Annotated in this window: 48 protein-coding genes (2 of these 48 running past the window's edge); 38 read left to right on the top strand and 10 right to left on the bottom strand. The window is 70.0% G+C overall.

Features of this window, described 5'->3' with window-relative positions; genetic code table 11:
* A protein-coding gene (gene mnmH / locus ACEU5R_RS05125) for a tRNA 2-selenouridine(34) synthase MnmH (RefSeq protein ID WP_392409334.1) crosses the window boundary here: on the top strand, positions 1 to 1,033 show its 3' portion. The gene continues 80 nt to the left of window position 1, outside the view; only the last 1,033 of its 1,113 coding nucleotides appear in the window; its start codon lies beyond the left edge, outside the window; the stop codon is at positions 1,031 to 1,033.
* Positions 1,034 to 1,080: 47 nt separating this feature from the next.
* Here the strand turns inward: mnmH and ACEU5R_RS05120 are convergent, their stop codons facing one another.
* A complete protein-coding gene (locus ACEU5R_RS05120; protein WP_392409333.1) occupies positions 1,081 to 1,539 on the bottom strand; it encodes a universal stress protein in 459 nt (152 codons plus the stop codon).
* Positions 1,540 to 1,589: 50 nt separating this feature from the next.
* The gene (locus ACEU5R_RS05115) at positions 1,590 to 2,129 is read right to left on the bottom strand and encodes a flavodoxin family protein (RefSeq protein ID WP_392409331.1); all 540 of its coding nucleotides are present in this window, start codon (positions 2,127 to 2,129) and stop codon (positions 1,590 to 1,592) included.
* Between the two features lie 165 nt (positions 2,130 to 2,294).
* On the opposite strand from ACEU5R_RS05115, the gene ACEU5R_RS05110 reads away from it, so the two are divergent.
* Positions 2,295 to 3,668 carry an MBL fold metallo-hydrolase RNA specificity domain-containing protein gene (locus ACEU5R_RS05110; RefSeq protein ID WP_392409330.1) on the top strand — a complete coding sequence of 458 codons (1,374 nt, stop codon included), beginning with the start codon at positions 2,295 to 2,297 and terminating at the stop codon, positions 3,666 to 3,668.
* Positions 3,669 to 3,682: 14 nt separating this feature from the next.
* Here the strand turns inward: ACEU5R_RS05110 and ACEU5R_RS05105 are convergent, their stop codons facing one another.
* Entirely contained in the window at positions 3,683 to 4,549 is an 867-nt protein-coding gene (locus ACEU5R_RS05105; protein ID WP_392409329.1) for a LysR family transcriptional regulator, read from the bottom strand.
* Positions 4,550 to 4,641: 92 nt separating this feature from the next.
* Here ACEU5R_RS05105 and ACEU5R_RS05100 point away from each other — a divergent pair, with 92 nt between their 5' ends.
* Entirely contained in the window at positions 4,642 to 5,418 is a 777-nt protein-coding gene (locus ACEU5R_RS05100) for an SDR family NAD(P)-dependent oxidoreductase (RefSeq protein WP_392409328.1), read from the top strand.
* 197 nt (positions 5,419 to 5,615) lie between these two features.
* On the top strand, positions 5,616 to 5,978 hold the full coding sequence (locus ACEU5R_RS05095; protein ID WP_392409327.1) for a hypothetical protein: 363 nt from the start codon (positions 5,616 to 5,618) through the stop codon (positions 5,976 to 5,978).
* A gap of 48 nt (positions 5,979 to 6,026) precedes the next feature.
* On the opposite strand, the gene ACEU5R_RS05090 is transcribed toward ACEU5R_RS05095, so the two are convergent.
* Positions 6,027 to 6,944 carry a LysR family transcriptional regulator gene (locus tag ACEU5R_RS05090; RefSeq protein WP_392409326.1) on the bottom strand — a complete coding sequence of 306 codons (918 nt, stop codon included), beginning with the start codon at positions 6,942 to 6,944 and terminating at the stop codon, positions 6,027 to 6,029.
* A gap of 116 nt (positions 6,945 to 7,060) precedes the next feature.
* Here ACEU5R_RS05090 and ACEU5R_RS05085 point away from each other — a divergent pair, with 116 nt between their 5' ends.
* The 3 genes from ACEU5R_RS05085 (at position 7,061) to ACEU5R_RS05075 (ending at position 10,464) form a co-directional block, all read left to right on the top strand.
* Positions 7,061 to 8,311, top strand: coding sequence for an FAD-dependent oxidoreductase (locus tag ACEU5R_RS05085; RefSeq protein WP_392409325.1), 1,251 nt, complete (start codon positions 7,061 to 7,063; stop codon positions 8,309 to 8,311).
* Positions 8,312 to 8,622: 311 nt separating this feature from the next.
* Positions 8,623 to 9,816 carry a hypothetical protein gene (locus ACEU5R_RS05080; RefSeq protein ID WP_392409324.1) on the top strand — a complete coding sequence of 398 codons (1,194 nt, stop codon included), beginning with the start codon at positions 8,623 to 8,625 and terminating at the stop codon, positions 9,814 to 9,816.
* Positions 9,817 to 9,885: 69 nt separating this feature from the next.
* The gene (locus ACEU5R_RS05075) at positions 9,886 to 10,464 is read left to right on the top strand and encodes a hypothetical protein (RefSeq protein ID WP_392409323.1); all 579 of its coding nucleotides are present in this window, start codon (positions 9,886 to 9,888) and stop codon (positions 10,462 to 10,464) included.
* 54 nt (positions 10,465 to 10,518) lie between these two features.
* Here the strand turns inward: ACEU5R_RS05075 and ACEU5R_RS05070 are convergent, their stop codons facing one another.
* Entirely contained in the window at positions 10,519 to 11,766 is a 1,248-nt protein-coding gene (locus tag ACEU5R_RS05070; protein ID WP_392409322.1) for an NnrS family protein, read from the bottom strand.
* Between the two features lie 264 nt (positions 11,767 to 12,030).
* Here ACEU5R_RS05070 and ACEU5R_RS05065 point away from each other — a divergent pair, with 264 nt between their 5' ends.
* From ACEU5R_RS05065 to ACEU5R_RS04990, 16 genes are all read left to right on the top strand, one after another.
* Entirely contained in the window at positions 12,031 to 13,296 is a 1,266-nt protein-coding gene (locus ACEU5R_RS05065; protein WP_369869677.1) for a nitrate/nitrite transporter, read from the top strand.
* Positions 13,297 to 13,320: 24 nt separating this feature from the next.
* Positions 13,321 to 14,706 carry a NarK family nitrate/nitrite MFS transporter gene (locus ACEU5R_RS05060; RefSeq protein WP_103274264.1) on the top strand — a complete coding sequence of 462 codons (1,386 nt, stop codon included), beginning with the start codon at positions 13,321 to 13,323 and terminating at the stop codon, positions 14,704 to 14,706.
* Positions 14,707 to 14,850: 144 nt separating this feature from the next.
* Positions 14,851 to 18,591: a nitrate reductase subunit alpha gene (locus ACEU5R_RS05055; RefSeq protein ID WP_103274265.1), complete on the top strand. Its 3,741-nt coding sequence runs from the start codon at positions 14,851 to 14,853 to the stop codon at positions 18,589 to 18,591.
* The gene (narH, locus tag ACEU5R_RS05050; RefSeq protein ID WP_103274266.1) at positions 18,588 to 20,153 is read left to right on the top strand and encodes a nitrate reductase subunit beta; all 1,566 of its coding nucleotides are present in this window, start codon (positions 18,588 to 18,590) and stop codon (positions 20,151 to 20,153) included. Before ACEU5R_RS05055 ends, narH begins: the two co-directional genes overlap by 4 nt.
* A 15-nt stretch (positions 20,154 to 20,168) precedes the next feature.
* On the top strand, positions 20,169 to 20,816 hold the full coding sequence (gene narJ, locus ACEU5R_RS05045) for a nitrate reductase molybdenum cofactor assembly chaperone (protein ID WP_212314617.1): 648 nt from the start codon (positions 20,169 to 20,171) through the stop codon (positions 20,814 to 20,816).
* A 21-nt stretch (positions 20,817 to 20,837) separates the two neighbouring features.
* Positions 20,838 to 21,521: a respiratory nitrate reductase subunit gamma gene (gene narI, locus ACEU5R_RS05040; protein ID WP_103274268.1), complete on the top strand. Its 684-nt coding sequence runs from the start codon at positions 20,838 to 20,840 to the stop codon at positions 21,519 to 21,521.
* Positions 21,522 to 21,551: 30 nt separating this feature from the next.
* Positions 21,552 to 22,316 carry a peptidylprolyl isomerase gene (locus ACEU5R_RS05035; RefSeq protein WP_212314620.1) on the top strand — a complete coding sequence of 255 codons (765 nt, stop codon included), beginning with the start codon at positions 21,552 to 21,554 and terminating at the stop codon, positions 22,314 to 22,316.
* Positions 22,313 to 23,401, top strand: a complete 1,089-nt coding sequence (gene moaA, locus ACEU5R_RS05030) for a GTP 3',8-cyclase MoaA (protein ID WP_392409321.1) — start codon at positions 22,313 to 22,315, stop codon at positions 23,399 to 23,401. The genes ACEU5R_RS05035 and moaA overlap by 4 nt, the downstream gene beginning before the upstream one ends.
* Position 23,402: 1 nt before the next feature.
* Positions 23,403 to 24,062: a carbonic anhydrase gene (locus ACEU5R_RS05025; RefSeq protein ID WP_392409320.1), complete on the top strand. Its 660-nt coding sequence runs from the start codon at positions 23,403 to 23,405 to the stop codon at positions 24,060 to 24,062.
* Positions 24,059 to 24,568, top strand: a complete 510-nt coding sequence (gene mobB, locus ACEU5R_RS05020) for a molybdopterin-guanine dinucleotide biosynthesis protein B (protein WP_392409319.1) — start codon at positions 24,059 to 24,061, stop codon at positions 24,566 to 24,568. The genes ACEU5R_RS05025 and mobB overlap by 4 nt, the downstream gene beginning before the upstream one ends.
* 90 nt (positions 24,569 to 24,658) lie before the next feature.
* Positions 24,659 to 26,596, top strand: a complete 1,938-nt coding sequence (locus ACEU5R_RS05015; RefSeq protein ID WP_392409318.1) for a type IV pili methyl-accepting chemotaxis transducer N-terminal domain-containing protein — start codon at positions 24,659 to 24,661, stop codon at positions 26,594 to 26,596.
* 67 nt (positions 26,597 to 26,663) lie between these two features.
* Entirely contained in the window at positions 26,664 to 27,326 is a 663-nt protein-coding gene (locus ACEU5R_RS05010) for a response regulator transcription factor (protein WP_212314629.1), read from the top strand.
* 109 nt (positions 27,327 to 27,435) lie between these two features.
* Positions 27,436 to 28,452, top strand: a complete 1,017-nt coding sequence (locus ACEU5R_RS05005; protein ID WP_392409317.1) for a peptidase U32 family protein — start codon at positions 27,436 to 27,438, stop codon at positions 28,450 to 28,452.
* Positions 28,443 to 29,345 (top strand): U32 family peptidase, encoded by a 903-nt coding sequence (locus tag ACEU5R_RS05000; RefSeq protein WP_392409316.1) that lies wholly within the window; start codon positions 28,443 to 28,445, stop codon positions 29,343 to 29,345. The genes ACEU5R_RS05005 and ACEU5R_RS05000 overlap by 10 nt, the downstream gene beginning before the upstream one ends.
* Positions 29,342 to 29,785: an SCP2 domain-containing protein gene (locus ACEU5R_RS04995; protein ID WP_392409315.1), complete on the top strand. Its 444-nt coding sequence runs from the start codon at positions 29,342 to 29,344 to the stop codon at positions 29,783 to 29,785. The genes ACEU5R_RS05000 and ACEU5R_RS04995 overlap by 4 nt, the downstream gene beginning before the upstream one ends.
* 105 nt (positions 29,786 to 29,890) lie before the next feature.
* Positions 29,891 to 30,607 carry an SDR family NAD(P)-dependent oxidoreductase gene (locus ACEU5R_RS04990; RefSeq protein WP_392409314.1) on the top strand — a complete coding sequence of 239 codons (717 nt, stop codon included), beginning with the start codon at positions 29,891 to 29,893 and terminating at the stop codon, positions 30,605 to 30,607.
* Between the two features lie 10 nt (positions 30,608 to 30,617).
* Here ACEU5R_RS04990 and ACEU5R_RS04985 read toward each other — a convergent pair whose 3' ends face one another.
* Together ACEU5R_RS04985 and ACEU5R_RS04980 are read right to left on the bottom strand one after the other, a co-directional pair.
* Complete coding sequence (locus ACEU5R_RS04985) at positions 30,618 to 32,816, bottom strand: ABC transporter permease subunit (RefSeq protein WP_392409313.1); 2,199 nt, start codon at positions 32,814 to 32,816, stop codon at positions 30,618 to 30,620.
* A gap of 55 nt (positions 32,817 to 32,871) precedes the next feature.
* Positions 32,872 to 33,915: an amino acid ABC transporter substrate-binding protein gene (locus ACEU5R_RS04980; RefSeq protein WP_212314639.1), complete on the bottom strand. Its 1,044-nt coding sequence runs from the start codon at positions 33,913 to 33,915 to the stop codon at positions 32,872 to 32,874.
* A gap of 212 nt (positions 33,916 to 34,127) precedes the next feature.
* Here ACEU5R_RS04980 and ACEU5R_RS04975 point away from each other — a divergent pair, with 212 nt between their 5' ends.
* From ACEU5R_RS04975 to ACEU5R_RS04965, 3 genes are read left to right on the top strand one after another with little or no spacing between them, the layout of a single operon-like run.
* Positions 34,128 to 35,264 carry an aminotransferase class V-fold PLP-dependent enzyme gene (locus tag ACEU5R_RS04975; RefSeq protein WP_392409312.1) on the top strand — a complete coding sequence of 379 codons (1,137 nt, stop codon included), beginning with the start codon at positions 34,128 to 34,130 and terminating at the stop codon, positions 35,262 to 35,264.
* Between the two features lie 42 nt (positions 35,265 to 35,306).
* Entirely contained in the window at positions 35,307 to 36,602 is a 1,296-nt protein-coding gene (locus ACEU5R_RS04970; RefSeq protein WP_212314644.1) for an O-acetylhomoserine aminocarboxypropyltransferase/cysteine synthase family protein, read from the top strand.
* 11 nt (positions 36,603 to 36,613) lie between these two features.
* Positions 36,614 to 37,438 (top strand): alpha/beta fold hydrolase, encoded by an 825-nt coding sequence (locus tag ACEU5R_RS04965; protein WP_103276459.1) that lies wholly within the window; start codon positions 36,614 to 36,616, stop codon positions 37,436 to 37,438.
* A gap of 24 nt (positions 37,439 to 37,462) precedes the next feature.
* Here ACEU5R_RS04965 and ACEU5R_RS04960 read toward each other — a convergent pair whose 3' ends face one another.
* Entirely contained in the window at positions 37,463 to 38,371 is a 909-nt protein-coding gene (locus ACEU5R_RS04960; protein WP_392409311.1) for a cupin domain-containing protein, read from the bottom strand.
* 199 nt (positions 38,372 to 38,570) lie between these two features.
* On the opposite strand from ACEU5R_RS04960, the gene ACEU5R_RS04955 reads away from it, so the two are divergent.
* The 6 genes from ACEU5R_RS04955 (at position 38,571) to ACEU5R_RS04930 (ending at position 44,775) form a co-directional block, all read left to right on the top strand.
* Complete coding sequence (locus tag ACEU5R_RS04955; RefSeq protein WP_392409310.1) at positions 38,571 to 39,128, top strand: carboxymuconolactone decarboxylase family protein; 558 nt, start codon at positions 38,571 to 38,573, stop codon at positions 39,126 to 39,128.
* Positions 39,125 to 40,255, top strand: coding sequence for an acyl-CoA dehydrogenase family protein (locus ACEU5R_RS04950; RefSeq protein ID WP_392409309.1), 1,131 nt, complete (start codon positions 39,125 to 39,127; stop codon positions 40,253 to 40,255). Before ACEU5R_RS04955 ends, ACEU5R_RS04950 begins: the two co-directional genes overlap by 4 nt.
* Positions 40,252 to 41,067, top strand: coding sequence for an ABC transporter ATP-binding protein (locus ACEU5R_RS04945; protein ID WP_392409308.1), 816 nt, complete (start codon positions 40,252 to 40,254; stop codon positions 41,065 to 41,067). Before ACEU5R_RS04950 ends, ACEU5R_RS04945 begins: the two co-directional genes overlap by 4 nt.
* A gap of 34 nt (positions 41,068 to 41,101) precedes the next feature.
* Positions 41,102 to 42,292: an ABC transporter substrate-binding protein gene (locus tag ACEU5R_RS04940; protein WP_392409306.1), complete on the top strand. Its 1,191-nt coding sequence runs from the start codon at positions 41,102 to 41,104 to the stop codon at positions 42,290 to 42,292.
* Entirely contained in the window at positions 42,289 to 43,137 is an 849-nt protein-coding gene (locus tag ACEU5R_RS04935) for an ABC transporter permease (protein WP_392409305.1), read from the top strand. Before ACEU5R_RS04940 ends, ACEU5R_RS04935 begins: the two co-directional genes overlap by 4 nt.
* 108 nt (positions 43,138 to 43,245) lie before the next feature.
* Entirely contained in the window at positions 43,246 to 44,775 is a 1,530-nt protein-coding gene (locus tag ACEU5R_RS04930; RefSeq protein ID WP_392409304.1) for a hypothetical protein, read from the top strand.
* Between the two features lie 196 nt (positions 44,776 to 44,971).
* Here the strand turns inward: ACEU5R_RS04930 and ACEU5R_RS04925 are convergent, their stop codons facing one another.
* Together ACEU5R_RS04925 and ACEU5R_RS04920 are read right to left on the bottom strand one after the other, a co-directional pair.
* The gene (locus ACEU5R_RS04925; protein WP_392409303.1) at positions 44,972 to 47,053 is read right to left on the bottom strand and encodes a TonB-dependent copper receptor; all 2,082 of its coding nucleotides are present in this window, start codon (positions 47,051 to 47,053) and stop codon (positions 44,972 to 44,974) included.
* A 129-nt stretch (positions 47,054 to 47,182) separates the two neighbouring features.
* Positions 47,183 to 47,659 (bottom strand): DUF2946 family protein, encoded by a 477-nt coding sequence (locus ACEU5R_RS04920; RefSeq protein WP_158658405.1) that lies wholly within the window; start codon positions 47,657 to 47,659, stop codon positions 47,183 to 47,185.
* Positions 47,660 to 47,840: 181 nt separating this feature from the next.
* Between ACEU5R_RS04920 and ACEU5R_RS04915 the strand changes: the two genes are divergently transcribed.
* The 6 genes from ACEU5R_RS04915 to ACEU5R_RS04890 form a co-directional block, all read left to right on the top strand.
* The gene (locus ACEU5R_RS04915) at positions 47,841 to 49,244 is read left to right on the top strand and encodes a hypothetical protein (RefSeq protein WP_392409302.1); all 1,404 of its coding nucleotides are present in this window, start codon (positions 47,841 to 47,843) and stop codon (positions 49,242 to 49,244) included.
* Between the two features lie 76 nt (positions 49,245 to 49,320).
* Positions 49,321 to 49,650 (top strand): SH3 domain-containing protein, encoded by a 330-nt coding sequence (locus ACEU5R_RS04910; protein WP_158658406.1) that lies wholly within the window; start codon positions 49,321 to 49,323, stop codon positions 49,648 to 49,650.
* 155 nt (positions 49,651 to 49,805) lie between these two features.
* Positions 49,806 to 50,453, top strand: a complete 648-nt coding sequence (locus ACEU5R_RS04905) for an STN domain-containing protein (RefSeq protein ID WP_392409301.1) — start codon at positions 49,806 to 49,808, stop codon at positions 50,451 to 50,453.
* A 40-nt stretch (positions 50,454 to 50,493) separates the two neighbouring features.
* A complete protein-coding gene (locus tag ACEU5R_RS04900) occupies positions 50,494 to 51,012 on the top strand; it encodes an RNA polymerase sigma factor (RefSeq protein ID WP_103274293.1) in 519 nt (172 codons plus the stop codon).
* Between the two features lie 2 nt (positions 51,013 to 51,014).
* Positions 51,015 to 51,965, top strand: a complete 951-nt coding sequence (locus ACEU5R_RS04895) for a FecR family protein (protein WP_392409300.1) — start codon at positions 51,015 to 51,017, stop codon at positions 51,963 to 51,965.
* Positions 51,966 to 52,176: 211 nt separating this feature from the next.
* Positions 52,177 to 56,673, top strand: the beginning of a protein-coding gene (locus tag ACEU5R_RS04890; protein WP_392409299.1) for a filamentous haemagglutinin family protein. The gene runs 8,058 nt beyond the window's last position; only the first 4,497 of its 12,555 coding nucleotides appear in the window; it begins with the start codon at positions 52,177 to 52,179; the stop codon falls past the right edge of the window.

Genomic DNA, 56,673 nt, shown 5'->3' with positions numbered 1-56,673 from the left:
CGCCAAGGGCGCGTTTCCCGGCGTGGTGAATCTGCCGCTGATGACCGACGAAGAGCGCGAGCTGGTCGGCATCTGCTACAAGCAGCGCGGCCAGCAGGCCGCCATCGAGCTGGGGCACCGGCTGGTCGGCGGCGCCGTCAAGGCGGCCCGTCTCGACGCCTGGGCCGCGTTCGCGAAGGCGCATCCGGACGGCTACCTGTATTGCTTCCGGGGCGGCCTGCGTTCGCAGATCGTGCAGCAATGGCTGCGCGACGAGGCCGGCATCGCCTATCCGCGTGTGACCGGCGGCTACAAGGCCATGCGCGGCTTCCTGCTGGACACGCTGGACCGGGCCCTCGCCGAATGCGATTTCCTGGTGCTGGGCGGCATGACCGGCACCGGCAAGACCGAGGTGCTGCGCCGGCTGGACGATGCGCTGGACCTGGAAGGGCACGCCAATCATCGCGGCTCCAGCTTCGGCAAGCGCGTGAGCGGCCAGCCCACGCAGATCAATTTCGACAATGCGCTGGCGATCGACATCCTGAGAAAACGCGCCGCCGGACACGCGCGCTTCGTGGTCGAGGACGAAGGCCAGGCCGTGGGCAGCTGCAGCCTGCCGCCCGCGCTGTACCAGGGCATGCAGCGCCATGGCCTGGTGTGGCTGGAGGACAGCCTGGAGAATCGCAAGCAGCGCATCCTGCGCGACTACGTGATCGACCTGGGCGCCGAGTTCGTGGCGGCCCACGGCGCCGAGCAGGGCCAGGCCCTGTTCGCGCAACGCCTGCGCCAGAGCCTGGACAACATCGCCAGGCGACTGGGCGGCGAGCGCCACAAGCGCCTGGCGGCCATCATGGACGAGGCGCTGCGCGGCCAGGCGCTGGGCCTGGGCGTGGCTGGTCACCTGGGCTGGATCGAGGGCCTGCTGTCGGAATACTACGATCCCATGTATGTCTACCAGCGCCAGCAGAAGGCCTCGCGCATTGTCTTCGCGGGGGACCAGGAGGCGGTGACGCAATACCTGCAGGCGCGCGGCGCCGCGCCGGGCAGTTCCTGAGGCCGGACCTCGGCGGCGGCGCGAGCGACGGCGGGGTCATCGTCGGGTCAGGCGCCATCCTCCGGCGCGCGCACCAGCAGCACCGGCACGGGAGCGCTGCGCAGGATGCGCTCGGCGCTGCTGCCCAACGCCAGCCGCCGCACGCCGCGCCGGCCGTGCGTGCCCAGCACGATGAGATCGGCGCGCCATTCGCCAGCCTCGTCGATCACGCGCTGCTGTACCGTCTTTTCCAGGTTTTCATAGAGCACGCTGCTTACCGGCACGCCTTGCGCGCGGACCTGCTCGGTGGCCTGTCGCAGGATATCCGCGCCGTTCGCGCGCAGCAGGTCCAGCAGTTCGCCGGCATAGTAGCCACAGCTGTCGATGCCGATGGCGAAGGAGAGTTCGTCGATCACATGAATCAGACGCAGGTCGGCATGCGTGAGCCTGGCCAGGCGGATCGCTTCCCGCAGGCCGCGTTCAGACGTGGCGCTGCCGTCCACGGGGACGAGAATGCGTTGGTACATGATGGGTCTCCAAGGGGACGGAGTGGCGGGAGGCGGGCGGGCGCCGGCGTTCAGTCGACCGCCGGCAACAAGGGTTCGATCGGGCTGGCAGGCCCGGCGGCCGCCAGGATCTGGCGCTTGAAGCGGCACACGGCGCCGTCGGTCTCGCCGGCCAGCACGTCGTGCTGCCTGAGCAGCAGGATGGAACGGGGCCGGGCGCCGATCTGCGTGGCGATGTCATCGACGGCGCGGAAACCGCCATGGCCGGACATGACGCAGATGACGGAGTAGGCGCGGATCATGCGCCGCTGCGTGTCCAGGAACGCCCGCATCGGCGAGGCCAGGCCGCGCAGCCAGACCGGCGTGATCAGGATGACATGGTCGTAGATATCCAGGGACGGGCCGGCGTAGCGGACGGACGGGCGGCGTCCGAGCAGGCGGTCGGCGACGCAGCGCAGGTCGCCGGACAGGCCCATCCTGGGGACGGCGTCGCGTATTTCATGTAACGGCCAGCCGCTGGAGGTCGCCAGGCGATCGGCCACGGCGCGCCCCGTGCCGCTGCGTGAATAGAAAACGATGCCGATGCGTGGCTTGCGTTCGTCTGAGAGCATGGTGTGCTCCCGAAAATGTGGAGATGCGCTGTGCGACCGAGCGCGTCGATTTCATCTTGATCCAACGGGAGCAGGACGCCTTGATCTGCGTCAAACGCCGCCATCCCAGGCATCCTTCCGCCGCCTCCGGGGCATGAGAAGCTGGGCCGGATGAAAGGAGCAACCATGTCGAATTCCCCGACCCTGCGTTTCCTGGGCGCCGCCGGCACGGTGACCGGCTCGCGTCACCTGCTGGAAGCCGGCGGACGCCGCATCCTGCTCGATTGCGGCCTGTTCCAGGGCGTGAAGCCGCTGCGGCTGCGCAACTGGGCGCCGTTTCCCGTGCCGCCGGCGGATATCGACGCGGTGGTGTTGTCGCACGCGCACCTGGACCATTCCGGCTACCTGCCCAGGCTGGTGCGGGATGGATTTCGGGGACCGATCCTTTGCTCGCCCGCCACGCTGGACCTGTGCCGCCTGCTGTTGCTGGATAGCGCCCATCTGCAGGAAGCTGACGCCGACTACCTGAACCGGCACGGACTGTCCCGTCACCAGCCGGCGCTGCCGCTCTACACCGTCGCCGACGCGCAGCGCGCGATCGCGGCCTTGCGGCCGGTCGACTTCGACACGGCCACGGACCTGCCGGGCGGTTGCGGCTTCCAGCTGACCCCGGCCGGCCATATCCTGGGCGCCGCCATCGTCCAGATCCGCCATCCCGGCGGACGCCTGGTGTTTTCCGGCGACCTGGGCCGCTACGGCGATCCGTTGATGCCGCCGCCTGGCGGGGTGGCGCAAGCCGATCATCTGATCGTCGAGTCCACCTATGGCAACCGCAAGCACAGCGCGGAGCAGGCGGCCGACGCGTTGGAAGCCGTCATCACGCGCACGGTCAGGCGCGGCGGCACCGTGGTGATACCCGCGTTCGCGGTGGGGCGCGCGCAGGCGCTGCTCTACTACATCTGGCAACTCAAGCAGGCGGGGCGCATCGCCCGCGACCTGCCGGTGTTCCTGGACAGCCCGATGGCCAGCGGCGCCGTCGATGTCTATCTTCGGCACGCCGGCGACCAACGCCTGTCGGCGGCCGACGCGCGGGCGGCGTTCGGCGTGGCGACCTATGTGACCGAGGTGGAACAGTCCAAGGCGCTGGACAGCTCGCCCATGCCCAAGATCATCGTGTCGGCCAGCGGCATGGCCACCGGCGGGCGCGTGATCCATCATCTGAAGCACTACCTGCCCGATCCGCGCAGCACGGTGCTGTTCGCCGGTTTCCAGGCCGAGGGCACGCGCGGCGCGGCGATGCTGGACGGCGCCGCCACGGTCAAGATCCATGGCGGCTATGTGCCCGTGCGCGCCGAGATCGACAGCCTGCCGATGCTGTCGGCGCACGCGGATGCCGACGAGATCCTGCGCTGGCTGCGCGGGTTCGAGCGCGCGCCCCGGGAAACCTTCATCGTGCATGGCGAGCCCGGCGCCGCCGACGCGCTGCGCCTGCGCATCAAGGACGAGCTGGGCTGGCGCTGCCGGGCGGTGGAGCAGAACGACGTGGCGGAGCTGGGCTGACCGGCGGGGCCGCGCTACCAGCGCGCCGCCGCCTCGGTCAATCGTTCCAGGCAGTAGCGCGCGCGCTCGGACAGCGGTCCCTTGGCGCGCGCGGCGTACAGGGCGAAAGACGGCGGACGCCGGGCCTGCGGCGCGGCGACCAGCTGCCCGGCCCGCAAGGCGTCGCGGCACAGGCATTCGGGCGCCACTGCCAGTCCGGCGCCGGCGCGGGCCGCGTCCAGCGCGGTCTGATAGTCGGGCAGGACCAGCGCCGGCGCTTCGGGATCGCGCGCGTAGACCTGCTTCCAGTAGGGCGTCAGCGGCGCGGCGGGGCCTTGCTGGTCGATCAGCGGCAGGCCCCGGGGCGCGGCGCTTTTCGGCAGCCTGCCGCTCCACTGCGGCGCGCACACCAGCCGTTGCGGGCACTCATGCAGCAGCTGGTATTCCACGCCCTTGTGCGGAATCCGCGCCGGCGTCACCGCCACGTCGATCACGCGCTCGGCCAGCGCCGACAGCAGGGCGGGCGGCGGCATGGCGCGCAGGTCCACGCGCAGGCCACGCCGATGCAGGCCGGCCAGCGCCGGCAGCAGCAGTGCGATGAAGCCGCTGGTGGCGCCGACATGCGCAACGCCGGCCAGCGCGCCGCCTGCGCCCCGCGCGTCCAGCATGCCCTCCAGCGCGTCCAGGTGCGGTCCGGCTTGCCGCTCCAGCTCGACCGCCGCCGGCGTGGGCGCCAGCCCGCGAGGCAGCCGGGTGAACAGCGTCGCGCCCAGGCGCCCCTCCAGCAGCTTCACATGGCGCGACACGGCGGGTTGGGTCAGCGACAGCGCGGACGCGGCGCGCGAGATCGAGCTGTGCCGGTAGACGCTGACGAAGCTGCGCAGATAGAGCAGATATGACATAAATAAATTTATGGATCAGCGAAAAAACGATGAATTGAGTATAGCCACGGCGGCTTCTACGCTGCGTCTTTCCCTACACCGGAGCGCAGGCCATGACGACCCATTCATCCACGATCTCCCTCTATCCCGACCTGCGCGGCAAGGTCGCGCTGGTGACCGGCGGCTCGCGCGGCATCGGCGCGGCGACGTGCCGGGCCCTGGCCGCCAGCGGCGCGAAAGTGGCCGTCAACGGTCGCGACGAGGCGGCGATCCAGGCCGTGGTCGCCTCGATCCGGGACGCCGGCGGCCAGGCCATGGCAGCGCCCGCCGATTGCGCCAACCTGGCGGACACGCGACGCATGGCCGGGGAACTGCGCCAGGCCTGGGGCGAGCCGGACCTGCTGGCGGCCTTCGCCGGCGGCGGCACGGGCCGGCCGCAGCCGCTGGGCGAGATCAGCGAGCAGGACTGGCGCTCCAGCCTCGACAACAACCTGACGTCCACGTTCTTCACGCTGCAATGCTTCCTGCCGGGCATGATGGCGCGCGGCGCGGGCAGCGCGGTGACGATGGCCTCGGCCGGCGGCCGCGTGGCCTCGGGCGCGCCGGCCGGCTACGGCGCGGCCAAGGCTGGGGTCATCATGCTGACGCGGCATGCCGCCGTGGAAGCGGGGCCGGCGGGCGTGCGGGTCAATTGCCTGTCGCCGTCGGCGGTGCTGACCGAGCGGACCGCCTTGCGCATGCCGGATGCGCAGCGTCGCGCCATGCTGCCGGCGTTTCCGCTGGGGCGCCTGGGGGAGACGGATGATGTGGCGGCGGCGGCCTTGTTCCTGCTGTCGTCGGCGTCGGGGTGGATCACCGGGGTGACGCTGGATGTGGCGGGGGGAGGGTGATGGTTTGAGAGGGCGCGGCTGTCGCGGGAAAGGAAGGCGGCGGTGGCCAGGGGGAGTGATGATGCCTTTGCCTCAGACGCGGAGATGGGGGATAGTTGTTGCTCGTTCCAGGTCGGGGTGTCGGCGCCGCGACGTACAACAGCGATACGATCCGCCCAGGGAACATGGCGCAGGTTCTTTCCAGGAAAGACAGCACGATGAACATCTCCGACTCCATCTGCCCCGACTGCGGCGGACTCCTGGAAGTCCGACGCCAGGGCGCCAGCCAGGGCATGTTCTGCACACTATGTTCCTGGGCTTTGCTCACCACCTGCCTGCCGGACTTTCTGAACGATGCGACTTCCTACCGAGTGACCGTGATCTCGGGTGACGTCGACAACAACGCGCATGTACAGGCGGTGGCGAGCCTGACGGGCCTTGCGCTGCCGCAGGCGCGAGCACTGCTGCGAGCGCCGGCGGGGCTGGAGTTCACAGGCTTGGCATACGAGGTCGCGCCGATGCAGGAGACGCTTGCCGGGGCCGGACTGGAGTTCAGGATCGAGCCGCCATTTCCGTGGTGATCCACGGCGCCCCATGCGGGCAATACCCGCGCGAGGGCGTTGCCGCGCTCAGGCTTGGGCCGGCGTCATCTCATCCAAGCGCAGCTTGATCAGGTCCAGCAAGGTCCGTACACGCGCGCTGGCCGAATGCCGATGGCCATACACGGCCAGCAGCTGCAAGGGCGCCGGCCGCAATTCCAGCGGCACCTCCACCAGCCGGCCCGCCGCCAGATCCTCCTGGCAGGGACCGGCCGCCAGGATCGCATAGCCGATACCCTGGCGCGCGCCCGCCAGCGCCAGCGCGCCGCTGTTGACGCGGTAGCGGCTGCGCACCGGCACCTTCACCATGCGTCCGGCGGTGTCCACAAAACGCCAGGGTTGCCCCTGCAGCGCGCTCAAGGTCGTGATGCAGGGCAGCGTCTTGAGCTGCGCCGTGCGCGTGGGCATGCCGGCGCGGGCGATCAGCCCGGGCGCGCCCACGACCAGGCTGGGCAGGCTGGCCAGTTCGCGCGTGACCAGCGTGCTGTCGTCCTGGTCGCCGCGATGGAACACGATGGCCAGGTCCATGTCCTCGCGCAGCGCCTGTTCGCCGGCCATGCGGGTGTCGCATTGCAGTTCGACGCCGGGATGGCTGGCGCAGAATTCCGCGATGATCGGGCCCAGCAGCAGCGGGGCTTCCCCGGGCATGCACATGCGCAGCGGCCCGCGCAATGCCTGTTCGCCGGCGCCCAGTTCCTCGGCGGTGGCTGCCAGCGTGTCCAGCAGGGGCTTGGCGCGCTGGTACAGCAGGCGGCCGGCCTCGGTCATGCGCAGGTGGCGGGTGCTGCGTTCCAGCAGGCGCACGCCCAGGCTGCGTTCCAGCGCGGCGACGTGGCGGCTGACGTTGGAGGCCGGCAGCTGGAGCTGACGCGCCGCGCCGGCGAAGCTCTGTTCATCGACCACGGCCGCATAGACGCGCACCGTGTTCAGGTCCAGCTTGCTGAGCATGGATTATCCCGTTTCAGGTCATAGAGAACTGCATTTTCGCACTCTGGTTATCAAGAGTGGCGGAATCTAGCATGACGGCTTTGCGCAAGAGCGCGTCTGTACGGGAGATGGCAAGCATGGATATCGCGATTCTGGGCGGCGGCGTGGCGGGGTTGGCCACGGCCCTGGCGCTGGCGCGCCGGGGACATGAACCCCGCGTCTACGAGCGCCGCCCGGCGCCGGCCACGATGGGGGCGGGCGTGACGCTGTGGCCGAATGCCGGCTTCGTGCTGGCGGATCTGGAATTGCTGGACGAGGTGCTGGCGCTGGGCGGCACGCCCGCCGCCATGCATCGCTACGACGCCCAGGGCTGGTCGCTGGGCGGCCTTGATATCGAGCCGCTGGATCGCCTGATGGGATATCCCACTTGCGCCATCCTGCGCACGGACCTGCAAGCGGTGCTGCTCCGGCGGGCGCGCGAGGCGGGCGTGCCGGTGGCGTTCGGCCGCGAGGCCACGGCCATCGCCAACGATCCGGATGGCCGGGCCGTGGTGCACTTCGCGGATGGCGGGCATGCGCGCCCGGACCTGATCATCGGCGCGGACGGACGCATGTCCTCGGTGGCGCGGGCCCATGTGGCGGGCGGCAACGCGCCGGTCTATCAAGGCTTCGTCAACTGGATCGGCGTGGCCGAAAGCTCGCGCGACCTGGTGGACGGCGCTGCCATCCACGACTATTGGGGGCACGGCGAGCGCGTCGGCATCGTGGCGCTGGGGCGGCGCAAGGTCTATTGGGCGGGCGCGCAGGCGCAGACGCTGGAGCAGGCGCGCGCGTCGGCGGCCGCCGCGCAGGACGGCGAGTGGCGCAAGGTGCGCCGCCTGTTCGAGAGCTGGCCCGATCCCATAGGCGCGGTCATCGATGCCACGCCGCCGCGGGCCCTGCGCCTGATCGCGGTGCACGACCTGGAACCGCTGGCCCGCTGGCATCGCGGCAATGTGCTGCTGGTGGGCGACGCCGCGCACGCGCCGCTGCCCACGTCGGGACAGGGCGCCTGCCAGGCGCTGGAGGATGCCTGGCATCTGGCGCGCTGCCTGGAGGATCCGGCCATGGGTCCGGGCGCGGAACTGGAGCAGGCGCTGGAACGGTTCGGCGGATTGCGGCGGGAGAAAACCGAGGCCATCACGCGGCAGGCGCGGTACTTCGCGCGAGAGTTGTTCATCACCGACCCGCAGGCTTGCCGCGAGCGCGACGCGCGCGTGCGCGCTAGCGATCCGCTGCAAGGCATCCAGGCGCTGGCGCAGGGGTGGGGGCGGGGGTTGCCCCTGTCGACGCTGGAGCAGGCGGATGCCGGGATGGCTGTAGCGGCGGGCATGGGAGCAGGGAGGTAGCGTCACCTAGGTGATGACGTGGGTAGACAGCTTCGCGCATTGAATATTGAAGGGAGGAAGCCCACGTCCGCCCCGGGGGGATTAATGGCGGGAAGAAAGCGAGAAGAGGAGCAATATTCCACGTCTTTTGTTTTATTTTCAAAATCTATACAAAAGTTACTATTAGTTTTTTCTGCGAGGCAAGGATCGTTCCTGTGGGGGTCCAGGAGCGAAGTTTCTCGCTCACTGCGATTCCGGAATGCTGAGCTGTCAGGCAGGGTAGCCGCACATTGGCTCCGGTATTCAATATAAGTAGAGAGAACATTCAGCCCATGCTGTTTTCCAGAAGTCTTGCCCGCCGTCTCGCGCGTTTAGCTATGCCTTGGTGCCTCGCATTGCCGGCTTTGGCGCTCACTGGTTGCGCGGAATTGAATCGAGTCGGCCGCGATTTGATGAGCAAGCCGTACGACGCACCCACTGCACGTGCTGCCGCCGCCGCGGTGGATCCCTCGCCGCTGCGCGCATGGTTCCCCGACATGGCGCCGCCCTTGAGGGCGCAGACAAGGGGAGACCGCATATTCGATATGGCCCGTCTGAGCTGGTCATTTAGCGTATCTGCCAAGCTGGCTATCGCTGCGGCGCCTGTCTGCTTCGGTGGATTGAGCGACCACGATACGGATGGCACGACGGATCTGTTCCGCTTCAGCATGCAGCTGGAAAAGGGTGACGCAAAACTGCTCTTCAGCCAGATAAATTGGGTTGCACCCTACGCCCTCAAGATGGACAGCCTGCAAGTGGCCGATATCCTGCTGACCAAGGAGGTCATTGCCCAACTGCCCGACGATGCGGCCATGCAGGCCTACAAGGCGCGGGCCGCGGACTTGGACAAGAAGCGCTATGTCAGCGTGATTCGCAACGGCGAGTACCTGATCGTCGAACGCCGCCCGAGGAAACTGCGCCGGTGCAGCTACTCCGTTGTCATGGCGGAAAACGACATGATCAACCTGGTGCCGACCTTGGTGCGGCACCGGGGGCATATCAGTTCTGTCTATTCCACGACCACGGTTTTTGAGCGAGCGCTGGATATCTTCCCCCGCGACGAGGAAGTGGAGTGGTTCTTCGCACAGGAATATGCGGCGGGCATTGCGTGGATTACGTTCGGACGTTCGGAGAACCGCGACGTGCGCAAGCGGTTCTTGGCCGCCACGGAACAGGCAATTGCCAGAATGGCCAAGCAGGATGGCATCGAACCCGGAAAAGTCGCGGACCAGGTATTTCGGGATGAGGCCTATGTCCACTACCTGGCTCTCTACATTGGAAACAATGCGGTGTTTGGAATCGACGACTACCTGACGCAACAGCGACTGCATGACGGAATCATGCTGCGCAAGCCGGACGCCAAGGCCGTGGAATATCGGGAGCGTTTGTTGCGGCATTGGTGGGACGAATTGCGGGCGCGCAATCAGGTCGGCCAGCTTGCAAAGCCTGATATTGCCCAGTCCATCAGGGCGCTGGAGGCGCTTTGATTCTCAGATGATCTTGGCGCCGGGATGATGGCGTTCCCTTTCCAAAAACACTCGAAAAGAACAGACCCGATGCATATCAAAGTCGTGCTTACCGTCCTCGCACTCCTGTTGTCCGGCTGCGCGTCGAAACACCCCCTGATGCCCGAGACATATGATCCAACCCAACACGCGCGGCTGCGTGTTGGGCTGGACTGGATCTGGGCCGGCATCTACTTCAATCAGGATTGCTACGACACGGATTGGCAACGTCAACAGCTGACGAGCATCGGTGCTCGTGCGCCGTCGCAAATATTCAGCCGCTCCATCGGCATGCCGGAATCGAACGTGGACATAGGCCAGTATTCCGAGTTCATCATGCCGACGAACATGCCCATCACATTGAACGTGGGCGGTGGCGGAACGATCAAGTCGGGAAATATGCAGTTCTACACGACTCCGTGGCAACACCCCGTGACTGTCGTATTCGAGGCGGGAAAAGACTACGAGATGTGGGGATACCAGCGTCGTACCGTCGTTCGTGAACTCATCGTGGCTGACGGAAAAGTCGTAGGAGGAAAGGTATTGGATGACTTGCCCAGGGCCGAGGCCTGCGATCGACCGCCGATGCCGCCGCAACGCATGCCGCGTGGCGGGCAAGACGCAATCTGATGCTGATTTGACGGCGACGGTTCCGCGCGTTGTCTCGCGCGAGGGTCCCTGCGCTCAACCTCGCGGCGCCACCACCGGCTTGATCCGCATCACCGGCGTCGCCTGGCCGCCCGCATCCGCGCGCGGCCGGATCATCATCGGGAAAAAACGCCACAAATACAGCGCCTGGGCCAGCGCCCAGGCCGTGGCCGAGGCGTGCAGCAAGCCCGTCACGGCGCTCGACGGCAGCAGCGCCGCCAGCCGCAGCAGCGCGGCCAGGATGATGAGCGCGTAGCTCAGCACCATGCTGCGGTCGGTCTGCAGCGGACGGCCCAGGTGGCCCAGCGCGGTGCGCGTGACCATGCCCAGGATCATGACCGAGAAGCCGGCCACGCCGATCACGTGCGCGGGCCAGGCCACGCGCACGACCAGGCCGGCCAGTTGCGCCGCGCCGACCAGCAGCCCGATGCTCAGGCCCAGGTAGCCGGCGTACAGGATCCACAGCAGCGGCACGCGCCGCGCGGCCCAGGGTTTCCAGGCCAGCCACTGGACCAGCGCGATCAGGCTGCTGGCGGCCAGCGCCAGCGCGGCGCTCTTGGGCGCGCCGGTCAGCAGCAGCACGATGGCGGCCACGCCGGCCGCGAGCTGCCAGTGGCCGCTCCGGGTATGCGGCGGAATGTCCAGGCCGGCCACGGCGCGCTTGGCGAAGAAGGGCAGCACGCGGCGCGCGATCAGCAGGGTCAGCACGGCCATGCTGAGCAGGCCGGCGTTGAAGTAGCGCATCAGGCCCAGGTAGTCGCCGGAGACGGCGGCCGTCAGGTACAGCAGATGGGCGGATGCCAGCGCGGCCAGCAGCAAGGGCACGCCGTAGTTGCGCTTGTTGCGCGTCAGCCAGACCGAGCGCCCCAGCGCCGCCGCGCCCCACAGGAAGAAGACCAGGTCGGCGATGCCCGCCAGCAGGAAGGCCGGACGGCCGGGAACCAGGTAGCCCGCGCGCGCGGCCAGCCACACCAGGCACAGCGCGGCCAGCGCGTTGCCGCGCAGCGGATTGCGGCCGGTCCAGTTGGCGCCGGCCGTGAGCAGGAAGCCCACGGCGATGGTGGCGACGAAGCCCCACAGCATCTCGTGCGCGTGCCAGGCCAGCCCGTTCAATTCGCCGCGCAGCAGCGAAGGCGCGTGGACCCAGAGCAGCACCGAGATCAAGGCCCAGGCGCAGCCGGCAAGGTACAGCGGGCGGAAACCCATTTCGGTGAAGGCGCGCCATTGCGGGCGGGGCCGGGCGGGGGCTCGGACGGGTTCGTCGATGGAAAGCAGGCTGCTCATGGTGGACATGCGCCGTGTGGCGCCCTGTGCATGGAACCGGCAGGGCCGGCTTTTAAGGTGTATTTCAAATGCATATTAATGCCAGCCCACAAGCCATGCCAGCGCGCGGATTTGATCTGGCGCAAACCCGGCTTCCGGGCAGGGGGTGACTAGTCACATCGGCGCGGCCGGATGGTCGGCCGGCGAATGGCGCGCGCGGCGGGGTATCCCTAGTCTGAGCGCATGTATTCGTCGGATAGATCCGTCAGCAAAGCGAGAACGACCATGACAGCATCACCCAGTCATACCCGGCCCGGCGCGCCCATGCGCGTGCTGGTCTCCAGCACCTTCGCCTTCACCATCTGCTTCGCGGTATGGATGATCTTCGCGGTGCTGGGCATCCCCATCAAGCAGCAGCTCGGGCTGTCCGAGACGGAATTCGGCCTGCTGGCCGCCATGCCGGTGCTGACCGGCTCGCTGGTGCGCGTGCCGCTGGGCATCTGGACCGACCGCTACGGCGGCCGTCCGGTGTTCTTCGTGCTGATGCTGCTGGCCGTGGTGCCGATCTGGCTGCTGTCCTATGCCACCGAGTATTGGCACTTCCTGGTGCTGGCGCTGTTCGTCGGCCTGACGGGCGGCTCGTTCTCGGTCGGCACGCCCTATGTGGCGCGCTGGTTTCCGCGCAACAAGCAGGGCCTGGCCATGGGCGTGTTCGGCGCCGGCAACTCCGGCTCGGCCATCACCAAGTTCGTGGCGCCGGCGCTGATCGCGGCCGCCGGCGGCGCCTGGGTCATCGTGCCGCAGGTATACGCGGTGGCGCTGCTGGTGACGGCGGTGCTGTTCTGGCTGTTTTCGTCGTCCGATCCGGCGCATCGCGTCACCGGCGGCGCCAGCCTGAAGGCACAGTTCGCCATGCTCAAGGATCCGCGCGTGTGGCGCTACTGCCAGTACTACTCGGTGGTGTTTGGCGGCTATGTGGCGCTGGCGCTGTGGATGACCAAGTACTACATCGGCGAATACGGCTTCGACATGAAGCTGGCGGCGCTGCTGGCGGCCTGCTTCTCGCTGCCCGGCGGCGTGCTGCGCGCGGTGGGCGGCTGGATTTCGGACCGCTACGGCGCCTACAAGACCACCTGGTGGGTGATGTGGGTGTGCTGGGTCGCGTTCTTCCTGCTCAGCTACCCGCAGACGCAGTTCACCATCATGACCGCCGCCGGTCCGCGCAGCTTCGAGATCGCGCTCGGTCCCATCCCCTTCACCGTGCTGCTGTTCGTGGTCGGCATCGCCATGGCCGTCGGCAAGGCCTCGGTCTTCAAGTTCATCTCGGACGAGTTCGGCCAGAACATCGGCGCGGTGTCCGGCATCGTCGGCCTGGCCGGCGGCCTGGGCGGCTTCATCCTGCCCATCCTGTTCGGCGTGCTGCTGGACCTGACCGGCGTGCGCTCCAGCGCCTTCATGCTGCTGTACGGCACGGTCTGCGTGTCGCTCATCTTCATGCACTTCAGTTTCCGGCCCGAAAGCGCGGCCATCGCCCGGCGCCAGCCGGCCTGATTCCTCCCTTCTAGCGAGAACCCTATGTCCACTCATGTCCTGCAGCGCTGGGAGCCGGAGAATCCCGGCTTCTGGCAACAGACCGGCGCGCGCATCGCCAACCGCAACCTGTGGATCTCCATTCCCGCGCTGATGCTGGCCTTCAGCATCTGGATGCTGTGGAGCGTGGTGGTGGTCAACCTGGACCGCGCCGGCTTCATGCTGTCCAAGAACCAGATGTTCTGGCTGACGGCGCTGCCCGCGCTGTCGGGCGCCACGCTGCGCATCTTCTATTCCTTCCTGGTGCCGGTGTTCGGCGGCCGCAAGTGGACCGCCATCTCGACGGCCTCGCTGCTGATCCCGGCGCTGGGCATGGGCTTCGCGCTGCGCGATCCGTCCACCTCCTATCCGACGCTGCTGATCCTGGCGCTGCTGTGCGGCCTGGGCGGCGGCAACTTCAGCTCCAGCATGGCCAACATCAGCTTCTTCTTTCCCAAGGAAAAGAAGGGGCTGGCCACCGGCCTGAACGCCGGCATCGGCAACCTGGGCGTGTCGCTGGTGCAGTTCGCCGTGCCGGTGGCGATCTCGGCCGGCATGTTCGGCGCGCTGGGCGGCGACCCGCAGCAGGCCATGGTCAAGGGCGCGGCGACCAATATCTGGCTGCAGAACGCCGGCTTCATCTGGGTGCTGCCGATCGCGCTGGCCTCGCTGGCGGCCTGGTTCGGCATGAACGACATCGCCGACGCGCGCGCGTCCTTCGCCGACCAGGCGGTGATCTTCAAGCGCAAGCACAACTGGCTGATGTGCTGGCTGTACGTGGGCACCTTCGGCTCCTTCATCGGTTTCTCGGCCGGTTTCGCCATGCTGACCAAGACGCTGTTCCCGCAGGTCGATCCCACCGCCTATGCCTTCCTGGGGCCGCTGGTGGGTTCGCTGACGCGGCCGCTGGGCGGCTGGGTGTCGGACAAGCTGGGCGGCGCGCGCGTCACGCTGTTCACCTTCGTCGGCATGATCGCGGCGGTGCTTGGCGTGATGATGTTCATGCCGGTGAACGGGCAGGGCGGCGACTTCAACGGCTTCCTGGCCATGTTCATCGTGCTGTTCGCGCTGACCGGCGTGGGCAACGGCTCGACCTTCCGCATGATCCCGGTGATCTTCCTGCGCGAGCGTACCCAGGCCGCCGAGGGCCGGGGCGAGGCCGGGCGCAAGCAGGCGCTGGCCGAGGCCGCCAAGGAATCGGCGGCGGTGCTGGGCTTTTCCGGCGCGATCGGCGCCTATGGCGGCTTCTTCATCCCGCGCAGCTTCGGCACCTCGCTGGAGCTGACCGGCGGCGCGCAGGCGGCGCTCTATTGCTTCATCGCCTTCTACGCCACCTGCGTGCTGATCACCTGGTGGCAGTACGCGCGCCGCAACGCGCCGGTGCCGTGCTGAGCAATGACCGGGGTGACTAGTCATTCTGCCGTGCCCGACCTGTGCCTGCGGGCAATGGCGGGCGCGGCGCCCCGGGCCTAAAGTGGATTCGCAAGCAGAGCAAGCAGCATGCGCCGGCCGGGCCGGCGCTCTTGGAGAGCAACAATGAGTCATTTTCTGGATCGCCTGAAGTTCATGTCCAGGGTGAAGTCCACCTTCGCGGACGGGCACGGCGAGACGGTCAACGAGGACCGCCGCTGGGAGAACGCCTACCGCGCGCGCTGGCAGCACGACAAGGTCGTGCGCTCGACCCACGGCGTGAACTGCACCGGTTCCTGCTCGTGGAAGGTCTACGTCAAGAACGGCCTGATCACCTGGGAAACGCAGCAGACCGACTACCCGCGCACGCGCCCGGACCTGCCCAACCACGAACCTCGCGGCTGTCCCAGAGGCGCGTCCTACAGCTGGTATGTCTATTCGGCCCAGCGCGTTAAGTACCCGATGATCCGGGGCCGCCTGATCGAGATGTGGCGCGAGGCCCGCAAGACCATGGACCCGATCGCGGCCTGGGAATGGATCAGCCAGGATCCGGTCCGCGCCAAGCGCTACAAGGCCGTGCGCGGCCTGGGCGGCTTCGTGCGCGCCGACTGGGACACGGCCACCGAGATCATCGCCGCCGCCAATGCCTACACCATCAAGAAGTTCGGCCCCGACCGCCTGATCGGCTTCTCGCCGATCCCGGCCATGTCCATGGTCAGCTACGCCGCCGGTGCGCGCTACCTGAGCCTGCTGGGCGGCGCCTGCCTGAGCTTCTACGACTGGTACTGCGACCTGCCGCCGGCCAGCCCGCAGGTCTGGGGCGAACAGACCGACGTGCCGGAATCGGCCGACTGGTACAACTCCACCTACCTGATGGTCTGGGGCTCGAACGTGCCGCAGACCCGCACGCCCGACGCGCACTTCTACACCGAGGTCCGCTACAAGGGCACCAAGACCGTGGCCGTGTCCAGCGACTTCGGCGAAATGGTCAAGTTCGGCGACATCTGGCTGGCGCCCAAGCAGGGCACCGACGCCGCGCTGGCCATGGCCATGGGCCATGTGATCCTGAAGGAATTCCACCTGTCCGGCGCCTCGGACTACTTCCGCGACTACGTGCGCCGCTACACCGACATGCCCATGCTGGTGCTGCTCAAGGAGCGCGACGGCCGCCATGTGCCCGACCACTTCCTGCGCGCCTCGCACCTGGACGGCGCGCTGGGCGAGCAGAACAATCCCGACTGGAAGACGCTGGTCTATGACGAGGACAGTGGCGATCTGGTCGCGCCCAACGGCAGCATCGGCTTCCGCTGGGGCGAGGGCGCGGTCAACGGCGGCGAGAAGGTCGGCCGCTGGAACCTGGAAGCGCGCGACGGCGGCAGCGGCCGCGACATCACGCCGCGCCTGTCCCTGATCGACCAGGCCGATGCGGTCGTGGGCGTGGGCTTCCCGTACTTCGGCGGCGAGCACGACGAGCTGCTGACGCGCAATGTGCCGGCGCGCCGCATCCGCCTGGCCGACGGCACGGACGCGCTGGTCGCCACCGTGTACGACCTGCAGATGGCCAATTACGGCCTGGATCGCGGCCTGGGCGGCGGCAATGTCGCCACGTCCTATGACGACGACGTGCCCTACACCCCGGCCTGGCAGGAAAAGCACACCTCGGTGCCGCGCGCCCAGGTGATCCAGGTGGCGCGCGAGTTCGCGCAGAACGCGCACGACACCCAGGGCAAGTCCATGGTGATCGTCGGCGCCGGCCTGAACCACTGGTACCACATGGACATGATCTACCGAGGCATCATCAACATGCTGATGATGTGCGGCTGCGTGGGCAAGAGCGGCGGCGGCTGGGCGCACTACGTGGGCCAGGAAAAGCTGCGGCCGCAGTTCGGCTGGGCGCCGCTGGCCTTCGCCTCGGACTGGGCGCGCCCGCCGCGCCAGATGAACGGCACCTCGTTCTTCTACGCCCACACCAGCCAGTGGCGTCACGAGAAGCTGAACGTGCAGGAAGTGCTGGGCCCCACCGCCGACCGCGGCAAGTACGGCGAACTCAGCATGATCGACCTGAACGCCCGCGCCGAGCGCATGGGCTGGCTGCCGTCGGCGCCGCAGCTGCGCACCAATCCGCTGGACCTGGTGGCCGAGGCCGAGGCCGCCGGCAAGGACCCGGTGGCGCACGCCGTCGAGGGCCTGAAGTCGGGCGCGCTGCAGATGGCCTGCGAGAACCCGGACGATCCGGCCAACTTCCCGCGCAATATGTTCGTGTGGCGCTCCAACATCCTGGGCTCCAGCGGCAAGGGCCACGAGTACTTCCTGAAGTACCTGCTGGGCACGCAGAACGCCGTGTTCGGCGACGAGGCCGACGCCATCAAGCCGGTCGAGGTCGCCTATGAGGACGACGCCGCCGAGGGCAAGCTGGACCTTCTGACGGTGCTGGACTTCCGCATGAGCACGACCTGCCTGTACGGCGACATCGTGCTGCCGACCGCCACCTGGTACGAAAAGGACGACCTGAACACGTCCGACATGCACCCGTTCATCCACCCGCTCAGCGAGGCGGTGCAGCCGCTGTGGGAAAGCAAGACGGACTGGGAGATCTACAAGCTGCTGGCCAAGCGCTTCAGCGAGATCGGCGGCCCCTACCTGGGCAAGCGCCGCGACCTGGTGCTGGCTCCCTTGATGCACGACACCCCGGGAGAACTGGGCCAGCCCTTCGAGCCCAAGGACTGGAAGCTGGGCGAGTGCGACCTGGTGCCGGGCAAGACCGCGCCCAACATGGTCGTGGTCGAGCGCGACTACAACGACATCTACCGCAAGTTCACCTCCGTCGGCCCCTTGCTGGACAAGCTGGGCAACGGCGGCAAGGGCATCAACTGGAACACCGAGCACGAAGTGCGCGAGCTGGCCGGCCTGAACGACAGCGTCAGCGAGCCGGGCGTGAGCCAGGGCCGTCCGCGCCTGGACACGGCCATCGACGCCGCCGAGATGATCCTGACCTTCGCGCCCGAGACCAACGGCCATGTGTCGGTCAAGGCCTGGGAGGCATTGAGCAAGATCACCGGCCGCGAGCACGCCCACCTGGCGATCGGTCGCGAGCATGACAAGATCCGCTTCCGCGATATCCAGGCGCAGCCGCGCAAGATCATCTCGGCGCCGACCTGGTCGGGCCTGGAAAGCGAGGAGGTCAGCTACAACGCCGGCTACACCAACGTGCATGAGCTGATCCCATGGCGCACCCTGACCGGCCGTCAGCAGTTCTACCAGGATCACCGCTGGATGCTGGACTTCGGCGAGGGCTTCTGCGTCTACAAGCCGGCCATCGACACCAAGACGGTGGCGCCCATGCTGGGCCGCTATCCGAACGGCGAGAAGGAGCTGGTGCTGAACTGGCTGACGCCGCACCAGAAGTGGGGCATCCACAGCACCTACTCGGACAACCTGCGCATGCTGACCTTGAGCCGGGGCGGCCCCCACGTGTGGATCTCCGAGGCCGAGGCCAGGCAGGCCGGCCTGGTGGACAACGACTGGGTCGAGGTCTTCAACGTCAACGGCACGCTGACCGCGCGCGTGGTGGTGAGCCAGCGCGTGCCGGTGGGCATGTGCCTGATGTACCACGCCCAGGAAAAGATCGTGAACGTGCCGGGCGCCGAGACCAGCGGCAAGCGCGGCGGCATCCACAACTCCGTCACCCGCACCGTGCTCAAGCCCACCCACATGATCGGCGGCTATGCGCAGCAGGCCTACGGCTTCAACTACTACGGCACCGTGGGCGCCAACCGCGATGAATTCGTGGTGCTGCGCAAGATGAAGAAAGTGGACTGGCTTGAAGGCCCGTTGGTTGAAACGCAACAAGAAGAGAAGCAATCATGAGGATACGCGCCCAAATCGGCATGGTGCTGAACCTGGACAAGTGCATCGGCTGCCATACCTGCTCGGTCACCTGCAAGAACGTCTGGACCAGCCGCGACGGCGTCGAGTACGCCTGGTTCAACAACGTGGAAACCAAGCCCGGCATCGGCTATCCCAAGGAATGGGAGAACCAGGGCAAGTGGAAGGGCGGCTGGAACCGCACGGCCAGCGGCAAGCTGGAGCCGCGCCAGGGCGGCAAGCTGCGCATCCTGGCCAATCTGTTCGCCAACCCGAACCTGCCGCAGATCGACGACTACTACGAGCCCTACACCTACGACTACGAGCACCTGAAGAACGCGCCGCTGTCGCAGACGCCGCCGACCGCGCGTCCGGTGTCGGTGCTGACCGGCAAGAAGATGGACAAGATCCATTGGGGCCCGAACTGGGAAGACGACCTGGGCGGCGAGTTCAGTGCGCGCAGCCGCGACCAGCTGTTCGAGGGCGTGCAGAAGGAGATGTACTCGACCTTCGAGAACACCTTCATGATGTACCTGCCGCGCCTGTGCGAGCACTGCCTGAACCCGGCCTGTGTCGCCAGCTGCCCGTCCGGCTCTATCTACAAGCGCGAGGACGACGGCATCGTGCTGGTGGATCAGGACAAGTGCCGGGGCTGGCGCATGTGCATCTCCGGCTGCCCGTACAAGAAGATCTACTACAACTGGCAGAGCGGCAAGGCCGAGAAGTGCACCTTCTGCTATCCGCGCATCGAGGCCGGCCAGCCGACCGTGTGCTCCGAGACCTGCGTGGGCCGGATCCGCTACCTGGGCGTGATGCTGTACGACGCCGACCAGATCGAGCGCGCCGCCGCCGTGGCCAGCGAGCAGGACCTGTACCAGTCGCAGCTGGACCTGTTCCTGGATCCGCACTCGCCCGAGGTGATCGCCGCCGCGCGCGAGCAGGGCATTCCCGAGTCCTGGCTGGAGGCCGCCCGCAAGTCGCCGGTCTACAAGATGGCCGTGCAATGGCGCGTGGCCTTCCCGCTGCACCCGGAATACCGCACGCTGCCCATGGTCTGGTACATCCCGCCGCTGTCGCCGATCCAGACGGCCGCCGAGTCCGGCAAGATGCCGACCCGCACCGTGGGCAAGAGCGCCATGATCCCGGACGTGTCCAGCCTGCGCATCCCCGTGCGCTACCTGGCCAACCTGCTGACGGCGGGCAAGGAAGAGCCGGTGCTGCTGGCGCTGGAGCGCATGCTGGCCATGCGCGCCTACAAGCGCTCGGAGACCGTGCACGGCGAACTGGATAGCGAGCTGCTGGCCCGGGTCGGCCTGGACGACGCCACCGTGCAGGACATGTACCGCATCATGGCCATCGCCGACTACGAGGACCGCTTCGTGGTGCCGAGCAGCCACAAGGAAATGGTCGAGGACAGCTTCAACGAGAAGGGCAGCTGCGGCTTCACCTTCGGCAACGGCTGCTCCGGCGGCGTGTCCGAGGGCTCGCTGTTCGGCAAGAAGCCGCAGGGCAGCGAGATCTTCATCGACATGCCCAAGTCCCGCAAGAAGGCCGCCGCGGCCTGAGCAAAGGAGAACACGATGAGCTTGTACCGACTGCTTTCCGCGCTGCTCAGCTACCCCGAGCAGGAACTGCTGGACGCCTTGCCCGAGATCGACGCCGCGCTGGCCGACCACCCCTGGGCCGGCGAGACGCTGGAACCCCTGACCGCCTGGCTGGGCGGCCAGGCCCTGATCCCGCTGCAGGAAACCTACGTCGCCACCTTCGACCGCAACCGCTCGCACTCGCTGCACCTGTTCGAGCACGTGCACGGCGAAAGCCGCGACCGGGGCCAGGCCATGGTGGACCTGCTGCAGACCTACCGCGACCATGGCTTTGAACCCGTGGTGTCGGAACTGCCGGACCACGTGCCGCTGTTCCTGGAGTTCCTGGGCGTGATCGACGCCGACCAGGCCCAGGCGCTGCTGGACGAGGCCATCCACGTGCTGGCCGCCATCGGTTCGCGGCTGGCGCGCAACGACAGCCCCTACGCCTGCGTCTTCGCCGTGCTGCGCGACCTGTCCGCCGTGACGCCGCGCGAGCAGACCGAGGCGCCGGTGCGCGACATGGACGAGGCCATGGAGACCTTCGGAGCCGGCCCGGACGGCATCGAGCCGCTGCTGCGCCCGGCCGCCCAGGGCGGCGCGCACGCGGTGCATTTCTACCCCCGCGGGACGGCCGCCCGCTGACCGCTGCCAGGAACACGCATCATGAACACCCTGAACCAGTTCTTCTTCGGCATCTATCCCTACATTGCCTTGACCGTTTTTCTTTTGGGCAGCCTGGTCCGCTTCGAGCGCGAGCAGTACACCTGGAAGACCGACAGCTCGCAGCTGCTGCACCACGGCCGCCTGCGGCTGGGCAACATCCTGTTCCACGTCGGCATCCTGGGCCTGTTCTTCGGCCACGCCGTCGGCCTGCTGACGCCGGTGGTGGTCTGGGACACGCTGGGCGTGTCGCATTCGCTCAAGCAGATGGTCGCCATGGTGGCCGGCGGCGTGATGGGCGGGCTGTGCCTGATCGGCCTGTTGATCCTGATCCACCGCCGCATGAGCGATCCGCGCATCGCCGCCACCACCAAGCCGGGCGACAAGCTGCTGCTGCTCTGGATCCTGGTCACGCTGCTGCTGGGCCTGTCGACCATCGCGCTGTCCGCCGGTCACATGGACGGCGAGGTGATGGTCAGCCTGATGACCTGGGCGCAGCACATCGTCACCTTCCAGGGCGACGCCGCCAGCCACATCGCCGGCGTTTCGCCGGTGTTCAAGGCGCACCTGTTCATGGGGCTCACGCTGTTCGTGATCTTTCCCTTCACCCGGCTGGTGCACGTCTGGAGCGGCTTTGCCTCGCTGGGCTACCTGGGCCGCGCCTGGCAGCTGGTGCGTCCGCGCTGAGCCGCGTCCCGGAATACGAAGGAGCCGAACATGCCTGTCATCGTCAATGGCGTCGAACTGAACGACGCCGATCTGGAACGCGAATTGCCGCGCCACGCCGACGCCAGCAACCCGATGCGCAGCGCCATCACCGCGCTGGTGCTGCGCCGGGTGCTGCTGGACGAGGCCGGCCGGCAGGGGCTGGACGCCGAGGACGAGGAAGTCGCCATCGGCGCGCTGCTGGCCAGCGAGGCGAGGGCGCCGGAGGCCGACGAGGCGGCCTGCCGCCGCTTCTACCAGACCCATCCCGAGCGCTTCATGGTGGGCGAGCTGATCGAGGCCGACCATATCCTGTTCCAGGTCACGCCCGGCGTGAACCTGGACATGCTGCGCGCCCACGCCAGGGTGGTGCTGGACGAGCTGATGGCCGACCCGTCGCGCTTCGCCGAGGTGGCGCGCGAGCAGTCCAACTGTCCGTCGGCCGCGGTCGGCGGCAGCCTGGGCCAGCTCGGGCGCGGCGACACGGTGCCGGAGTTCGAGCGCGCCGTGTTCGCCTTGCCCGCCGGCGGCCTGCTGCCGCAGCTGCTGGAAACCCGCCACGGCCTGCACATCGTGCGCGTCACGCGCCGCATCGAAGGGCGCATGCTGGCCTATGAGCAGGTGGCGCAGCAGATCGCCCATGCCCTGTCCTCGGTGAGCCGGGACACGGCGTGGCGCCAGTACCTCAAGCTGCTGGTGGGGCGCGCCAGCGTCGAGGGCATCGACCTGGACGATGGCGAGCCCGAGCGCGTGTTCGGCGGCGGGAGCGCGCCATGAAGCCCCCGTCTGTTCTTGAGTCTGTTTCTGAATCCGCTGCTGCATCCGTCAGTGCCTCTGCCGTCGCGCCCGGCGCCCCGTCCTCGCCCGCGTCGGCGCGCGCGGGCGCCGGTCTGATCGACGGCCATGGCCGCCGCATCGACTATCTGCGCGTCTCCGTCACCGACCGCTGCGATTTGCGCTGCACCTACTGCCTGCCCAAGGACTACAAGGGCGCCGAGATTCCGGCCAACTGGCTCAGCCACGAGGAGATGGCGCGGCTGGTGCGTTTGTTCGTCGACAACGGCGTGCGCAAGGTGCGCCTGACTGGCGGCGAGCCGCTGACGCGCGGCGGCGTCGCCGGGCTGGCGGCGGCCATCGCGGCCATGCCGGGCCTGAGCGACTTGTCGCTGTCCACCAACGGCACGCGGCTGGCGCGCCATGCGCGCTCGCTGCGTGAGGCCGGGGTGCGGCGCCTGAATGTCAGCCTGGACACACTGGACGCCGCCGGCTTCCAGGCCATCACCGGGCGCGACTGCCTGGCCGACGTGCTGGACGGGCTGCGCGCCGCGCGCGAGGCCGGTTTCGCGCCGGTCAAGCTCAACAGCGTGGTGCATGCCGCCACGCCTGAAGATGACGTAGAGCGGCTGCTGGCCTATGCCCGCGAACAGGGCTTCGTGCTGCGCCTGATCGAGCCCATGCCCATGGGCGACTGCGGCCGCGCCCATGAGCATGTCGACCTGAACGCGCTGGGCGGGCGGCTGGCGGCCCGTCATGGCCTGGTGCCGGCGCTGGCGGCCGGCGGCGCCGGCCCGGCGCGCTACTGGACCGCCGACGGGCAAACGCACGTGCTGGGCGTGATCACGCCCATGTCGCGTCACTTCTGCGCCGCCTGCAACCGCGTGCGGCTGGGCGCGGACGGCACGCTCTATCTGTGCCTGGGCCAGGAAGACCAGGTGCCGCTGGGCCGCATGCTGCGCGCCGGCGCCAGCGACGCCGAGCTGCGCGGCGCGCTATTGGCCGGCATCGCCGCCAAGCCGGAGCGGCACGACTTCAACGCCCGGCCCGAGCGCGTGCTGCGCTTCATGGCGCAGACGGGAGGCTGAGATGCGCGATATCGAACGCTTCATCGACGGTTTCCAGCGCTTCCAGTACCAGTACTACGAGGCCGCGCCCTCGCTCTACCGCAACCTGCGCGACGGCCAGCACCCCAGCACGCTGCTGATCGGCTGCTGCGATTCGCGGGTGGACCCGGCGATGCTGCTGGGCTGCGATCCCGGCGACATCTTCACCGTGCGCAACGTCGCCAACCTGGTGCCGCCGGCCGACCGCGACCAGGGCCATCACGGCGTGCTGGCCGCGATCCAGTTCGCGGTGGACCAGCTCAAGGTCGGCCGCATCATCGTGCTGGGCCACGCGCATTGCGGCGGCATCCGCGCGCTGATGGAGCGGCCCGCCGGCGCGGCCGGCGAGCCGGACTACCTGAACCGCTGGATGGATATCGCCGAGCCGGCCCGCCAGCGCGTGCTGAACCAGATGCCGGACGCCCCGGACGCCGAGCGCCGGCGCGCCTGCGAACAGGCCTCCATCCTGATCTCGCTGCGCAACCTGGAGTCGCTGCCCTGCGTGCGGCGGGCGCTGGAGGCCGGCACGCTGACCCTGCATGGCTGGTATTTCGACCTGGTGGCGGGCGCTTTGCTGGCATACTCGCAGCGCGCGGACGGCTTCCTGCCCATCGTCTGCCCCCTGTTCACGGAGCTTGCATGACCCCAGTCTTCGGCATCGCCGGCCGTTCCGGCAGCGGCAAGACCACCCTGATCGAAGCCATGCTGCCGCTGCTGCGCGCGCGCGGGCTGGCGGTCAGCGTGATCAAGCACAGCCACCACGATTTCGAGATGGAGCCGCCCGGCAAGGACAGCGCGCGCTTTCGCCAGGCCGGCGCGCACGAGGTGATGGTGGCCTCGCCGTACCGCTATGCCATCGTGCACGAGCTGCGCGGCGGACCCGAACCCACGCTGGCGCAGCAGCTGGAGCGGCTGGCGCCGGCCGATCTGGTGCTGGTGGAAGGCTTCAAGCAGGCCGCGATCCCGCGCCTCGAGGTCTACCGGCCGGCGCTGGGCAAGCCGGCGCTGCACGCCGAGGACGGCGGCTTCCTGGCTGTGGTCACGGACGCGGCGCTAGATACGACGCTGCCATGCCTGCCGCTGAACGAGCCGGACGCGGTGGCGGCGTTCATTTGCAGCACACTGGGGCTGGCGCCGGGGAAAGCCTAGGTTTTCCCCGCCGGGCGGGCCAGGACCAATCTGTAACCGGCCGCCGAAGGACTACACTGGCGCCATGCCGGCCCGGCAAGCAAGACATTCATGACCCCTATCGATTCCAGAACCGACCCCGGCGGCCTGCCGTCACCCCGGCATCGCCTGTCCACGCGCATCATCGCCACCTCGCTGGCCGCGTTGGTGGTGGTGCTGTCCATGATCAGCTGGACGCTGTGGCTGTCCTGGCAGCTGGAAGGCGCGGGCGCGGCCATCAACGATACCGGCAGCCTGCGCATGCGCGCCAACCGGGTGGCGGTGGAGCTGATGCGGCCGCAGGAAGGACGCAAGGTGCGCACCGACGAGCAGATCCTGCTCATGGACGAGACCATCGCGCGGCTGGCCAAGGGCAATCCGGCGCGGCCGCTGTTCATTCCCAATGACGAAGGCATCCGCAAGCAGTGGAGCGAGGTGGCCGGCTACTGGCGCGAGATCATGAAGCCCTCGGCCATGCGCGCCCTGGGCCGGCCCGACGCCGCCTACTACCTGGAGACGCTGCCGGAGTTCGTGGCCAAGGCCGACACGCTGGTGCGCATGATTGAGCAGGACAACGCCGGCAAGACCACGATGCTGCGGCTGTCGCAAGGCGTGCTGGCGGCGATCGCCAGCGCCGGCACGCTGGCCATGATCTATCTGCTGTACCTGTGGATCATCTCGCCCGTGCTGCGCCTGCGCGACGGCCTGCAGCGCATGGCGGCGCGCGAGTTCAGCACCCGGCTGCCGGTGGAAAGCCGCGACGAGTTCGGCGTGCTGGCGCGCGGCTTCAACCGCATGGCCGACGAGCTGCAAGGGCTGTACACCGGGCTGGAGCAGCGAGTGGAGCAGAAGACGGCCCAGCTGGCGGCGCAGAACCGCGACATCGGCGCGCTCTACGACATGGCGGCCTTCCTCAACCAGCCCAACGAGATCGAGGCGCTGTGCGACGGCTTCCTGCGGCGCGTCATGCTGCAATTCGACGCCGAGGGCGGCAGCATCCGCGCGCTCGACCCGAACAACGAAAAGCTCAACCTGATGGTGTCGGTGGGCCTGTCGGACGCGCTGGTCGAGTCCGAGCACTGCATGCGCGTGGACGACTGTTATTGCGGCGTCGCCACCCGCAAGGCCGGGGTGATCGTGATCCAGGACTTCCGCCACGCGCCGCCCAGCCTGGACCTGAACTGCCAGCGCGAGGGCTTCGCCAGCGTGGCCGTTTTCCGCATCGTCGCGCGCGACGAGGTGCTGGGTTCGTATTCGCTGCATTTCCGCAGCCAGCGCAAGCTGGCGCCTGCCGAATCGCAGCTGCTCGAAACGCTGGGCCAGCACCTGGGCGTGGCGCTGGACAACCGCCGCCTGAGCGCCCAGGCGCGGCAGCTGGCGGTGGTGCAGGAGCGCGGCCTGGTGGCGCAGGGGCTGCACGACAGCCTGGCGCAGGGCCTGAATTTCCTGAACCTGCAATTGCAGATGCTGGACGGCGCGGTCAAGCGCGGCGACGCCGCCGAGGTCGATGAAATCCTGCCGCTGCTGCGCACCGGCGTGGATGAAAGCTACCAGGACGTGCGCGAGCTGCTGACCAATTTCCGCAGCAAGCTGTCGCAGGGCGACCTGTACGTGGCGATCGAGGACACGGTGGACCGCTTCCGCCGCCAGACCGGCATGGATACCGAGCTGGCCGTGGGCGAGCGCCAGGGCGCGCCGCTGGCGCCGGACCAGCAGTTGCAGGTGCTGTTCATCCTGCAGGAAGCGCTGTCCAACGTGCGCAAGCATTCCGAGGCCGCGCGCGTGCGCGTCGAGGTCGAGGACGGGCGCGATTTCGTGCTCAGCATCAGTGACGATGGGCAGGGCTACGACGCCGAGGAAGTGGCCGCCCGTGGCGAGGCCCATGTCGGCCTGCACATCATGCGCGAGCGCGCGGCGCGCCTGCGCGCCGTCATAAAACTCGAATCGCGGCCCGGCCAGGGCACGCGAGTCCTCTTGACACTGCCCGGCGCAGAACGCCTGGCCGCCTAAGGGGAGGGGTAGCCCACCCCCGAAGCGCTGCACGCCGGTGCTTTCCATAACTGAACGACGCAATACCATGCCCATCCGAATCCTTCTTGTCGACGACCACACGCTGTTCCGCTCGGGCCTGCGCCTGCTGTTGCAGCGCCAGCCCGATTTCGAGATCGTGGCCGAGGCCGGCGACGGGGTCGAGGGCCTGAAGCGGGCCAAGGAACTCAAGCCCGACGTGGTGCTGCTGGACCTGAACCTGCCGGGCCTGTCCGGCCTGGAAACGCTGCAACTGCTGGTGCAGGACCTGCCGTCCTGTGCGGTCATCATCCTGACCGTGTCGGAAGAGGCCGACGAGCTGGGGCAGGCGCTGCGCGACGGCGCGCGCGGCTATCTGGTCAAGAACATCGACGCCGAGGCGCTGACCAGCGCGATCCGCCGCGCGGCGGGCGGCGAACCGGTCATCGCGCAGAGCATGACCGCCAAGCTGGTCGAGCAGTTCCGTGGCCAGGCCCAGGCCGGCGCGCAGCCGGCGGGGCAGGGCGAGCGCCACAGGCTGACCGCGCGCGAGACGCAGATCGTGCAGTACCTGGCGCGCGGCGCCAGCAACAAGGTCATCGCGCGCGAGCTGGACGTCAGCGAAAGCACGGTCAAGATCCATGTGCAGAACGTGCTGAAGAAGCTCAATCTCACCAGCCGCGTGCAGGTCGCCGTGTACGCGGTGGAACACGGGCTGCACGTCGAGGAATGAGCGCGCGGCGCGCGCGCCCGCCGGCGGGCTGATCCGCCGCAAACGCCGGCCCGCCGCCGTTTGATCTGCGACAAGGCCGCGCCCGGCACCGGCCCCTAGACTGGCCGGCATGCAAACGCGAACCTCACCCATGGAACTGGTGGCTCCGGCCGGCAGCCTGGCCGCGCTGAAATCCGCTATCGAGGCGGGCGCGGACACGGTCTACCTGGGCCTCAAGAACGCCACCAATGCCCGCAACTTCGCCGGGCTGAATTTCACCGAAAACGACATCCGCGCCGGCGTCGAGCTGGCCCATGCGCGCGGGCGACAGGTCCTTTTCGCCATCAACACCTTCGTGCAGGCCGGGCGCGGCCAGGAATGGCGCGCCGCCGTGGACGCGGCCCATTCGCTGGGCGCGGACGCGGTCATCATGGCCGACGCGGGCCTGCTGGGCTATGCCAGCGACCGCTATCCCGACCTGCGGCTGCACCTGTCGGTGCAGGGCTCGGCCACGCACGCCGACGCCATTGAGCTGATGAAGGAGCAGTTCGGCATCAAGCGCGTGGTGCTGCCGCGCGTGCTGACGCTGGCCGAGATCGCCCGCATCTGCGGACAGGTCAGCGTCGAGGTCGAGGTGTTCGGCTTCGGCAGCCTGTGCGTGATGGCCGAGGGCCGCTGCCTGCTGTCGTCCTACGCCACCGGCGATTCCCCCAACAACAAGGGCGTCTGTTCGCCCGCGCACGCGGTGCGCTGGGTGGAGGACAAGGGCCGCATGGACGCGCGCCTGAACGGCATCCTGATCGACCGCTACGAGCCGGGCGAGCCGGCCGCCTATCCGACGCTGTGCAAGGGCCGCTTCAAGGTCGATGGCGCCGACGACCACGCGCTGGAGGAACCCACCAGCCTGAACGCCATCGGCCTCTTGCCCCGGCTGGCCGAGATGGGCGTGTCCGCCGTCAAGATCGAAGGGCGGCAACGCAGCCCGGCCTATGTGACGCAGGTGGTGTCCACGCTGCGCGCCGCGCTGGACAGCGCGCACGCCGACGCCGCGCGTTTTTCCCCGCGCCCCGAATGGAACGCCATGCTGGCGCGCCATGCCGAGGGCTCCCAAGTCACCCAAGGCGCATTCGAACGTCCATGGAAATGAACGCAACCCCGGCATTCCGCATCTCCGTCGGCCCCTTGCTGTATTACTGGCCGCGCCAGCAGACGCTGGACTTCTACGCCGACCTGGCCGACGGCCCGGCCGACATCATCTACGTGGGCGAGACGGTGTGCAGCCGCCGCCGCGAATTGCGCGCCGAGGACTGGCTGGACCTGGCGCGCGACCTGCGCGCCACCGGCAAGACCGTGGTGCTGTCGGGCCGCACCCTGATCGAGACCGGCTCCGAGGCCGGCGCGCTGCGCAAGCTGTGCGAACAGCAGGACTTCCTGATCGAGGCCGGCGAGGTGGGCGCGCTGCGCCACCTGGCCGGCCGTCCCTTCGTAGCCGGGCCGCACATGAACGCGTATCACGGCGGCACGCTGGACTGGCTGGCCAGCCGAGGCGCGGTGCGCTTCGTCGCGCCGCTGGAGATGGACAGCGCCACGCTGGCGCGCCTGCTGGCGGAAAAACCCGCCGCGCTGGAGTGCGAGGTCATGGTGTGGGGCCGCATGGCGCTGGCGTTCTCGGCGCGCTGCTTCACCGCCCGCCATTTCCGGCTGAAGAAGGACGACTGCGGCTTCCGCTGCATCGAGCATCCCGACGGCCTGGACCTGCGCACGCGCGAGTCGCGCGACTTCCTGGCCATCAACGGTATCCAGGTGCAGTCGGCGGCCTGTCTGGACCTGCTGGACCAGGCGATGGAGCTGGCCGTGATGGGCGCGCGCGTGCTGCGCGTCAGCCCGCAATCGAGCGGCACGCAGGCCGCCATCGCGGCGCTGGACGCCACGCGCCATGGCGCGCCAGCGGCCGAGGTCGCGCCGCCCGCCGGCATGGAACGCTGCAACGGCTATTACTACGGCCACGCGGGCATCGACCTGTTGCGGGAGCCGGCATGAACCTGAGCCTGCCCGCGCCGCCCGCGCTGCTGGCCCGGCTGGGCCGCAAGCTGCCGGCGCCGCTCGTGTCGCTGCATTTCACCGCCGGCCTGGAGCTGGCGCGCCGCTTCAAGTGGCTGCAGCCTCCGGCCGAACTGGACGGGCGGCGCTTCGCCATCACCGTCGAGGACCTGGGCCTGCGCAGCTGCTTCGCCGTGCGTGGCGGCGCGTTCCGCCCCGTGTGGGACGGCGCGCCGGCCGAGCTGGAACTGGGCGCCAAGCTGGCCGACTTCCTGGCGCTGATGCGCGCGGACATGGACGCCGATACCTTGTTTTTCCAGCGCCGCCTGCGGATCTCAGGCGACACCGAGCTGGGCCTGATCGTGAAGAACTGGCTGGACGCCTCGCCGCGCCCGGCCTGGCTGGACAAGCTGGGCGCGCTGGGGAGGCCGCAAGCGTGAGTCCGGGATGGGCCGCTTGCATGACCGACAGCGGCGCGGGGGCTTGACGCATCCGCGCCGCCAGTCGTGCTATATCCTCGGGCCGACACAGCAACGGAGCACAGCATGAAGATATTGATCGTGGGCGCCAGCAAGGGCCTGGGCCGCGCCCTGGCCGAAGGGCTGGGGCAGGACGCGGAAATGATCATCGGCGTATCGCGCAAGGCGCCCACGGACCTGACGGTGGCGCCGTCCTGCGCGCTGCGCTGGATCGAGGCGGACCTGTCCGACCCCGAGGCCGCCGCCGCGCGCATCGCCGAGCAGGCGCCGGCCGAGCTGGACGCCATTCTCTACAACGTCGGCGTGTGGGAAGACAAGGCTTTCAGCGACGACTACGACTTCCTGGCCGATTCGCCGCAACAGATCGCGCGGCTGCTGGACATCAACATCACCGGCACGATCCTGCTGTTGCAACGGTTGATCCCGCGCCTGCTGGGTCGTGCCAAGCCGCAGCTGGTGCTGACCGGCTCGACCTCGGGACTGCCGCGCAGCGGCCGGCCCGAAGTGGCGTTCGGCGCGTCCAAGGCGGCGCTGTCGGGCATCGCCGACGCGCTGCGCGAGAGTTTCCGGGCGCGGCGGCTGGCGGTCACCTGCCTGCAGCTGGGCTACCTGAATACCGAGGACGGACTGGCGGTGGCGCGCGATGAGGCCAGCCGGCGCGGCGAGGGCACGCTGGCGCCGGTGCACGATGTGGTGGCGATGGTGCGCGCGCTGCTCAGCCTGTCCGATGCCTCTTTCGTGCGGGAACTGGTGCTGCCGGCGATCCTCGACGAACGCTTCTGAGGCCGGCCGTTCAGAGCCGTCCCGTCTCCATCGCCCGGGCCACCCGCGACAGCGCCAGGCTGGCCGCGAAGTACAGCGCGGCCACCGCCAGGTAGACCTCGACGTGATAGGGCCGCCAGGCCGTGCCGGCCACCACGGCCTTGGCCGCGCCCAGCACGTCGAACACGCCGATGATGCTGACCAGCGAGGTATCCTTGACCGCGCCCACGAACACGCCCAGCGCCGCCGGCGCGGCGATGCGCCGGGCCTGCGGCCAGATCACGGCCTGGTAGGCCAGGGCGGAGCCCATGCCCAGCGCGCGCGCCGCCGCCATCTGGCCCGGCGGGATGGCCTGCAGCGCGCCGCGCAGCACCTCGGCCAGCAGGCAGGCGGTGTGCAGCGTCAGCGCGGCCAGCGCCATGCTGAACTTGGACACGCCGCCGCCCAGCAGCATGGGCAGCACGAAGGACGCGAACAGCAACTGTGTGACCAACGGCACGCCGCGCACGGCCTCGATCAGCGTGGCGGCGGCGAACGAGCCGGCGGGGCTGGACGAGCGGCGCAGCAGCGCCAGACCGGCCGCCAGCGGCACGGCGGCCAACAGCGCCGCGATCGCCAGGATCAGCGTGACCAGCAGGCCGCCCCAGCGCAGCGGGCCGATGGCCTCGCCGCCCCAGGGCCAGCCGGACAGCGCGCCGGCGGCAAGCGCCAGCGCGGCGATGGCGACGCCGGCGCGTATCCGTCCGGACAGCCGGCCCGCGCCCAGCGCCACGGCGACCGCCAGCAGCAGCGCGGCGCAGGCGACCAGGGCGGGGGCGCGATGCGCCGGCTGCATCGCGCCGAACAACAGCAATGGCAGGTTCTCGCCCACGGCGGCCCAGCAGGCGCCGGCGGCTTGCGCGCAGGCCGCCGCGTCGCCGCGCCAGATTGCGTTGAGCAAGGCCCAGTCGGCGAGCGAGCCGGCGGCGAGCAGCGCCGCCAGCAGCGCGGCCGTCCTGGCCAGGCGCCGCGCCCAGCGCCCGCCGCCTTGCCCAGCAAGGGTGGCAAGCAGCGCGGGGCGTTCGCCCAGGCGCGCGCCGTGCAGATCGCCCGGACCATGCCGGGCGCTGCGCGCGTTCCACGCGGACAGCGCGCCGCCCAGCGCCAGGGCCAGGCCCAGATAGGCCGCCAGCGCCAGCGAGATGCCTTCCAGCGCCAGGCCGGTCTGCGTGATGGCGGTGTTGATGACGGCCATCAGGTCCTGGTAGCCGATGGCGATGGCCAGCGTGCTGTTCTTGATCAGCGCCAGGCACTGGTTGGCGTAAGGCGGCAGCGCCACGCGCGCGGCGTTGGGCGCGACGACCAGGCGCAGGATATCCAGGCGCGATAGCGCCAGCGCCTGTCCGGCCTCGACCAGCCCCGCCGGCACCGCGCGCACCGAGGCGCGCACGATGTCGGCGATATAGGCGGCATGGAACACCGACAGGCCGATGACCAGCGTGGCGAATTCGATGCTGGGCTGCCAGCCGCCTTGCAGGCCCAGTCCGCGCCGGACTGGCAGTTCGACGATGGGCGCGGGCAGGAGGGTCCAGGCGAGCAGCAGGCCGGCCAGCGCCAGCCAGGGCGCGACGCGGATGAGCAGAACGTGTCCACGATGCGCGGGTCCGTCCGCCGCGAGCCGCCGGCGTCGAATCGCCCAGCCCGCGATCAACATGGCGACAATCAGGCTCGCCGCTTGCGGCAGCCAGCCGTGCAGCGCCGGCAGCGCCAGTCCGCGATTGGACAGCAGCACCGACGGCAGCGGCTCCCAGGCCTGGCGCGCGTCGGGCAGGCGCAGCAGCAGGCCGTACCAGACGAAGAGCTGCAACAGCACCGGGGTGTTGCGCAGTGGCGCGATGAGGACGGCCGCCAGCCGCGACGCCACCGGATCGGGCGACAGGCGTGCGAGGCCCAGCGCCACGCCCAGCAGCGTGGCCAGGGGCAGGGCGGCCAGCGCCACCGTCAGCGTGTTGACCAGGCCGGCCGCCAGCGACATCCAGTAGGGATCCTCGGGCAGCACATCGAGCAGGCTTTCCGAGATGCGAAAGCCCGAGGCCTGGAACAGGAAGCCAAAGCCGCCGTGCACGCCGCGCGCGGCCTGCACGGATTCGATCTGCAGCGCCAGCAGCGCGGCCAGCCCGCCCAGGCCCAGGATCCAGGCCAGCGCGGCGGGCCAGCGGCGCGGCGCGGCCGGCAGGACGAGCGCGCTCATGGCGCGCCGCGTCCGATTCGCGCCGAAGGCGCGCGCCGGACGGCGCCAGCGCGCGTCATTGGAACGGCGGCGAGTACAGCAGGCCGCCCTGGTTCCATTGCGCGTTCAGTCCGCGCTCCAGCTTCAGCGGCGTGGCCGCGCCCAGGTTGCGGTTCCACACCTCGCCGTAGTTGCCGACGGCCTTGATGGCGTTGCGCGCCCAATGCTCGTCCAGGCCGAAGCTCTTGCCGATGCCGGGCTCCGCGCCCAGCAGGCGGCGCACCTGCGCGTCCGCGCCCTGCGCCTGGCTGTCGGCGTTGGCGGCGGTGACGCCCAGTTCCTCGGCGGCCACCAGCGCGTTGACGGTCCAGCGCACGATGGCGCTCCAGTTGGGGTCGTCCTGGCGCACGAAGGGGCCGAGCGGCGACTTGTTGATGCGCTCGGGCAGGATGACGAAGTCGTCCGGATTGGCGGCGCGCGCGGCGCGGCTGGCGGCCAGCGTGGACGCGTCTGACAGATAGACGTCGCAGCGGCCCGCGTAGAAGGCCTGTTCCAGCTCAACCAGGTTCTCGATCACCACCGGCCGGTACGACAGCTTGCGCTTCTTGAAGTAATCGACCAGGTTCTGTTCGTTGACGGTGCCCGGCTGCACGCAGACCTGCGCGCCGTCCAGTTCGGCGGCGCTCTTGACGCCCAGCTTCTTCGGCACCATGAAGCCCTGGCCGTCGTAGAACACGATGCCGGCCGAGACGATGCCCAGGCCGGCGTCGCGGCCCGAGGTGATGGTGGTGTTGCGGTTCAGCACGTCGATCTCGCCGCTTTGCAGCGCCGGAAAGCGTTGCTGCGAACTGAGCGGCACGAAGCGGGTCTTGGACGCGTCGCCCAGCACGGCGGCGGCCAGCGCGCGGCACAGGTCGGCGTCCAGGCCGGTCCAGCGGCCCTGCGCGTCGGCGATGGACAGGCCGGCCGAGCCCTGGCTCACGCCGCAGACCAGCTCGCCGCGCTTCTTGATGGCGTCCACCGTGGGGCCGGCCTGCGCCGCGCCGGCCATGGCCAGCGCCGCCGCCGCGCCCGTCGTGGCCTTGATGAGGAAATTGATGCCGATGCGTCGTGCCTTCATGCCTGTCCTGTATTCGTCGTATGCAAGAAAGGCATGCATTCTAGGTGTGGCCGCGCGGGAATCGAGCGACTGTCTCGTCATATGGATATGAGCACTAAGCCTTATCGTTATCGTGTTCACGTCCCTACAATTCCCAGCATCCGAGGCCCGTTCCCCGTGGCGGGCCCGCCGGCGCTGGCGCCGGTCCTTTCTTGTTGTGGAGCAGATGGCGCATGCGTTGGCAGGATGAGTTCAGGCAGTTCTTTCCCATCACGCGGGACCGCGTCTACGCCAACATCGCCTACACCAGTCCGCTGTCGCCCAAGGTGGCCTCGGCGGTGGCCGATTTCTTCGACGGCATCGCCCATGCGCGCAGCGACAAGCCGGGCTGGCTGGCCGATGCCGACGCGCTGCGCGCGCGCCTGGCCCGGCTGATCGGCGGCGACGCGCGCCGGCTGGCCTTTACCAAGAACACGACGGAGGGGCTGAACACCGTGGCCCAGGGCCTGCCCTGGCGGGAAGGCGACAACCTGGTCGTGGACGACCAGGAGCATCCTTCGAACGCGCTGCCGTGGCTGAGCCTGCGCCGGCGTGGCGTGGACGTGCGCGTGGCCTCGTCGGGCGGACATCGCTACACCGTGGACGATATCTGGGCGCGCGTGGATGCGCGCACGCGGCTGGTCGCGCTGTCCTGGGTGCAGTACGCCACGGGCTTGCGCAGCGACATCGCGGAACTGGGCCGGCGCTGCGCGGCCCGGGACATCTGGCTGGTGGTGGACGGCATACAGGGCGCCGGCCTGCTGCGCGCGCGGGTCGACGACTGGGGCGTGGACGCGTTCGCCTGCGGCGCGCACAAGGGCCTGCTCGGCCCGCTGGGCGTGGGCTTCCTGCATCTGTCGCCGGCGCTGCTGGACGCGCTGGATCCGCCGTACCTGGGGCCGTCCGGCGGCCTGTCGCTGGACAAGTCCGGACCCGAGTGGCGCGTCGCCGCGCCCGACCGCCAGGACGCGCGGCGGCTGGAGACCGGCAATCTGAATTACCCCGGCATCGCCGGCTGGGCCGGAGCGCTGGACCTGATCGAGCAGGCCGACCCGGCGCGCATCGAGCCCTGGGCGCTGGAATTGTCGCGCGCGCTGGCCGACGGCCTGCGCGGCCTGGGCCTGGACGTGGTGTCGCCGGCCGACGCGTCCATGCGCAGCACCACCACGGCGCTGCGCCTGCCCGATCCGGCGGCCGCGCTGGCCCATCTGGCCGAGGCCGGGGTGGTGGCCAGCATTGTGGAGTATGGTTACGTGCGCCTGTCATTGGGCGCCTATAACAACCACGAGGATGTGGACCGCATCCTGCGCGCCGCGCGCGGATGGGTCTAGGAAAACCTTTCGCATCAACGCAATCGTTCCGAGGAGAAGCAGATGAGCGACAGCAAGAAACCCAATTGGCGTCTGGAAACCGTGGCCGTGCATGGCGGCTACCGGCCCGATCCCACCACCCGCGCGGTGGCGGTGCCGATCTACCAGACCGTGGCCTACGCGTTCGACGACACGCAGCACGGCGCCGACCTGTTCGACCTGAAGGTCGCGGGCAATATCTACACCCGCATCATGAACCCGACCACCGACGTGCTGGAACAGCGCGTCGCGGCGCTGGAAGGCGGCATCGCCGCGCTGGCGCTGGCCTCGGGCCAGGCCGCCGTGACCTACGCGATCCTGACCATCGCCGAGGCGGGCGACAACATCGTCTCGTCCAGCACGCTGTACGGCGGCACCTACAACCTGTTCGCCCACACGCTGCCGCAGTACGGCATCACCACGCGCTTCGCGGATCCGCGCGATATCGGCTCGTTCGAGAAGCAGATCAACGAACGCACCAAGGCGATCTTCGCCGAGTCCGTCGGCAACCCGCTGGGCAACATCACCGACATCGCCGCGCTGGCCGAGCTGGCGCACCGCCACGGCCTGCCGCTGATCGTCGACAACACCGTGCCCTCGCCGTACCTGCTGCGTCCGATCGAGCACGGCGCGGACATCGTGGTGCAGTCGCTGACCAAGTACCTGGGCGGCCATGGCACCAGCCTGGGCGGCGCCATCATCGACTCGGGCAAGTTCCCCTGGGCCGAGCACAAGGCCCGCTTCAAGCGCCTGAACGAACCCGACATCAGCTATCACGGCGTGGTCTATACCGAGGCCTTCGGCCCGGCCGCCTATATCGGCCGCGCCCGCGTGGTGCCGCTGCGCAATACCGGCGCGGCGATCTCGCCGTTCAATTCCTTCCAGATCCTGCAGGGCATCGAGACGCTGGCGCTGCGGGTGGACCGCATCGTCGAGAACGCGGTCAAGGTCGCCGGCTTCCTGCGCGAGCATCCCAAGGTCGAATGGGTCAACTACGCCGGCCTGCCGGACCACGCCGACCACGCCCTGGTGCAGAAGTACCTGGGCGGCAAGGCGCCGGGCCTGTTCACCTTCGGCGTGAAGGGCGGCCGCGAGGCCGGCGCGCGCTTCCAGGACGCGCTGCAGCTGTTCACCCGACTGGTCAACATCGGCGACGCTAAGTCGCTGGCCACGCATCCGGCGTCCACCACGCACCGCCAGCTCAATCCCGAAGAGCTGCAAAAGGCCGGCGTGCGCGAGGAAACCGTGCGCCTGTCGATCGGCATCGAGCACATCGACGACCTGATCGCCGATCTGGACCAGGCCCTGGCGCAGGTGTGACGATGGCGATGATGCAACGCAGAACCCTGCTGAAGCTGGTGGCGGGCCTGCCCGCCGTGGCCGCCGCGCCCGCGCTGGCGGCCGGCAGGCAGGGCGCCGCCGGCAAGGACGCCGGCGGCAAGACCTATGTGCTGGCGCATGGCTCCTGGCATGGCGGCTGGTGCTGGCGGCCGGTGGCCGAGCGCCTGGCGGCGGCCGGCCACCGGGTGTACGCGCCCAGCTATACCGGCATGGGCGATCGCGCCCACCTGCTGTCCCGCAGCATCACCATCGATACCTTCGTCGAGGACCTGGTGCAGGTCATCCAGACCGAGGAGCTGAACGACGTGATCCTGGTGGGCCACAGCTTCGGCGGGATCCCGATCACGGGCGTGGCCGACCGGATTCCGGAACGGCTGGCGCACCTGGTGTACTTCGACGCGATCGTGCTGCAGAGCGGCCAGAACGCGTTCTCGGTCTATCCGCAGGCCGACGCCGATGCGCGCATCGCGGCGGCCTCCAAGGCCACCGACGGACTGGCGGTGCCGATCCCGGATCCGATTCCAGCGGCCTGGGGTTTCAAGGAAGGCAGCGCCGACCACGCCTGGGTCAAGCGCCGCCTGACCGCGCATCCGCTGGCCAGCTACACCACGCCGCTCACGCTCAAGCATCCGATCGGCAACGGCCGGCCGCGCACCTACATCCACTGCACCCAGCCCGAGCTGGGCGTGCTGGAGGCCTCGCGCAAGCTGGTCAAGTCGCAACCGGGCTGGAACTGGGTCGACCTGGCCGCGCCGCACGAGGCGCACATCACGCATCCGGATCAGCTCTCGGCTCTGCTGCTGGGCCTGTCCTGAGGCGGGAAGGGCCGGCCCGTCCGCTCAGGCGGCGCCGGCCTGGCGCTTGCGGCAGGCTGACGGCGCCATGCCCTCGGCGCGCTGGAAGGCGCGGCTGAAGGCCGCCTGCGACTGGTAGCCCACGCGCTCGGCGGCTTCCTGGATGCCCGCGCCTTGTTCCAGCAGCCTGCGGGCGGCGCGCATGCGCAGCGCCTGCAGCAGCTGGGCGGGCGTGGTGCCGCTGTGCAGCGTGAAACGGCGGTGGAAGGTGGCCTTGGACATGTGCAGCCGGTCGGCCATGTCCTGCAGGCTCCAGGGCAGCGCCGGCTCGGCCAGGATGGCCTGCAGCAGCCCGGCCATGGCCGGGTCGCGCGCCAGCACCAGCAGGCCGTGCGCTTGCGGGTCGCGCGCCGCCAGATGGCGCAGCATGAAGAAGATGAGCAGGTCGGTCAGCCGCTCCAGCACCAGCGGCGAGGCGGCCGGATCGGCGGTCTCGTCCAGGATCAGCTGGAACACGCCGCGCGCGGCGGCATAGCGCGCGTCGCTGGCGCGCAATAGCAGATAATCGGGCAGGGCGTCTGCCAGCAGGCCGTCCAGCCCGGAACGGAATTCGAAGAAGCCGCAGGCCAGGCCGGTGCCGTCGGGGCGGCGCGGTTCCAGCGGCTGCATGCCCCGGGACGGGTCCGCGGGCGTGGCGCCGGCGGGCATCAGCGTGTGCGGCAGGTCGCGCAGGAAGAAGATGCCGTCGCCGGCGGCCAGCGCCAGGCTTTCGGTTGCCAGGTCCACGCGGCAATCGCCGTGCAGGATCAGGTGGAAGCTGGCGCGCGCGCGGCCGCTGGTGCTGGCGTTCCAGGCGCCGCAATACTGGCCCAGGTGATAGAGGCTGGAGCGCACGTCCAGGCTGGACAGCAGCAGCGCGTCGGCGGCGGATCGGTCGTGGGCGGGCTGGGACAAGGCGTTCCGGAAAAACCCGGCCATCTGATACGGCGCAGGCACAATAGCAGTTTGAGAGGATGATGCGCCATGCGCCCGGGTTATAAGCGCATAGCTGAAAGTCGATAAGTTCGAGCATCAAGTTGCGATCAGCGGGCATTGTCGCCCGCCGCCGGGCATACGCACAATACGGTTTTGCAATCCGCACCTGGAGATCCACATGGCCCGTCTGACCATCCATACCGCGCAAAGCGCGCCTGAAGCCGTCCGTCCCGCCCTGAGCGCCGCCGAACAGGGCGCCGGCTACCTGTCGAACCTGCTGGGCGTGCTGGCCAATGCGCCGGCGGCCCTGGAGGCCTATCAGACGCTGTCGCAGATCAACGCCCGCGCCGGGCTGACGCTGCAGGAGCGCGAAGTGGTGCAACTGGTGGCCGGCACGCGCCACGGCTGCACCTTCTGCGTGGCCGGCCATACGGCGCTGGCCCGCAACAAGGCCAAGCTCTCGCCCGAGGTGGTCGAGGCGCTGCGCGCCCAGGGCACGCTGCCCGACGCGCGGCTGCAGGCGCTGGCCGCCTTCACCGAGGCCGTCATCACCACGCGCGGCCGCGTCAGCGACGCCGAGCTGCAGGCGCTGCGCGAGGCCGGCTACACCGACGGCAACGCGCTGGAAGTGATCGTCGGCGTGGGCCTGGCCACCATCTGCAATTTCGGCAACAACCTGGCGCAGACGCCGCTCAATACGCAGCTGGCCGACTACGCCTGGAGCCCCAAGCAATGACGGCGACGCAGGCGCTTACCGATACCGGCGCGCGTTCCTGGCTGCCGGCCGAGCTGCGCGACTGGCTGGACGCGCATGCCCAGGCGCTGGACGAAGGCGCCGAGGATCCCGCCTCGGTCCTGCCCAGGCTGGCCGAGGCCGGCGTGTTCCGGCTGGGCGTGCCCGCCAGCCAGGGCGGCCTGGAAGGCAGCGATGCCGGCGACGCCATCGAGGCGGTGTCGCAGCTGGCCGAGCATTCCGTGGCGGCGGCCTTCGTGGCCTGGGGCCAGCGCGTCTTCATCGAATACCTGCTGCACAGTCCGAACCAGGCGCTGGCGCGCGACTGGACCGGCCCGCTGCTGCGCGGCGAGCTGGCCGGCGCCACGGCGCTGTCCAACGCCATGAAGTTCCTCAGCGGCATCGAGTCGCTGCAGATCTCGGCGCGCCAGGACGGCGACGACTGGGTGCTGGACGGCCGCATGCCCTGGGTCACCAATCTACGCCCGGACGGCTTCCTGGTGGCGGCGGCCGTGACCGCGCCGGACGGCACGCCGGCCGTGGTGGCGCTGCCGCAGGGCATCGCCGGCCTGACGCGCAGCGCCGACCTGCGCCTGCTGGGCCTGCAATCGAGCAATACGGCGGCGCTGGAAGTGAAGGGCGTGCGCATCAGTCCGCGCTGGCTGATCCATGCCGACGCCCGCCAGTACCTGCCGCAGGCGCGGCCGGCCTTCGCCGGGCTGCAATGCGGCCTGTCCATCGGCCTGGCCCGGCGCGCGCTGCGCCAGGCCGCGAAGGCGGGGCAGGGGCAGGGCGCGCGCGGCATCCTGGCCGAGCCGCTGGCGCAGCTGCAGGCCCAGGTCGAATACCTGTCGGACCAGCTCATCGCCGGCGTGCGCGAGGGCCGCTACGTGGCCGAGCCCTGGCTGCTGTTCGAGGTCCGCATCGCGCTGGCCGAGGCGGCGCAGCAGGCAGTGCAGCTGGAGCTGCAGGCCAGCGGCGGCGCGGCCTACCTGAAGCCGGCCGGCGATGGCTTCGCGCGGCGCTGGCGCGAGGCCGCCTTCCTGCCCATCGTCACGCCCAGCCTGGTGCAGTTGAAGACCGAGCTGGCCAAGCGCCGGGCCCGGCTGGCCGCCGAGGCGGCGGCATGAGTGACGACATGAGCGGCGGCGTGCCGGTGCTGCGCGCGCGCGGCCTGACGCTGCGCTATCCGGGCGCCGACGCCGCCGTGTTCCAGGACGTGAACCTGGACCTGGCGCGCGGCGAGGTGCTGGCCGTGCTGGGCGCCAGCGGGGCCGGCAAGTCCAGCCTGCTGCGCGTGCTGGCCGGGCTGCAGGCGCCCAGCGCCGGCACGCTCGACATGGAAGGCCAGCCGCTGGCCGGCGTGCATCCGCGCGTGGCCGTGGCGTTCCAGGATCCGGGCCTCTTGCCCTGGCTGACGCTGGAACGCAACGTGGCCTTCGGCCTGGACTTCAAGCATCAGCCGGCGCTGGATGCGCGCGAGCGCGCGCGGCGCGTGGACCTGGCCATCGAGGAAGTCGGCCTGTCGCACGCCCGCCAGCTGCGGCCGGCGCAGCTGTCCGGCGGCATGGCGCAGCGCACCGCGCTGGCGCGCTGCCTGGCCCGCCAGCCGGCGGTGCTGCTGCTGGACGAGCCGTTCGGGGCGCTGGACGAGGTCACGCGCGCCGAGATGCAGACGCTGCTGCGCAAGGTGGTGGCCGACGTCGGCGCCGCCGCGCTGCTGATCACCCACGATATCGACGAGGCGCTGCTGCTGGCCGACCGCATCGTGCTGCTGGGCGGCGCGCCCGGCGGCGTGCTGGGCGAATGGGCCGTGGACCTGCCGCAGCCGCGCGCCGACCTGCTGCCCGAAATGGGCGCGCTGCGCCTGGAAATCCTGTCCCGCCTGCGCGGCGCGCTGCGGGCCGGACGCGCGGCGTCCGAACCGGCGGTATCTGTTTGACCCCCCATCAGAGCAAGACACAAGGAGCCTAGGAATGTGCCTGGAACACATGTCGCGTCGCGACTGGTTGAAACTGACGGCGCTGCTGAGCGCGGGCGGGGCGGCGTCGTTGCTGTCCGCCTTCAACGCGCGCGCCCAGGCCGAGCCCGACGCGCCGGTGCGCATCGGCTATCTGCCGATCACCGACGCCGCGCCGCTGCTGGTGGCGCACAACAACGGCCTGTTCGACAAGGCCGGCGTCAAGGCCGAGAAGCCCACGCTGCTGCGCAGCTGGGCGCAGGTGATCGAGGCCTTCATCTCGGGGCAGGTCAACGTGGTGCACCTGCTGTCGCCCATGACCGTCTGGGCGCGCTTCGGCAGCCAGGTGCCGGCCAAGGTGGTGGCGTGGAACCACGTCGGCGGCTCCGGCCTGACGGTGACGCCGGAGATCAACAGCGTCAAGGACCTGGGCGGCAAGACCGTGGCGATCCCGTTCTGGTATTCCATCCATAACGTGGTGCTGCAATACCTGCTGCGCGAGAACGGCTTGACGCCGGTGTCGCGCAAGGACGGCGCGCCGGCGGCGGGCGAGGTCAACCTGATCGTGATGGCGCCGGCCGACATGCCGCCGGCGCTGGCGCAGAAGCGCATCGCCGGCTACATCGTGGCCGAGCCCTTCAACGCCGCGGCCGAGACGCTGGGCGTGGGCAAGGTGCTGCGCTTCACCGGCGACGTCTGGCGCAACCACGCTTGCTGCGTGGTGTTCATGCACGAGCGCGACCTGGAACAGCGGCCGCAGTGGTCGCAGAAGGTGGTGGATGCCATCGTGCAGGCCCAGCTCTGGATCCGCGACAACCGCGAGGAAACCGCCAGGCTGCTGTCCAAGGAAGGCATCAACCGCTATACGCCGCACGGCCTGCCGGCCCTGAGCAAAGTGCTGGCGCCGCCGCCCGAGGACCGCGAGCGCTACCTGGCCAGCGGCGCGATCCGCCATGGCGACTGGGACGAGCGTCGCATCGACTTCCAGCCCTATCCCTTCCCGAGCTACACCGAGGAACTGGTGCGCCGGCTGCGCGATACGCTGATCGAGGCCGACCGGGGCTTCCTGGCGACGCTGGATCCGGCGCGCGCGGCCGCCGAGCTGGTCGACGACCGCTACGTCAAGCGCGCCATCGAGGCTGCTGGCGGATTGGGGCGCTTCGGCTTTCCCGAGAGCTACGTCCGCAGCGAGCAGGTGCAGGCGTGAGCGGGACGCCGTCCACGGCGGCGGGCGCGGCTGCGGCAGCGTCGGGATCGGGCGCAACGGCGCCAGCCGCGCGCGCCCGTACCGGCACCCGGCCGCCGGGGCTGGCCAGCCGCGCCGGCCTGGGCGTGCTGGGGCTGGCGGTCGTGGCGCTGGCCTGGTGGCTATGCACCGCCGTGCTGCCGGCCGAAGGCGCGATGGCGCGGCGTTTCGCGCCCGGCCCGACCTTGAGCGCGCTGGCCATGCTGCTGACCGGCCCGGACCTGCCAGGCCACATCCTGGTCAGCCTGCGCCGCATCGCGGTGGGCCTGGGGCTGGCGCTGGCCGTGGGCGTGCCGCTGGGGCTGGCCATCGGCAGCTTCCGACGGCTGGAGGCGGCGCTGTCGCCCGCCATGCAGTTCCTGCGCATGATCTCGCCGCTGTCCTGGATGCCGATCGCCGTGATGGCCTTCGGCGTGGGCGATGATCCGGTGTACTTCCTGCTGGCCTTCGCCGCCGTCTGGCCCATCGTGCTCAACACCGCCGCCGGCGTGCATCACCTGGATCCGCGCTGGCTGCTGCTGGCGCAGAGCGTGGCCGCGACCCGCTGGGAAACGCTGTGCCATGTGATCCTGCCGGGCGTGCTGGGCCACATCCTGACCGGCCTGCGGCTGGCCATCGGCATCCTGTGGATCGTGTTGGTGCCCTGCGAGATGCTGGGCGTGTCGGCCGGCATGGGCTATTTCATCCTGGATACGCGCGACCGGCTGGCCTATCCCGAATTGATGGCGATGGTGCTGTTGATCGGGCTGCTGGGCTTCCTGCTGGACGCGGCGGCGCGGGCGCTGTATCGGCGCTGGAGCCGTTAGTCGCTGGCCGCGACGGGGCGCGTTTCGTGATTCGGGCCATAGCCTGTACGCTATGGCTCCATCCCGCGCGGCGCCCTGGCGGCGCATTCCCATTTCAGGCATGAACCCATGACCATCAGCACGCTTGTCCCGCTCATCGGCCACACCTCGGCAAGCGCCGCGCTGCAGGATTGCATGCTGGGCCTGGGCATGAAGAAGATGCCCAAGGGCGACTCGACCACCCGGGTGCGCACCCAGGACAAGCTGGTGTCGCTGGAATTCGATCCCACCGAATCCTACATGGGCAGGAATGTCCGGGAGCCCGTGGGCGACGGCGGGTTCACGCTGGAGTCCTTCGATGTGCACCAGGGATACCTGGGGGAGCTGCCTTTCGGCCTGTCGCTGGCCATGGAGCGGCAGCAGGTGGACGCGGCGCTGGGTAGGGCCCTGGACGAAGACCCGAAGGCAGAGGTCCAGACCTACCGCCGGGATGCCTTCCTGATCATCGTGTTCTATGGCAGGAAAGGGCGGAAGATCGACACATTCAGGTTCACCCGGCCCAACGTCCATAGCGCCAAGCGATTCAACATCGAGCTCCAGGCCGTTGCCGCCGAAACACCGAGTGCGACCGCGCAGCCGCTGTCCGCCCCGGAACTGCTGTCCTTCCTGGGCGCATCGCCGGACGACGCCGCCTTTGGCGCCTGGCTGGACCAGCATGGCATCCACGACCGTCCGCATGCGGCCCCTGGCGTTGACGGCCATGGCGCCGCGTCGGACGAGACGCTGCGCGAGGCGCGCCTGAGCGAGATCGACGAGAACGAGCGGCACGGCGTTGCGTTGATCTACGAAAGCCGGGAAAACCACGGCCGGCTGTTTTCCGCCGAAGCTGCGGGGCAGGGCTACGTCCTCAAGCAGGCGGCCTTCTACGGCCCGGGTGTTTCCGGCCGCGCCGGATTCCAGGGCGAGCTTCCTTTCGGCTTGCGCTTCGCCGACGGACCGGCGCAGGTTCAGGAAAAGCTCTCCGCCCCGATCGCCCGCCGCGTGCTGCATGGACTGCCGGCGGAACTCTGGGTCGACAAGGACTGGCATCTGAACATCAGCTACACGGCGGACGCCAGCCGCGTCGCCATCGTGCACGTGCGCAGGCCGAATCGCTACGATCTGGAGATGATCGGCGCCGCTTCATCGGAAGCATCCCGGAACGCGCCGGACCTGGAAAAGTTGAACGCGGCCATCGGCCTGGCCGTGGATGACGCCAAACTGCAGGCGGCCCTGGCGCCGCTGGCGTGGAATCGGGACGCACGGGACGAGGCCGGGCGCGGCGATGAGTTCTTTCGCTACCTGAAGTCCCACGGCCTGAGCCTGTATTTCCGCGATGGCGCGGACGCGGGCACGACCGTTCTTGCCGGCTACCGCGTGAACCGGGCCGGCGACATGGACAGCGCGGGATACCCGGGGCCGCTGCCCTTCGGCCTGGCGTTCTCCACCAGGCTCGAGGACATCATCCCGCGCGTGGGCAGGGATCCGGACGCGCACGGCGTGGCCGAGGACACCGGCTACTTCCTGTGGAATCTTCCCGGCTTCAGGCTGCATGTGCTGTACAGCCTGATTGACTGGCAGGTGTACAGGGTGACGTGTTCCGGGCCCGTGGCGGGATAGGCCATCATTCTTCCATGTCGTTCACGGGGCGGCACTCCTGTATGGCCGCTCAATCCGGGGCAGGCTTGCGCTTCCGGAACGGAGCGGTCCTCGGCAGGAAGGACCGCTCCGTCCGGTGCGGCCGGATCAACCAGGATTTTCGTCGTTGCGGGAATACGCCCGTTCAGGCGACGAAAGGGTAGCGCGCGCCGGCGTCTCAGTACTTGACGCTGACCCGCGCCCACACGCTGCGGCCGGGTTCATTGACCCGCGAGTGGCCGGGGAAGCCGAAGCCGGCGTCGCCGGCCAGGTTCAGGTGCTCGGCATAGGCCTTGTCGAACAGGTTGTCCACGCCCAGCGACAGCTTGACCTGCTTGCTGATGGCATAGCCCGCGTTCAGCGAGAACACGCCGAAGCCCGCGCTGGGGCCGAAGTCCTGGCCGACCACGTTGCCGCTGTTGAGCGCGTAGCGCTTCTGCGGCGCGACCAGGCGCCAGAGCGCGCCGGCGGACCAGACGCCGTCGTCGTAGGCGGCGCTGAGCTTGGCTTCCAGCGGCGGGATCTGGGGCAGGGCGCGGCCGTCGCTGCGGTTCTCGCCCCAGGCATAGGCCAGGGTGGCGCCCAGGGTCCACGACGGCGCGACCTTCCACGACGCGCCCAGCTCGCCGCCGGCGATGCGCGCGTTCACGTTCGAGGCCTGCGAGGTCGGTCCCATCATGCCGCCCGGGCGGTAGTCGAACAGGATGAAGTCCCGCACGTAGCCGGCATAGCCGGACACCCAGGCGTCGACCTTGTCGCCGCGGTACTGCATGCCCACATCCAGCTGCGTGGTCTTTTCGGGCTTGATCGCGTCGAAGGCGTTGACCGAGCCGGCCGGGCCCCTGCCGGGCGAGAACAGCTCCCAGTAGTCGGGGAAGCGCTGCACATGGCCCAGGCCTACATACCAGGTGGCCGGCAGGTTCTCCAGGTCCTGCTCGTAGCGCAGGAAGCCGCTGGGCAGCGTGCTGTCGCGACGCTGGCCGGCGGTGGGATTGGGCATCATCATCATGTGGCCCGAGGTGGGACGGAAGTCCTTGGCCGAGGCCCGGTCCACGCGCGCGCCGCCGATCAGGCGGCCACGTTCGGACGCGCGCCAGGTCAGTTCCGAGAACAGGCCGACGTTGCTGAATTCGGCGTCCTTTTCCCACGACTGGTTGCGATACGAGTTCGTGTCGGTGCCGCTGCGGCCACGGTGGCGGCTCTGCTGGAAGTCCAGCCCGCCGGTCATGGACAGCGCATCGGCCAGCTTGAGCGTGGCGGCGACGCGGCCGCCCCAGGTGGCGCGGTCCACGTCGGCTGCCATGGCCATCGGCATGGGGCCGTTCGGATCGGGCCGGCGCAGCGTGTAGTTGTCCATCACATGGTCGGCGTAGTTGTAGTAGAGCTGGGCCTCGATCTTTTCCAGCGTGGCGCCGAGGTTGCGCTTCTCGAAGCGCAGCCCGAAGCTCTCGCGCTTGAACTTCGAGCCGTCCATGCCCCGGCCGGCGTAACGCGCCTCGCCGTCGCCGGTGCCGGCGGTCAGCTCGAACAGCGTGTCGGCGTCCGGCGTGAAGCCCAGGGCCAGGTCGGTGTTCCACTTGTCCCAGCGCGAGGGCACGCGCAGGCCGTTGCCGTCCTTGTAGTCCTGCGAGTGCGAGTGGTTGCCGGTGACGCGCACGTAGACGCTTTCGTTGCCGGCAGTGAAGTCGGCGGTCTGGTCATTGCGGCCGAACGAGCCGCCGGTCAGGCTGCCGTCGAAGCGCACGCCGGCCTCGGTGAAGCGCGGCGTGTCGCGGTCGAAGCGCACGGTGCCGGCCGAGGCGCCGGGGCCCCACAGCACGGTCTGCGGTCCCTTGATGACGGTGAGCTGGTCGAAGGTCTCGGGCGAGATATAGGAGCTGGGCGCGTCCATGCGCGCCGGGCAGGCGCCGGGCATGGCGCTGCCGTTGGTCAGGATGTTCAGGCGCGAACCGAACATGCCGCGCAGCACCGGATCGCCGTTGGTGCCGCCATTGCGGATGGCCGAGAAGCCGGGAATGGTCTTCAGGTAGTCGGTGCCGTCGCTGGCCGGCAGCGGCTGGCGCGGCGTCTTGGGATTGGTGATGAAGGTCAGCGGCGAATCGGGCGCGACGGCGGTGATGACCACCGGATCCATGTCGAAGGCGGGCGCCTGCTGGGCGCGGGCGGCGGGGAAGATGGCGGCCAGGGCCGTGGCCAGCGCCAGGGCGCGGGGAAATTCGAAACTCGGGTTCTGCATGACGGTGCGTCTCTGTCTTTGCATGTCGGACGGCCGCGCGCGTGCCGACGCCGCGCGCGCGGGTCGTGGACCGTGAATGCGGCGCAAGGCGGCGAAAGGCAGGCGGAGGGTACGGCGGCCGGAAAAGCGCGCGGGCGCGCGCGGATCGTGCGATCAGGCCAGGGACGGGACAGGCGGGGCGCGCGGCCCCAGCGGCGGGCCGGCCGCGGGCAGCGGCGGCAGGGACAGCGGCGCCGGCGGCGCGACCGAGGCCACGGCGGCGGCGGGCAAGGCCGGCAGATAGGGCAGCGGCGGCAGGTCCAGGGTCTGGTGCGCCACCATCCAGAACGGGCATTCCTGGGCGGCGTCATCGGCCTGGCCGGCGTGTCCGCCGTCGCGCGGATCGGACATCGCGGACATGTCGGACATGGCCGGGGATGGCGCGCGCGCGTCCATCAGCGCCGTCATCACGCTGGGCGGACCGCCGGCGGCCGAGCAGAAGCTGATTTGCAGGCGGCCCTGGCGCAGCGCGGCGGCGTCCGGCATGTAGCCGACCGGCACCAGTGCGCGCAGCACGGTCGCCAAGGCGAGCAGGCACAGCAGGAAGCGTGCGTGCGATCCCGTGGCGAGGCGTGACGGCGGATTGGACATGCGTCGCATTCTATCTGATACACGCTCTGAGACGCGCGTGGGCGGCGCAGCCGCGCAGGCCGCGCTTGCGCTGCGTCATGGCGCACGCGCGCCGGCGCGCCGCGCGCTATAGTCACGCAAATTCGCGGGGCGTCCGGCCTGCCTGACGTCCCGCCGCATACAGACGGGGATCCCACGCGCAATGAACATCAGATTGCTGGCCGGCGCGGCCGCCATCGCGGCCGCCGCCGTGCTGGCCTATGGCGGCTATCAGCTGCTGCCGCAAGGGCCGGCGCTGACGCGCAGCGAAGTGATCGGCGAGCTGGACGGCCCGCCGCTGGCGGCGCATGCGCGCGCCGACCTGTACCGCTACGGCGAGCGCCAGCTGCTGGTCGGCACGATGAGCAAGGCGAGCTGGGATCCGGCCGGACTGGCGCGCGCGCAGGTGCTGGACGCCGATGAGCCGGGTTTGCAGGCGCTCGCGCGCGGGCAGCGCGCCGCGATGGCGCAGACAGGCGCGGTCGACGGCGGGCAGGCCCAGGCCGATGCGCCGGATCCGGCCGTGTCCGCCTTCGCGGCCAGCGGGGCGCGCAGCCTGGTCTACAGCGGCGATGGCACCGGGGTCTTCACGCTGCGCGCCTCGATCGCCGCCGACGCCGGCGCCGGGCTGGTCAGCACGCCGCAAGGCCGCACGTTGTTCCTGGTGACCGAGGCGCTGCATCGGTCCGGCTCGGATCAGCCCCAGGCCGCCGGCGGGGTCTTTCGTTCCGAGGACCAGGGGCTGCGCTGGTCCTACGATGCCCAGGTCGCGCTGGGCGCGCCCGAACGGCGCGCGCTGTTCCTCAGCGAGACGCGGGCGGTGGCGCTGGAATCGCGCGACGGCGGAGAGCGGCTGCTCTATACCGAGGATGGCGCCCGGCGCTGGCAGGCGGCGACCATCATGGAACAGGTGTGGCCGGATGCCGGCGCCTACGGCAAGGCCTTCGACGCGCAGGCCGAAAGGACGCGTGGACTGGGGCAGGCGGACCGGCTGGAATATCGCTGGTCGCTGTATTCGCTGGGCGAAACGCAGGCCGTCGGCTGGAGCTGGCGCGTGCGCGTGCAGACCGGCGCGCAAGCGCCGCAGCTCATCGAGACGCGCCGTTTCGAGATCGCCTTCCAGGACGGAGCGCCTCCGGCCTTCCGCATCCAGCAGGCGGCGGCGCCGGCGCCGTTCCAGGACGCGTCAGGCGCATCCCGTGCTGACGCCGGCGGCGCGCTGCGCCAGGCGTCGGGCGGCCAGATCTATCAGCTGGACCCGGCGTCCCGGGAATGGCATGGCGTGGCCGCCGCGCCCCTGCTGCGGGGCACGCCCAGCCGTATCGGCCGGGCCTGGTTCGGGCGCGAGGGCTGGATGGTGCTGGCCTGCGCCGAGCTGCTGTTCTCGCCCGAGGGCGGCACCTGCGCCTATTTCCATACCCGTGACCAGGGCCGCAACTGGCGGCCGTTCCAGCTGTCGCCCGGCCAGGAAGAGGGATTGCTCGGCCTTGACGAAGCCGGCGAGGGCGTGCTGACGCTCGCGCTGCGCGAGGGCCGGACGGCGATCCTGCGCTATCCGCTGGATTGAGCGTAGGGGGCGGCCGCTACACTGCGGTATTGCCCGGTGCATTGCGCGGCGGGCCGCAACATTTGCCGGAGCCTTCATGCTGCACGTCATCGTCACCACCGCCCACGCCAACGAGGGCCTTTTTCCGACCTACCCGCAGGGCACGGCCGTGGACTTGCTGGCGCCCTGCGACGAGTTCTTCGACTGGCATGCCTGCCGCATCCAGGGACGCGACACCTATGTCTACGTCCACATGCTGCGCGACGGCGCGCTCGCGGCGGACTACAACCCGACCGAACTGGACGTGGCGCCGGGCGATCACCTGGAGGTGCTGGGCATCCAGGGCGCCTGGCTGCATGCGCGCGATGCGGCGCGTGGCCGCAGCGGATGGATTCCGGCCGAGAAGACGCGCACTGTGACGGCCTGAAGCCTGCCCGCGTGGCACCTGTCACGCCGGGGTCATCTGCCCGACCTACCATGCGCCAGTTTTCAATTCCGCCTTGCTTCGGGCAAGGTCGACAAGGAACGGCATGCTTGGGTCGCGGTCTGGTTATGTCCGGCGCGTTGAGGATATCGCGGGCAATGGCGCTGGCCTTGCCGTTGGCGCTGACTGGCGCGCTGGCGGCGCCGTCGGCGGCACGGGCCGTCGCGCCCTCGGATGCGCGGCAGGGGTTCGACATTCCCGCCCAGGATCTGCGCGCGGCGCTGGAAGCTTTCGACACCGCGACGGGCATTTCGGTGCTGTATGGATCGGACCTGTCCGCTGGACGCCGGTCGTCGGCGCTGCGCGGACACTATGCGCCGGACGCGGCGCTGCGTCTGTTGCTGGAGGGCACGGGCCTGATCGCGCAGGCGGTCGGCGACAAGGCTTTCGTGCTGCGGCCCACGCCCAGCGCGCAGTCCGGCGGCGCGGTGTCGGCGCAGGCGCGGCATCGCCGGGCCTTCGAGGCGCAGTTGCAGCAGCGCGTGCTGGACGCCCTGTGCCGGCAGCCGGCCAGCGCGCCGGGCGTCTACCGCGCGGCGCTGGCGCTGCGGGTCGACCGGCAAGGGCAGATCGGTTCGGTGCGCCTGCTGGATTCCACGGGCAGCGCGGCGCGCGACGCGGCGATACGCGCGGCCTTGCAGGGCTTGCCGGTGGGCGAGCCGTCCGGCGATCCGGGCAAGGCCTACGTGGTGCTGGTGTTGCCGCGCGAGAGCCGCAAGCCGGCGGACTGCGCCAGCGCGCCCTAGCTTGCTCGCTTGCATTCCTTGCACCCTGCACGGAGCGCGGATGAGCGCTCCCGGATTCTCCGCGTTGCGCGACCTGATCGTGCAGCGCTATGACGACCTCAAGCGCCGCCTCACGCACCGGCTCGGCTCGGCCGATCTGGCGGGCGAGGCGCTGCACGATACCTGGCTGCGTCTTGAACAGTCGCAGCCCGACGGGACGCAGACGCAGGCGGTGAAGACGCCGCTGGCCTATGTCATGCGGATGGCGTCGAACGCCGCCGTGGACCGTATCCGTTCGGAGCACCGCCATCTGAGCGGCACGGAACTGGATCTGCTGGTCGACGAACTGGTGGACCAGAATCCCGGTCCGGCGCGCCAGGCGATGGGGCGGGCCGAGCTGGAGGCCCTGTCCAGCGTGATCGACGCCATGCCCGCGCGGCGGCGCGAGATCCTGATCGCCGTGCGCGTGCACGAGATGCCACTGCAGGACGCGGCCCGGCATTTCGGTATTTCGCCGCGCGTGGTCAGCCGCGAACTGAAGGCGGCGCACGATTTCTGCGCGGCGCGGATGGGGCGTTGAGCATGCGCGACCTGTTTGGCGCCCGGCCGGGCTCGGAGATCGATCGCATCGCGCGGGAGTGGGTGCAGCGCGTCGCGCTGCGGCAGATGACGGCGGCGCAGGCCGATGCCTTGCGTCAGTGGTGCCAGGCGGATCCCAGGCATGGCGCGGCCTTCGCCGAGGCGCATCGGCTGTGGCAGGGCATGGCGCCGGCGGCGGCGCTGAGCGAGGCGCGTGGCCGCGAGCGGCGTCTGTCGCGTCCGGCGCGTCGCGCCTTTCTCGGCGCGGGCCTGGCGTGCGCCGCGACGGCGGCGGGCGTGGCCGTGGTTGCGCCGCCATTCGGCCTGTGGCCGTCCTGGCGCGAATTGGGCGCCGACTATCGCACCGCCAAGGGCGAGCAGCGCCGCGTCGTATTGCCGGGGGCCGCCGTGCTGGATCTGAACACGCGCACCAGCGTCGCGCTGCGCGCCGCCGGCGTCGAGCTGATCAGCGGCGAGGCCGCGATCTCGCTGGCCGGCGCGAGCAGTCCGTTCACCGTCAGCGCGGCCGGCGGCCGCGTCATGGCGCGGGACGCGGTTTTCGAACTGCGGCACACCGACGGCAGCGTCTGCGTGACCTGCCTGTCCGGCGCGGTCGAGGTGGCGCTGGCGAGCGGCGGCGCGACCCTGGCGGCGGCGCAGCAGCTGGTCTATGACGCGGCGGGCCTGCAGCCCGCGCGCGCGCTGGATGCCGACGATCTGCCGGCCTGGCGCGATGGCTTCCTGCGCTTCCGGCAGGCGCCCTTGGCCGAGGTGCTGGACGAGATCAACCGCTACCGCTCCGGCCGCGTCATCCTGATGGCGCAATCGCTGGCCGCCAGGCCCGTCAGCGTGCGGGTGGAGCTGGCGCGGCTGGACACGGCCATCGCGCAGATTCGCGAGAACTTCCAGCTCGACGCCACCGCCTTGCCTGGCGGCGTGCTGCTGCTGGGTTGATGTGCGCATGCCGCGACGGCAGGCGTGTACCGGCTGCCCCTTCGGGGGCGCTTTTTTTTAATGCGGTCCGACCACACAAAAAAACCGTCTGCTTTTCCCGCGTCGATCCGTCTAGGTAGACAAGGAGGGCGCTGGCATGGGACGCCGGCGCTCGCAATCGCAGCATGCGCGGCCCAGATCCGCATGCGGCGTTCTTTGGAGATGGGTGGCAATGAGCAAGCGCGGGCAAGGCAGGATTACTTTGAATGCGGGCCTCAGGCAATCGGCCGTGCCGCTGGCGCCGCTGGCGCAGGCGCTTGCGCTGATGCTGGCGGCCGGCGGCGTCCAGGCCGCGCCGGCGGCCTTCAGCCCCGGCTGGTTCGCCGCCAAGGGCGCGGCGCAGGCGCAGACGCAGGCCAGCGGCCGGTTGCCCGACGGCAGCGTGGCGGGCATTCCGACGGCGGCGCGTCAGCAGACGCAGTCGCGCCAGCAATTGCAGCAGTCGCTCAGCAACCTGAACCGCACGGCGGCGGCCATCGCCGCGCAGCAGGCGGCGCAGGCCGCCGCGCGCCAGGCCGCGGGCAATGCCGCCTCGGGCGTGCCGGACGGCCTGGTCGCCGGCGGGCTGCAGGTCGACACGCAGGCGCTCACGCGCGGCTGGACCCATGCCGAGGCGCCCCGGTCCAGCACCGAGAACGGCCGCACGACGGTCACCGTCAACCAGACCGCCGACCGCGCCATCCTCAACTGGCAGACCTTCAACGTCGGCCGCGACACCACGGTGGACTTCCGCCAGCAGGCCGAGTGGGCGGTGCTGAACCGGGTCAATGACCCGGCCGGCCGTCCCAGCCAGATCCAGGGGCAGATCAAGGCGCCGGGCACGGTGCTGATCGTCAACCGCAATGGAGTGGTGTTCGACGGCGCCAGCCAGGTCAACGTGCGCAACCTGGTGGCCGCGGCCGGCAGGATCAGCGACGAGCAGTTCCGCGAGCGCGGGCTGTATGGCGCGCAAGGCACGGAACCCAGCTTCACCGACGCGCTGGGCAAGGTCGAGGTCAGGCCGGGCGCGCGCATCGACACGCATGCGCCGGGCAGCGTGACGCAGGGCGGCGGCTACGTACTGCTGCTGGGCAGCGAGGTACACAACGCCGGCGCGATCAGCACGCCGCGCGGGCAGGCGCAGCTTGCCGCCGGCGACAGCTTCATCATCCGGCGCGGCGTGGGCACCAGCGAGAACACCCTGTCGACCACGCGTGGCAACGAGATCGCGCCGCGCCTGGCGGCGAATCAGGACGGCGGCCTGGCGCGCAACACCGGCCTGATCGTGGCGGCCGAGGGCGACGTGACGCTGGCCGGACGCCAGGTGCGCCAGGAAGGCGTGGCGCTGGCCACGACCACCACGCGCACGCGCGGCACCATCCACCTGCTGAATTCGGCCGCCGACGCCAAGGGCAGCATCGTGCTGGCGCCGGAATCGGTCACGGCGGTGCTGATCGACGACGACGGCAGCACGGCGCTGGACAGCCAGCGCAATGCGCTGATCAAGGAATCGGCCGAGCAGGACCTGTTGCGCCATCGGCAGGCGCCGGGCGCGTTCGACAACCTGTCACGCCTGTCGGACCGGCGCGACCAGTCGCGCATCGAGATCGTCAGCGGCGGCGACATCCAGTTCCAGGGCGGCTCGCTGGCGCTGGCCACGGGCGGGCAGATCGCGGCCACGGCGGCGCGGCGCAGCTTCGTGGCACAGGGCGCCGAGCTGGACGTGGCCGGCGCGGTGGGCGTGCGGATCGCGATGGCGTCCAACAGCGTCAAGATCAACGTGCAGGGCAACGAGCTGCGCGACGCGCCCAACAACCGCGACGCGGCCAAGCTGTTCAACGGCGAGCTGTGGGTGGACCGGCGCAGCCTGATCCCGGTGGCGGCGGGCGTGGGCGGCTACGAGGGCGAGCGCTGGTACACGGCCGGCGGCCTGCTGGAGGTGGGCGGCTACCTGGCCAACCTGGGCCACGGCATCGGGGAATGGGCGGCGCAGGGCGGCACGGTGACGCTGGGCGGCAAGGAAGTGGTGGCGCAGGCGGGCTCGCGGATGAACCTGGCCGGCGGCACGCTGGACGTGGCCGAGGGCGTGATCAACCTGAGCTGGCTGCGCGGCGCGGACGGACGTTTGTACGAAGCCTCCAGCGCGCCGGCGGACCGGGTCTACGCCGGCCTGTACCGGGGCTACGAGGACCTGCACGGCCGCTGGGGCGAGAAGGCCACGCGGCGTTTCCTGAACCCGGTGCTGGCGCCAAGCACGCGGCGCGAGGCCGGCTACACGGTGGGCCGGGACGCGGGTCGGCTGGTGCTGTCGGCGCCCACCGCCGTGGTGGAAAGCGAGATCGTCGCCACGGTGTATGACGGCGCGCGCCAGACACAGGCGCGGGCGGCCGGGACCGACGGCTACGGCCAGAGCCAGTTGGCGGTGGCGCGCGCCGGCGGGCTGGCGCTGGGCAACTACGGCGCGCTGGGCCGGGTCAACGTCTTCAATACCGACGTCAGGCTCGGCCGCTACGCCGATATCACCTTGGCGATGGCGGCGGGCGACGCGCTGGCGGCCGAGCGCGTCGGCACGCTGTGGCTGGACAGCGCGCGGCTGTCCGACATGGGTCTGGGCGTACTGGATCTGGCGACCGGCGGCGCGCTGACGGTGGCCCAGGCGGTGGCGCTGGCCGACGGCGGACAGGCGGCGCTGACGGCGGGCCGGATCGATGCACAGGCTGGCATCACGGCGCGGGGCGGGGCCATCACGCTGAGCAACACCTTCGTGTCGCCAGACGCGAGCGTCAAGGCGCGCGCGCTGTCCAAGGCGGGCGAGGCGCCGGCCATCGGGCTACGCGAGGGCGCGGCGCTGGACGTGAGCGGCCGCTGGGCGGACCTGCAAGGCAAGGGCGTGGCCTCGCCGTGGCTGGGCCGGCTCGACGGCGGCCGCGTGACGCTGGACTCGCCGCATGGCATCGCGGTGGCGGCGGGCTCGCTGATCGATGTGTCCTCGGGCGGCGCGGTGCTGCACAAGGGCGAGACGCGCGCGGGCAAGGGCGGCGACGTCACGCTGCGCGCGGGCGCGCCGGAAGTGGAAGGCGCCAAGGGCGCGCTGGCGCTGGCGGGGCAGCTGCGCGGCTACGGCATGGCCGGCGGCGGCACGCTGATGCTGGAGACGGATGGGAAGGTGGTGATCGGCGGAGTCGATGCGCTGGCCAACAGGCAAGCCAACACCCCGACTGGCGCGGCGCAGCCCCAGCCCTTGCTGCTGGATCCGTCGCTGCTGCGCGCGGGCTTCGCGAAATACGACATCAACGGCCGTGGCGGCCTGCGCGTGGCCGAGGGCGCGACGCTGGACGTGGCGATGCCGGTGTACCGATACGAGCCGGGCAACGAGGCCACGGGCCAGCGGCCGGCGCCGGCGCTGCTGCTGGCGCCGGTGTACCAGGAGAACCCGCTCAAGGGCGCGCTGACGCAGCGCGCCGGCGCGGACCTGACGCTGCGCTCGCAGCGCATCGAGGATGGCGCGAACATCGATATCGGCGCGGGCGCGCTGGTGTCGGTCGATCCGGGCCGCGCGATCCGCCTGCTGGGCGGCGGCAACAGCCGCATCACCGTGGACGGCACGCTGCGCGCGCCCGGCGGTCGCATCGAGGCGGATATCGTCGCGCCGGCCTCCGACGTGCGCGACAACCCCGCCACCAAGCAGCACAACCGCGCCATCTGGATCGGTGGCGCGGCGACGCTGGACGTCGCCGGCCGCGCCGCCGGCGGCGTGGACATCGACGGTCGACGCTACGGCCAGGCGCAGGCGGGCGGCAGCATCCTGCTGGGCGGCGCGCTGGACTGGGACGCGACCGGCATCGCCGATAGCGCCCGTGATATCGCCATCGTGGTGCGCCCGGGCGCCGTGCTGGACGCCTCGGGCTCGCGCCTGGCCATCGACGCGCCGCGCGGCGGCCGCCCGGGGACGCTGGACCTGGCCGGCGACGGCGGCCGGATCGTGCTGAAGTCCAGCTATGGCCTGTTCCTGGATGGCGACATGCGCGCCCGGGCGGGCGGCGCGGGCGCGGCCGGCGGCACGCTGGCGCTGGCGCTGGAAACGCCCACGTTCCCGCTGTCGGTCAACGCCGAGGACGGCGTGCGCCGGCCGCGCGAACTGATCCTGTCGCAGGGCACGCAGGCCAGCGGCCTGGCCTCGGATCTCAAGCCGGGCCAACTCGATCCAGCCTTGCATCATGGCGCGGCGCGCCTGTCGGCGCGGCAGTTCGAGGCCGGCGGCTTCGGCAATCTGTCGCTGCTGGTCAACGGAATTCTCAGCTTTGACGGTGACGTGGCCCTGGCGGCCTCGCAAAGCCTGCGCTTCTATGCCGGCAGCTATTCCGTGACCGACCGCGCGGCGGCCGGCACGGCCGTCAGCCTGTCCGCGCCATACCTGCGCCTGGCCGGCGCGGCGCGTGTGCGGGGCGACGGCGTCACGCCGACGGTGACGTGGCGCGACGGCGCGTCCGCGCGGCCCGGCGTGGGCAGCTTCACGGCCGACGCGGACCTGATCGATATCCGCGACCGGGTCGGCTTCGGCGCGCGCGGCGCGGTGCCGTTGCTGGCCGGCGCGCCGGTGACAGTGGATCGGCGCGGCTTCGATCAGGTCAGCCTCAACAGCCGTGGCGACGTGCGCCTGCTGGGCGGACAGGCCGGCCGTGGCCTGTCC

This window comes from Achromobacter sp. 413638, assembly GCF_043119405.1.
Lineage (GTDB): Bacteria > Pseudomonadota > Gammaproteobacteria > Burkholderiales > Burkholderiaceae_B > Achromobacter.
The sequence above is the reverse complement of the archived record's forward strand: the minus strand, read 5'-3'. Positions and strand labels throughout refer to the sequence as shown.

Bases quoted from the DNA above. Each gene is read 5' to 3' on its own strand.
- ACEU5R_RS05120 (WP_392409333.1), bottom strand. From the start codon at position 1,539: ATGTACCAACGCATTCTCGTCCCCGTGGACGGCAGCGCCACGTCTGAA.
- ACEU5R_RS05115 (WP_392409331.1), bottom strand. From the start codon at position 2,129: ATGCTCTCAGACGAACGCAAGCCACGCATCGGCATCGTTTTCTATTCA.
- ACEU5R_RS05110 (WP_392409330.1), top strand. From the start codon at position 2,295: ATGTCGAATTCCCCGACCCTGCGTTTCCTGGGCGCCGCCGGCACGGTG.
- ACEU5R_RS05105 (WP_392409329.1), bottom strand. From the start codon at position 4,549: ATGTCATATCTGCTCTATCTGCGCAGCTTCGTCAGCGTCTACCGGCAC.
- ACEU5R_RS05100 (WP_392409328.1), top strand. From the start codon at position 4,642: ATGACGACCCATTCATCCACGATCTCCCTCTATCCCGACCTGCGCGGC.
- ACEU5R_RS05095 (WP_392409327.1), top strand. From the start codon at position 5,616: ATGAACATCTCCGACTCCATCTGCCCCGACTGCGGCGGACTCCTGGAA.
- ACEU5R_RS05090 (WP_392409326.1), bottom strand. From the start codon at position 6,944: ATGCTCAGCAAGCTGGACCTGAACACGGTGCGCGTCTATGCGGCCGTG.
- ACEU5R_RS05085 (WP_392409325.1), top strand. From the start codon at position 7,061: ATGGATATCGCGATTCTGGGCGGCGGCGTGGCGGGGTTGGCCACGGCC.
- ACEU5R_RS05080 (WP_392409324.1), top strand. From the start codon at position 8,623: ATGCTGTTTTCCAGAAGTCTTGCCCGCCGTCTCGCGCGTTTAGCTATG.
- ACEU5R_RS05075 (WP_392409323.1), top strand. From the start codon at position 9,886: ATGCATATCAAAGTCGTGCTTACCGTCCTCGCACTCCTGTTGTCCGGC.
- ACEU5R_RS05070 (WP_392409322.1), bottom strand. From the start codon at position 11,766: ATGAGCAGCCTGCTTTCCATCGACGAACCCGTCCGAGCCCCCGCCCGG.
- ACEU5R_RS05065 (WP_369869677.1), top strand. From the start codon at position 12,031: ATGACAGCATCACCCAGTCATACCCGGCCCGGCGCGCCCATGCGCGTG.
- ACEU5R_RS05060 (WP_103274264.1), top strand. From the start codon at position 13,321: ATGTCCACTCATGTCCTGCAGCGCTGGGAGCCGGAGAATCCCGGCTTC.
- ACEU5R_RS05055 (WP_103274265.1), top strand. From the start codon at position 14,851: ATGAGTCATTTTCTGGATCGCCTGAAGTTCATGTCCAGGGTGAAGTCC.
- narH (WP_103274266.1), top strand. From the start codon at position 18,588: ATGAGGATACGCGCCCAAATCGGCATGGTGCTGAACCTGGACAAGTGC.
- narJ (WP_212314617.1), top strand. From the start codon at position 20,169: ATGAGCTTGTACCGACTGCTTTCCGCGCTGCTCAGCTACCCCGAGCAG.
- narI (WP_103274268.1), top strand. From the start codon at position 20,838: ATGAACACCCTGAACCAGTTCTTCTTCGGCATCTATCCCTACATTGCC.
- ACEU5R_RS05035 (WP_212314620.1), top strand. From the start codon at position 21,552: ATGCCTGTCATCGTCAATGGCGTCGAACTGAACGACGCCGATCTGGAA.
- moaA (WP_392409321.1), top strand. From the start codon at position 22,313: ATGAAGCCCCCGTCTGTTCTTGAGTCTGTTTCTGAATCCGCTGCTGCA.
- ACEU5R_RS05025 (WP_392409320.1), top strand. From the start codon at position 23,403: ATGCGCGATATCGAACGCTTCATCGACGGTTTCCAGCGCTTCCAGTAC.
- mobB (WP_392409319.1), top strand. From the start codon at position 24,059: ATGACCCCAGTCTTCGGCATCGCCGGCCGTTCCGGCAGCGGCAAGACC.
- ACEU5R_RS05015 (WP_392409318.1), top strand. From the start codon at position 24,659: ATGACCCCTATCGATTCCAGAACCGACCCCGGCGGCCTGCCGTCACCC.
- ACEU5R_RS05010 (WP_212314629.1), top strand. From the start codon at position 26,664: ATGCCCATCCGAATCCTTCTTGTCGACGACCACACGCTGTTCCGCTCG.
- ACEU5R_RS05005 (WP_392409317.1), top strand. From the start codon at position 27,436: ATGCAAACGCGAACCTCACCCATGGAACTGGTGGCTCCGGCCGGCAGC.
- ACEU5R_RS05000 (WP_392409316.1), top strand. From the start codon at position 28,443: ATGGAAATGAACGCAACCCCGGCATTCCGCATCTCCGTCGGCCCCTTG.
- ACEU5R_RS04995 (WP_392409315.1), top strand. From the start codon at position 29,342: ATGAACCTGAGCCTGCCCGCGCCGCCCGCGCTGCTGGCCCGGCTGGGC.
- ACEU5R_RS04990 (WP_392409314.1), top strand. From the start codon at position 29,891: ATGAAGATATTGATCGTGGGCGCCAGCAAGGGCCTGGGCCGCGCCCTG.
- ACEU5R_RS04985 (WP_392409313.1), bottom strand. From the start codon at position 32,816: ATGAGCGCGCTCGTCCTGCCGGCCGCGCCGCGCCGCTGGCCCGCCGCG.
- ACEU5R_RS04980 (WP_212314639.1), bottom strand. From the start codon at position 33,915: ATGAAGGCACGACGCATCGGCATCAATTTCCTCATCAAGGCCACGACG.
- ACEU5R_RS04975 (WP_392409312.1), top strand. From the start codon at position 34,128: ATGCGTTGGCAGGATGAGTTCAGGCAGTTCTTTCCCATCACGCGGGAC.
- ACEU5R_RS04970 (WP_212314644.1), top strand. From the start codon at position 35,307: ATGAGCGACAGCAAGAAACCCAATTGGCGTCTGGAAACCGTGGCCGTG.
- ACEU5R_RS04965 (WP_103276459.1), top strand. From the start codon at position 36,614: ATGCAACGCAGAACCCTGCTGAAGCTGGTGGCGGGCCTGCCCGCCGTG.
- ACEU5R_RS04955 (WP_392409310.1), top strand. From the start codon at position 38,571: ATGGCCCGTCTGACCATCCATACCGCGCAAAGCGCGCCTGAAGCCGTC.
- ACEU5R_RS04950 (WP_392409309.1), top strand. From the start codon at position 39,125: ATGACGGCGACGCAGGCGCTTACCGATACCGGCGCGCGTTCCTGGCTG.
- ACEU5R_RS04945 (WP_392409308.1), top strand. From the start codon at position 40,252: ATGAGTGACGACATGAGCGGCGGCGTGCCGGTGCTGCGCGCGCGCGGC.
- ACEU5R_RS04940 (WP_392409306.1), top strand. From the start codon at position 41,102: ATGTGCCTGGAACACATGTCGCGTCGCGACTGGTTGAAACTGACGGCG.
- ACEU5R_RS04930 (WP_392409304.1), top strand. From the start codon at position 43,246: ATGACCATCAGCACGCTTGTCCCGCTCATCGGCCACACCTCGGCAAGC.
- ACEU5R_RS04925 (WP_392409303.1), bottom strand. From the start codon at position 47,053: ATGCAAAGACAGAGACGCACCGTCATGCAGAACCCGAGTTTCGAATTT.
- ACEU5R_RS04920 (WP_158658405.1), bottom strand. From the start codon at position 47,659: ATGTCCAATCCGCCGTCACGCCTCGCCACGGGATCGCACGCACGCTTC.
- ACEU5R_RS04915 (WP_392409302.1), top strand. From the start codon at position 47,841: ATGAACATCAGATTGCTGGCCGGCGCGGCCGCCATCGCGGCCGCCGCC.
- ACEU5R_RS04910 (WP_158658406.1), top strand. From the start codon at position 49,321: ATGCTGCACGTCATCGTCACCACCGCCCACGCCAACGAGGGCCTTTTT.
- ACEU5R_RS04905 (WP_392409301.1), top strand. From the start codon at position 49,806: ATGGCGCTGGCCTTGCCGTTGGCGCTGACTGGCGCGCTGGCGGCGCCG.
- ACEU5R_RS04900 (WP_103274293.1), top strand. From the start codon at position 50,494: ATGAGCGCTCCCGGATTCTCCGCGTTGCGCGACCTGATCGTGCAGCGC.
- ACEU5R_RS04895 (WP_392409300.1), top strand. From the start codon at position 51,015: ATGCGCGACCTGTTTGGCGCCCGGCCGGGCTCGGAGATCGATCGCATC.